This is a genomic window from Novipirellula rosea (assembly GCF_039541335.1).
In the GTDB taxonomy this organism is placed as follows: domain Bacteria; phylum Planctomycetota; class Planctomycetia; order Pirellulales; family Pirellulaceae; genus Novipirellula; species Novipirellula rosea.
On the sequence record NZ_BAABGA010000046.1, the window covers coordinates 115,343 to 173,013 of the forward strand.

General features: G+C 55.4%; 47 protein-coding genes (2 of these 47 running past the window's edge). 21 read left to right on the top strand and 26 right to left on the bottom strand.

What is annotated here, in order from left to right:
• From gltX to ABD971_RS18050, 3 genes are all read right to left on the bottom strand, one after another.
• A protein-coding gene (gene gltX, locus ABD971_RS18040; protein WP_345324336.1) for a glutamate--tRNA ligase crosses the window boundary here: on the bottom strand, positions 1 to 79 show its 5' end (the start). The gene continues 1,463 nt to the left of window position 1, outside the view; 79 of the gene's 1,542 nt are visible here — the first part of the coding sequence; its start codon is at positions 77 to 79; its stop codon lies off the left edge, out of view.
• Positions 80 to 382: 303 nt separating this feature from the next.
• Positions 383 to 2,110 (bottom strand): G protein-coupled receptor family protein, encoded by a 1,728-nt coding sequence (locus ABD971_RS18045; RefSeq protein WP_345324338.1) that lies wholly within the window; start codon positions 2,108 to 2,110, stop codon positions 383 to 385.
• Positions 2,111 to 2,249: 139 nt separating this feature from the next.
• Complete coding sequence (locus tag ABD971_RS18050) at positions 2,250 to 2,876, bottom strand: DUF456 domain-containing protein (protein WP_345324340.1); 627 nt, start codon at positions 2,874 to 2,876, stop codon at positions 2,250 to 2,252.
• Positions 2,877 to 3,212: 336 nt separating this feature from the next.
• Here ABD971_RS18050 and ABD971_RS18055 point away from each other — a divergent pair, with 336 nt between their 5' ends.
• A complete protein-coding gene (locus tag ABD971_RS18055; RefSeq protein ID WP_339940612.1) occupies positions 3,213 to 3,818 on the top strand; it encodes an HNH endonuclease in 606 nt (201 codons plus the stop codon).
• Between the two features lie 178 nt (positions 3,819 to 3,996).
• Here the strand turns inward: ABD971_RS18055 and ABD971_RS18060 are convergent, their stop codons facing one another.
• Positions 3,997 to 4,281, bottom strand: coding sequence for a ferredoxin family protein (locus ABD971_RS18060; protein ID WP_339940614.1), 285 nt, complete (start codon positions 4,279 to 4,281; stop codon positions 3,997 to 3,999).
• Positions 4,282 to 4,712: 431 nt separating this feature from the next.
• Between ABD971_RS18060 and ABD971_RS18065 the strand changes: the two genes are divergently transcribed.
• The gene (locus tag ABD971_RS18065; protein ID WP_345324344.1) at positions 4,713 to 5,927 is read left to right on the top strand and encodes a class I SAM-dependent rRNA methyltransferase; all 1,215 of its coding nucleotides are present in this window, start codon (positions 4,713 to 4,715) and stop codon (positions 5,925 to 5,927) included.
• A gap of 223 nt (positions 5,928 to 6,150) precedes the next feature.
• Positions 6,151 to 6,813, top strand: coding sequence for an FHA domain-containing protein (locus ABD971_RS18070; RefSeq protein WP_339940618.1), 663 nt, complete (start codon positions 6,151 to 6,153; stop codon positions 6,811 to 6,813).
• Positions 6,814 to 6,859: 46 nt separating this feature from the next.
• Here ABD971_RS18070 and xerD read toward each other — a convergent pair whose 3' ends face one another.
• A complete protein-coding gene (gene xerD / locus ABD971_RS18075; RefSeq protein ID WP_339940620.1) occupies positions 6,860 to 7,813 on the bottom strand; it encodes a site-specific tyrosine recombinase XerD in 954 nt (317 codons plus the stop codon).
• Positions 7,814 to 8,114: 301 nt separating this feature from the next.
• Here xerD and galE point away from each other — a divergent pair, with 301 nt between their 5' ends.
• Complete coding sequence (gene galE / locus ABD971_RS18080; RefSeq protein ID WP_339940622.1) at positions 8,115 to 9,098, top strand: UDP-glucose 4-epimerase GalE; 984 nt, start codon at positions 8,115 to 8,117, stop codon at positions 9,096 to 9,098.
• A gap of 156 nt (positions 9,099 to 9,254) precedes the next feature.
• On the opposite strand, the gene rpiB is transcribed toward galE, so the two are convergent.
• Positions 9,255 to 9,722 (bottom strand): ribose 5-phosphate isomerase B, encoded by a 468-nt coding sequence (gene rpiB, locus ABD971_RS18085; RefSeq protein WP_339940625.1) that lies wholly within the window; start codon positions 9,720 to 9,722, stop codon positions 9,255 to 9,257.
• A 277-nt stretch (positions 9,723 to 9,999) separates the two neighbouring features.
• Between rpiB and ABD971_RS18090 the strand changes: the two genes are divergently transcribed.
• A complete protein-coding gene (locus tag ABD971_RS18090; protein ID WP_339940627.1) occupies positions 10,000 to 11,799 on the top strand; it encodes a 30S ribosomal protein S1 in 1,800 nt (599 codons plus the stop codon).
• A 281-nt stretch (positions 11,800 to 12,080) separates the two neighbouring features.
• Here ABD971_RS18090 and ABD971_RS18095 read toward each other — a convergent pair whose 3' ends face one another.
• Entirely contained in the window at positions 12,081 to 12,704 is a 624-nt protein-coding gene (locus ABD971_RS18095; protein ID WP_339940629.1) for a superoxide dismutase, read from the bottom strand.
• 118 nt (positions 12,705 to 12,822) lie between these two features.
• On the bottom strand, positions 12,823 to 15,060 hold the full coding sequence (locus ABD971_RS18100; protein ID WP_345324349.1) for a sensor domain-containing diguanylate cyclase/phosphohydrolase: 2,238 nt from the start codon (positions 15,058 to 15,060) through the stop codon (positions 12,823 to 12,825).
• Positions 15,061 to 15,605: 545 nt separating this feature from the next.
• Between ABD971_RS18100 and ABD971_RS18105 the strand changes: the two genes are divergently transcribed.
• From ABD971_RS18105 to ABD971_RS18120, 4 genes are all read left to right on the top strand, one after another.
• Positions 15,606 to 17,114, top strand: a complete 1,509-nt coding sequence (locus ABD971_RS18105; protein WP_339940632.1) for a lipopolysaccharide biosynthesis protein — start codon at positions 15,606 to 15,608, stop codon at positions 17,112 to 17,114.
• 99 nt (positions 17,115 to 17,213) lie between these two features.
• Entirely contained in the window at positions 17,214 to 17,915 is a 702-nt protein-coding gene (locus ABD971_RS18110; RefSeq protein ID WP_345324351.1) for a hypothetical protein, read from the top strand.
• Complete coding sequence (locus ABD971_RS18115) at positions 17,912 to 18,757, top strand: sugar phosphate isomerase/epimerase family protein (RefSeq protein WP_339940636.1); 846 nt, start codon at positions 17,912 to 17,914, stop codon at positions 18,755 to 18,757. The genes ABD971_RS18110 and ABD971_RS18115 overlap by 4 nt, the downstream gene beginning before the upstream one ends.
• A gap of 4 nt (positions 18,758 to 18,761) precedes the next feature.
• Positions 18,762 to 19,112: a histidine kinase gene (locus ABD971_RS18120; RefSeq protein WP_345324353.1), complete on the top strand. Its 351-nt coding sequence runs from the start codon at positions 18,762 to 18,764 to the stop codon at positions 19,110 to 19,112.
• A gap of 245 nt (positions 19,113 to 19,357) precedes the next feature.
• Here ABD971_RS18120 and ruvA read toward each other — a convergent pair whose 3' ends face one another.
• The 4 genes from ruvA to ispF all read right to left on the bottom strand — a co-directional run bounded on the left by ruvA (position 19,358) and on the right by ispF (position 22,871).
• Positions 19,358 to 19,984: a Holliday junction branch migration protein RuvA gene (gene ruvA, locus ABD971_RS18125; protein WP_345324355.1), complete on the bottom strand. Its 627-nt coding sequence runs from the start codon at positions 19,982 to 19,984 to the stop codon at positions 19,358 to 19,360.
• Between the two features lie 153 nt (positions 19,985 to 20,137).
• Positions 20,138 to 20,662: a crossover junction endodeoxyribonuclease RuvC gene (ruvC, locus tag ABD971_RS18130; protein ID WP_345324357.1), complete on the bottom strand. Its 525-nt coding sequence runs from the start codon at positions 20,660 to 20,662 to the stop codon at positions 20,138 to 20,140.
• Positions 20,659 to 22,254 (bottom strand): cysteine--tRNA ligase, encoded by a 1,596-nt coding sequence (gene cysS, locus ABD971_RS18135; protein ID WP_339940644.1) that lies wholly within the window; start codon positions 22,252 to 22,254, stop codon positions 20,659 to 20,661. The genes ruvC and cysS overlap by 4 nt, the downstream gene beginning before the upstream one ends.
• Positions 22,255 to 22,367: 113 nt before the next feature.
• Entirely contained in the window at positions 22,368 to 22,871 is a 504-nt protein-coding gene (gene ispF, locus ABD971_RS18140; protein WP_339940646.1) for a 2-C-methyl-D-erythritol 2,4-cyclodiphosphate synthase, read from the bottom strand.
• A 242-nt stretch (positions 22,872 to 23,113) separates the two neighbouring features.
• Between ispF and ABD971_RS18145 the strand changes: the two genes are divergently transcribed.
• The gene (locus ABD971_RS18145) at positions 23,114 to 24,133 is read left to right on the top strand and encodes an ABC transporter ATP-binding protein (RefSeq protein WP_339940648.1); all 1,020 of its coding nucleotides are present in this window, start codon (positions 23,114 to 23,116) and stop codon (positions 24,131 to 24,133) included.
• 158 nt (positions 24,134 to 24,291) lie between these two features.
• Here the strand turns inward: ABD971_RS18145 and gcvP are convergent, their stop codons facing one another.
• The 4 genes from gcvP to ABD971_RS18165 all read right to left on the bottom strand — a co-directional run bounded on the left by gcvP (position 24,292) and on the right by ABD971_RS18165 (position 32,936).
• Positions 24,292 to 27,252: an aminomethyl-transferring glycine dehydrogenase gene (gcvP, locus tag ABD971_RS18150; RefSeq protein ID WP_339940650.1), complete on the bottom strand. Its 2,961-nt coding sequence runs from the start codon at positions 27,250 to 27,252 to the stop codon at positions 24,292 to 24,294.
• Between the two features lie 567 nt (positions 27,253 to 27,819).
• Positions 27,820 to 30,240 (bottom strand): TolC family protein, encoded by a 2,421-nt coding sequence (locus ABD971_RS18155; protein WP_345324361.1) that lies wholly within the window; start codon positions 30,238 to 30,240, stop codon positions 27,820 to 27,822.
• A 386-nt stretch (positions 30,241 to 30,626) separates the two neighbouring features.
• Positions 30,627 to 31,133, bottom strand: a complete 507-nt coding sequence (locus ABD971_RS18160; RefSeq protein WP_339940655.1) for a hypothetical protein — start codon at positions 31,131 to 31,133, stop codon at positions 30,627 to 30,629.
• Positions 31,134 to 31,301: 168 nt separating this feature from the next.
• Positions 31,302 to 32,936, bottom strand: a complete 1,635-nt coding sequence (locus tag ABD971_RS18165; protein WP_339940658.1) for a serine/threonine protein kinase — start codon at positions 32,934 to 32,936, stop codon at positions 31,302 to 31,304.
• Between the two features lie 126 nt (positions 32,937 to 33,062).
• Here ABD971_RS18165 and ABD971_RS18170 point away from each other — a divergent pair, with 126 nt between their 5' ends.
• The 4 genes from ABD971_RS18170 to ABD971_RS18185 all read left to right on the top strand — a co-directional run bounded on the left by ABD971_RS18170 (position 33,063) and on the right by ABD971_RS18185 (position 37,779).
• Positions 33,063 to 34,190, top strand: coding sequence for a glycosyltransferase family 2 protein (locus tag ABD971_RS18170; RefSeq protein WP_345324364.1), 1,128 nt, complete (start codon positions 33,063 to 33,065; stop codon positions 34,188 to 34,190).
• Between the two features lie 4 nt (positions 34,191 to 34,194).
• Complete coding sequence (locus ABD971_RS18175; RefSeq protein ID WP_345324366.1) at positions 34,195 to 35,802, top strand: ArnT family glycosyltransferase; 1,608 nt, start codon at positions 34,195 to 34,197, stop codon at positions 35,800 to 35,802.
• Between the two features lie 169 nt (positions 35,803 to 35,971).
• Positions 35,972 to 37,111 carry an LptF/LptG family permease gene (locus ABD971_RS18180; RefSeq protein WP_339940664.1) on the top strand — a complete coding sequence of 380 codons (1,140 nt, stop codon included), beginning with the start codon at positions 35,972 to 35,974 and terminating at the stop codon, positions 37,109 to 37,111.
• Positions 37,108 to 37,779, top strand: coding sequence for a TIGR04283 family arsenosugar biosynthesis glycosyltransferase (locus tag ABD971_RS18185; RefSeq protein ID WP_345324368.1), 672 nt, complete (start codon positions 37,108 to 37,110; stop codon positions 37,777 to 37,779). The genes ABD971_RS18180 and ABD971_RS18185 overlap by 4 nt, the downstream gene beginning before the upstream one ends.
• A 64-nt stretch (positions 37,780 to 37,843) precedes the next feature.
• Here the strand turns inward: ABD971_RS18185 and xerC are convergent, their stop codons facing one another.
• The 4 genes from xerC to ABD971_RS18205 all read right to left on the bottom strand — a co-directional run bounded on the left by xerC (position 37,844) and on the right by ABD971_RS18205 (position 40,787).
• Complete coding sequence (xerC, locus tag ABD971_RS18190; RefSeq protein ID WP_339940668.1) at positions 37,844 to 38,746, bottom strand: tyrosine recombinase XerC; 903 nt, start codon at positions 38,744 to 38,746, stop codon at positions 37,844 to 37,846.
• A 16-nt stretch (positions 38,747 to 38,762) separates the two neighbouring features.
• Positions 38,763 to 39,008 carry a hypothetical protein gene (locus tag ABD971_RS18195; RefSeq protein ID WP_339940670.1) on the bottom strand — a complete coding sequence of 82 codons (246 nt, stop codon included), beginning with the start codon at positions 39,006 to 39,008 and terminating at the stop codon, positions 38,763 to 38,765.
• Between the two features lie 71 nt (positions 39,009 to 39,079).
• On the bottom strand, positions 39,080 to 40,249 hold the full coding sequence (locus tag ABD971_RS18200) for a hypothetical protein (protein WP_345324371.1): 1,170 nt from the start codon (positions 40,247 to 40,249) through the stop codon (positions 39,080 to 39,082).
• A 172-nt stretch (positions 40,250 to 40,421) separates the two neighbouring features.
• The gene (locus tag ABD971_RS18205) at positions 40,422 to 40,787 is read right to left on the bottom strand and encodes a hypothetical protein (protein WP_339940675.1); all 366 of its coding nucleotides are present in this window, start codon (positions 40,785 to 40,787) and stop codon (positions 40,422 to 40,424) included.
• A gap of 191 nt (positions 40,788 to 40,978) precedes the next feature.
• Between ABD971_RS18205 and ABD971_RS18210 the strand changes: the two genes are divergently transcribed.
• A complete protein-coding gene (locus ABD971_RS18210) occupies positions 40,979 to 41,326 on the top strand; it encodes a hypothetical protein (protein ID WP_339940677.1) in 348 nt (115 codons plus the stop codon).
• Between the two features lie 179 nt (positions 41,327 to 41,505).
• Here the strand turns inward: ABD971_RS18210 and lpxK are convergent, their stop codons facing one another.
• Both lpxK and ABD971_RS18220 read right to left on the bottom strand, forming a co-directional pair.
• Positions 41,506 to 42,624 carry a tetraacyldisaccharide 4'-kinase gene (lpxK, locus tag ABD971_RS18215; protein WP_345324373.1) on the bottom strand — a complete coding sequence of 373 codons (1,119 nt, stop codon included), beginning with the start codon at positions 42,622 to 42,624 and terminating at the stop codon, positions 41,506 to 41,508.
• Positions 42,625 to 42,661: 37 nt separating this feature from the next.
• A complete protein-coding gene (locus tag ABD971_RS18220) occupies positions 42,662 to 45,118 on the bottom strand; it encodes a DEAD/DEAH box helicase (RefSeq protein ID WP_345324375.1) in 2,457 nt (818 codons plus the stop codon).
• Positions 45,119 to 45,174: 56 nt separating this feature from the next.
• Between ABD971_RS18220 and ABD971_RS18225 the strand changes: the two genes are divergently transcribed.
• Complete coding sequence (locus ABD971_RS18225; protein WP_345324377.1) at positions 45,175 to 46,539, top strand: glycerate kinase type-2 family protein; 1,365 nt, start codon at positions 45,175 to 45,177, stop codon at positions 46,537 to 46,539.
• Positions 46,540 to 46,813: 274 nt separating this feature from the next.
• On the opposite strand, the gene ABD971_RS18230 is transcribed toward ABD971_RS18225, so the two are convergent.
• The 3 genes from ABD971_RS18230 to ABD971_RS18240 form a co-directional block, all read right to left on the bottom strand.
• Complete coding sequence (locus ABD971_RS18230; RefSeq protein ID WP_339940685.1) at positions 46,814 to 48,934, bottom strand: ABC transporter permease subunit/CPBP intramembrane protease; 2,121 nt, start codon at positions 48,932 to 48,934, stop codon at positions 46,814 to 46,816.
• Positions 48,931 to 49,671 (bottom strand): ATP-binding cassette domain-containing protein, encoded by a 741-nt coding sequence (locus ABD971_RS18235; protein ID WP_339940687.1) that lies wholly within the window; start codon positions 49,669 to 49,671, stop codon positions 48,931 to 48,933. The genes ABD971_RS18230 and ABD971_RS18235 overlap by 4 nt, the downstream gene beginning before the upstream one ends.
• 65 nt (positions 49,672 to 49,736) lie before the next feature.
• Complete coding sequence (locus ABD971_RS18240; protein ID WP_345324518.1) at positions 49,737 to 51,161, bottom strand: class II fumarate hydratase; 1,425 nt, start codon at positions 51,159 to 51,161, stop codon at positions 49,737 to 49,739.
• A gap of 242 nt (positions 51,162 to 51,403) precedes the next feature.
• Between ABD971_RS18240 and ABD971_RS18245 the strand changes: the two genes are divergently transcribed.
• The 4 genes from ABD971_RS18245 (at position 51,404) to ABD971_RS18260 (ending at position 56,136) form a co-directional block, all read left to right on the top strand.
• Positions 51,404 to 53,332, top strand: coding sequence for a GntP family permease (locus ABD971_RS18245; protein WP_345324380.1), 1,929 nt, complete (start codon positions 51,404 to 51,406; stop codon positions 53,330 to 53,332).
• 62 nt (positions 53,333 to 53,394) lie between these two features.
• The gene (locus ABD971_RS18250; RefSeq protein WP_339940691.1) at positions 53,395 to 53,634 is read left to right on the top strand and encodes a hypothetical protein; all 240 of its coding nucleotides are present in this window, start codon (positions 53,395 to 53,397) and stop codon (positions 53,632 to 53,634) included.
• Positions 53,635 to 53,966: 332 nt separating this feature from the next.
• Positions 53,967 to 54,827 carry an alpha/beta hydrolase gene (locus ABD971_RS18255; RefSeq protein ID WP_339940693.1) on the top strand — a complete coding sequence of 287 codons (861 nt, stop codon included), beginning with the start codon at positions 53,967 to 53,969 and terminating at the stop codon, positions 54,825 to 54,827.
• A 13-nt stretch (positions 54,828 to 54,840) separates the two neighbouring features.
• A complete protein-coding gene (locus ABD971_RS18260; RefSeq protein WP_345324383.1) occupies positions 54,841 to 56,136 on the top strand; it encodes an alpha/beta hydrolase family protein in 1,296 nt (431 codons plus the stop codon).
• A gap of 13 nt (positions 56,137 to 56,149) precedes the next feature.
• Here the strand turns inward: ABD971_RS18260 and ABD971_RS18265 are convergent, their stop codons facing one another.
• Complete coding sequence (locus ABD971_RS18265) at positions 56,150 to 57,448, bottom strand: hypothetical protein (protein ID WP_345324385.1); 1,299 nt, start codon at positions 57,446 to 57,448, stop codon at positions 56,150 to 56,152.
• A 217-nt stretch (positions 57,449 to 57,665) separates the two neighbouring features.
• Here ABD971_RS18265 and ABD971_RS18270 point away from each other — a divergent pair, with 217 nt between their 5' ends.
• Positions 57,666 to 57,671 carry the start of a fumarylacetoacetate hydrolase family protein gene (locus ABD971_RS18270; RefSeq protein ID WP_345324387.1) on the top strand. 846 nt of this gene lie beyond the right edge of the window, so 6 of the gene's 852 nt are visible here — the first part of the coding sequence; its start codon is at positions 57,666 to 57,668; its stop codon lies off the right edge, out of view.

The window sequence follows — 57,671 nt, forward strand, 5'->3', positions numbered from 1 at the left end:
ACCAATTGAAAAGGGCGGTGCGAACACCACCAATGTGAAGATAACCGGTCGGGCTGGGGGCAAATCGTGTTCGAATCATGGATCGGATCGAGCAGGGGAGTGGGAAACGGAGAAAAATCGCAAAGGGCGAACAAGAACAAGATGTGGGAGAAGATACCCGAAGATGGGGTTCGGCTCATAGAAGCCCACTGCGGCGGTCGGAGCAAATCCGTTTCACGAACGAGACGAGGACGCTTTGGGCAGGCCCGAGTGGCAGGCAGGCCCGAGTGGCAGGCAGGTCTGAGTGGCAGGCAGGTCTGTGAGGCACGCGTGGTACGAAGGGACTCAAAGACACGGGTGACCGAAAGTCTTGGCGACTTTCGCTACGAGAATCGTGGACCTTCTAGGCGGCGCGGCCTTGGCGTTTGAGTTGTTTGCGAAGTTTCCGCCGCTCCGTTTTGCTGAGCGAATCCCAGTCGATCGAATCGGAATCCTGCCAGTCCTGGTCGCCCGAGCCATGGCCAGACGCATCGTCGTTGCCATCATCGTCATGTTCGTCTGCATGATCCGCGGCGGCCGCTGCTTCGTTTTTCTTAGCACCGCGACTCAACCACCCCCCGAGTCCGCGTTTCTTGGTGGGCGGATCACTCTCGCCGTCGGACTGATCGTCGGCCTGCTCAGCGGACGCGGCCACTGCGGGAGATTCCTCGGCGGAATCGTCCTCCTGCTGTGATTCAGGTTTCTTGCGGCGTCCCAATCCGAAGGAGAATCGGCCCCGCTTCTTCGGCGGATCATCCTCGACAGCTTCCTCACCCGATGACTCTCCGGCGGGCGACGCATCCTGCAAATCCTCTTCCTCGATGTCCGTGCGTTCAGCCTTTGCCGCTCGCAATCCTAGCCAACGTCGTTTCTTACGAGGCTCGGAATCGACGTTGGCATCAGTATCCTCGACCGCTTCCTCGTCTTGATCCGCTACGACGTCGGCCGCGGCGTCATCCGCGGCTGCAGAGTTATTTTTCTTGCCTCGGCGCAGTGACCACCATCGACGTTTGCCGCTGTCTGAGCTGCTTGAGTCATCGTCCTGATCCGATTCGGCATCATCACCGACATGTTCACGCTGTGGTTTACTGGCCGGTTTCGCTTTGGATTTGGGCTTCGGTTTCTTTTCTACAGCGACTTTGGATTCGGTATCTGCTTGCGGATCATCGTCCCCTTCGGTTTCGCGATCCCGCGTCAAATACCGCACCTTCCACTCTTGGAACCGCTCGGCCAGCGAGTCGTTTTCATCAAGATTACGGACTTGGCGATACAGCATCCGCAAATACCCGCCAAGCGAGATGAACAAGGTCGTATAGGCTAGCAGCGGAGCGGTGGTCACGAGCGACCATTTCCCGATCGAATCAACGGCAAAGATATTCCATTTTGCGGCGACCGGGATGGCCATCAACGTCCAGGCGACGATCATCGTCACCAGCGACCAACGCGACCGACGAACTTCGGCAGTCAGACGCAGCGCTAACACGGCGCCACCGATCGTAATCACGATCGAAAGCCAATCGCTGCCGGACAACGCGACCCGTTCGCCGATGGCCAAGTCGAGCAACGCGCCAGCCCAATCGACGATCGAAACGAGCGAGTTAATGCTGGCCAGGAACATTGCGATCAACACGAGACGCCACAAACGGTATTGGCCGGTGTAATCATCGACTCGATAGCGGCGAACTTGATAAATCATTAGCGACGCACCGGCGGATCCCGCCAACAACACGCACGTGATCCAGCGTCCAAAGCTGTCGGGGCGATCCAATCGCAGCGGCCGGGCGACTTCGGGGTGGTTGACGATCGAGGGCCAAGCGACCGATGCGAAATGAGCCGCAGACAACAGAATCGCAACGCCCCACAGCACCGCCGCCACACTTGTCAACGTTCGTCGCTTGACGGGAACAAGTGAGAACCAACGTCCGCGCAGCCGCCGATGAACGCGTGCAGCGTAGGTTGCCGTCGGCCGCCGTGCTTCGCGCCACTGCTCGGCCGTACGACGACTCGCTGCCGTGGATGAAGTCAGGTCGGCTTGCTGAGTCGAATAAAGAACTCGCCGCCGACGGTCGATCGTGCGCCGCGTCTGGGACATGCAACCTTGGCCATGATGTTTTCTTTGAAGAGTTTCCGCCGCGACGAGCGTAGGAAAATGGCCCCACCAAAGTCAATGCAATCCACGAACCGACCAATCTCAGGCAAATGCTAGCGAACCATGTGAAGTTACTTTTTCGCTAAAACAGCACGCCGATGAGTGCCGCCAGCACGACGGCCAAACCGGCAGCAAACTTACCCAGCGTGCCAAAGGTGCGTCCCCAGAACGCGGCGTGCCCGACGCTCCAGCTTTCTCGCCATGAACGCCCGTCGGTCCATTCGCCGTAGATCGCTCCCGCAGTGGCCCCCACCCCGCCAAACAGGATGGCTGCCAAAATTGGGCCGACGACAGGGATGGGGATCCCGACGAACGCACCAATCAGGGCTCCGGCCATCGAACCGACCACCGCCAACAGAGTCGAACGGCGGCTCGCTCCGGCTTTTTGAGCTCCCATCGCCCCTGCGGCGAACTCGATAATTTCACCAAGCAAGGCAAACAGAAACGCGGCCGCCAGGGTGGTAGCGCCAATCGCGATGCGGCCCTCACTCGGCCCTAACCACGCATACAATGCCATGGCGGCGACCGAGATCCAATTTCCTGGCAGCGTGATCAGATTCAATCCCCACGCGACGATACAAAAAACGACCAGCAAAATTGCGGCCAACACCGCTCCGGTGGGCCCGAGCCAGCCGAACCAGCGCTCGGTATCGAACGACAGCAAAAAAATCGAGGTGAGCGAACTGGCGACGAGCATCAAGGTGGACAAAACCGTTTTCTAAACAGGAAAAATCGTGGAAAAAGCAGGCGTTTTACCGTGAATCTTCGATGAAATTGCGATGAACCGCTGCGGCAATTTGATGGCGACCAATCGCCAGCACTCTACAATGATGGGAAAGAAACGCTGCCAAAGCACTGCGAACCCCCAGTCAGTTTTTCCGTGTCGCAGAAAGCGTAGCTTATCCTCGTGCATGCTTATAGTGAATGCAAAGCCAGTCTATTAAACTGATGAAGATGATTCAGTCGTTTTTTTGACAAACCCGACTGAATGGATTCGTCCCACGAAGTGCCTTTTTAGAGAGACAACGGAAGGATCGAATTGCTTATGTCGCAAAGTGTTCTCGACACGAATGTGTTAGTGCTGAATCGTTTTTACATGGCGATCCGCGTGGTCAACGTACGACGTACCTTCACGTTGTTGTACCGCGAATGTGCGGAAGTGATTTGTCATGACGATGATCAATACGTCAGCTACGACTTCGAAAGCTGGTGTGAACTCAGCCAGATTACCTCTCTGGAAAAACAACCTGACGAAGACTACATCCGAGCGGTGGGCTTTGAACTACGTGTCCCCCGGATTGTTCGTCTCACACGGTTTGATCGCATGCCGGTCCAGACGGTGCGGTTCAACCGCAGGAATCTGTTCGCTCGCGACGAGAACCAATGTCAATATTGCGGCCGGAAAGAACCGACCAACAAATTGAGCTTGGACCATGTGATCCCACGATCCCATGGCGGGCCGACAACGTGGGAAAACATCGTTTGCTGCTGCTTGAAATGCAACAGCCGCAAAGGGGGGCGGACACCGCAACAAGCTCGCATGCAATTGCTAAGCCGCCCAGTGAAACCGCGTTTCAACCCCATGTTGGCTCAATCGATGGAAGATCCACGTTACGAATGCTGGAAAACATTCCTGCCAGCAATGAGTTGAGATCGGCTGAGCCCCAAGCAATAAAAAAAACCCTCTGTGAGACGTCTCACGGAGGGTTTTTCAAGTAGCGTTGATCGGGACGAAAAATCGTCGATCAGGGCGCGTCGAATAGGGCGCGTCGAATAGGGCGCGTCGAATAGGGCGCGGGGCGTTTCCGTAGCAGCTACGGCGAAACGTCTTACTTATCGGCCAGCGGCTCTTTCTTTTCGGTAATGACGTCGCATTCATCCGATTCCGATCGCTCCGCGTTCAGCTCGATGTAGCTCTTCCATTCCTCAGGCACGTTGTCTTCGTGGAAGATCGCTTCAACGGGACATTCCGGAACGCACGCTTCACAGTCGATGCATTCTTCGGGGTGGATGTACAACATTTGATCGCCCTCGTAGAAACACTCTACTGGACAAACAACAACACAATCGGTGTATTTGCATCCTGAGCATGGCTCGCAAACAACATGTGTCATGGCAGATGACCTTTCTTTGAAGCAATTTCGCGTACGACCGTCACGCACCATCCGCGTGCCGATCCGTCTTCGGTGTTTATCGACCGGACACCCCAGTCGCTCCAGTTTAACCGACTCCATTGTGCCCAGTTTGGTTCTCGCTGACGAGCGGGCATTTTGATTTCCGACTGAATCGGTCATCCTGCATGCCCCCTGGAGAGCCATCCCCAGCCGGACTCCGCTGCCGCGGTGGAGGTTATTTTGCGATGATTTGCCAGCGGCATCCAGCTTCCAGCTTGCGTTTTTCGACGGGGATGGCAAGCTGAAAGGGCGCACAGCGATCCGCATGCCACCTTGCGGCACTGCGGGAGATGACAAAATGGGCTAACGCCACAAAATCACTTCGATTTGCACCCTATTTCCTTCAGAAATTCCTTCAGGACCAACCACGCGTGACCTATTCCGATACCCCTGTTCCACTTCGCTTAAAACCGTCACGCCAATTCCCATTCCTGGCCCGCCATCCTTGGGTTCACGCCCATGCGTTAGCGGAAACCGGCCACAACTTGAAAACGGGCCAGGTCGTCGATCTACTCGACTTCGACGGCAACTGGGTCGCCCGAGGCGTGGTCAATCCCGGCAGCCGGTTGCGAGTCCGATTGTACGCCTTTGACGCCAATATCGAAATCAACGAGCACCATTGGCAATCGCGAATGGATGCGGCGATTGCCCGTCGCCGGTTAACGGGACCACTGGATCCCCAGGCCGCGGAACGAATTGTCTTCAGCGAATCAGACCTACTGAGCGGTCTAATTGTCGACCGCTACGCCGATTGCTTGGGCGTGCAATTTACGGCCGGCGCATTATTGCGTTGGCAGCAGCCGATTCTGCAGCATTTGAAAACCGCGTTGTCGGCGCGAGCCATCATGGTCCGCGTGGATGAAAAAACAGCCAAACACGAAGGCATCGAGCCACAAAACGAATGGTTCGAAGGGGTCGAGCAACAGGAATCGGTGCTCTATCGCGAAAACGGACTGCAATTGGCCGTCGATCTTCATGCCGGACAAAAGACGGGAGGTTATCTCGACCAACGCCTCAACCACCTCGCGGCAGCCCAATACATGAAAGGCCGCAGCGTGCTGGATGTCTGCTGCTACAACGGGGGGTTCGGTTTGGTTGCGTTGAAGGAAGGTGCCAAGTCGGTGCTCGGAATCGACTCGAGCCAAGCGGCACTGGATCACGCTCAAGAAGCGGTCACCCGCAATGGCTTGGGCAGCGACCCGCACGGTAAGATCAGCTTTTCTCAGGGCGATTGCTTTGACGAACTGAAACGGCTCGGCGATGAGGGTCAACGCTTCGACGCCATCGTCTTGGATCCCCCTCGTTTTGCGGGCAGCCGGCATCAAGTTGACACGGCGCTGCGGGCGTATCGACGACTTAATTCACTGGCGGTGGACCTACTGCCCCCCGGCGGAGTCTTGGTCACATGCAGCTGCAGCGGTCGAGTCTCACGCTCCGAGTTTCTTAATATGTTGTTGGATGTCGGGCGACGAAAACGCCGTGATTTGATCGTTTTAGAAAATCGAGGCCCCGCGCCCGACCACCCCTGCGCGATTTCCTGTCCCGAAAGCGATTATTTAAAATGTATAATTGCAGAGGTTCAGTAGAAATCTCGCGTTGATATTAAGTCAGCGATATTAAGTCAGCTCACTTTTACTGGCCCACGGATTTTTACTGGCCACGGATCAGGAGTCGAGAAGAATTGTTAAACAATAGAAAGATCTCGCGAAACCGCAGGAACTGCGGTGACGCAACCGTAAACAACGTTTATACTTATCACCCTCGACCCATGATTCTTGTCTCCCTTGTTCCCTCCCGTCGGAGTGCCCCATGTCGGGCGTGACCCTCAAGATTCTGCACGGCGCTGATCGCGGAAAGGTGTACGAAAACTTGCACCCACCGCTGACGGTAGGTCGCGAAGAAGGCAACGACATCCAGCTCAACGACGAACGCGTCAGCCGCTGTCATTTCAAGGTCCAGCGCGACAACGAACGTCTCGTGCTGACCGATCTGGACAGCACCAATGGAACAAAGGTCAACGGCACCGAGTGCCAACTCAAGATCCTTCGCCACGGTGATTTGATTGCGTTGGGACGCAGTTTGATCTTGGTCGGTTCGGAAGAACAGATTGCTGCACGGTTGGCCGCCATGGGCGGTGACAACCCGACCGTCAGCCGCGACATGGCATCCTCGGAAAGCTCGATCGCGTTGGAGCTAAACCAAGAGCCCAAATCGCCTTATCCAGCCGAGTTGGTGCAAATCTTGGAAGTCCCGTCGATTCCCGACGGATTGTCGCCAGGCCAAAAAGCACAGCTTTGTGAAATCCTTGATTACCTTCAATCACGACTTCATAAATTGATCGAAGCGGCCAAGACTAACGAAAGCAACGACGAAGTCGTACTGTCGTTCTCCGCGTGGCAACGTCTGTTGGATGCCCAAGCGAAATTGGCAAACATGGGACGCAAGATTGCCGATCCCGATTGGCCGAATTGATTCAAGCGGCAACGCTTACGCAGCGGCAAAATCGCACCTTCAACATTCAAGCTCTCGGGTGAAACGCTTGGTGCACCTTCTTCAACCGCGAATGCTCTACGTGCGTATAGATCTGAGTGGTCTGGATACTGGCGTGCCCCAACATCTCTTGCACCAAACGCAAATCGGCGCCGCCAGCCAATAAGTGGGTGGCGAAGCTATGCCGCAAACTATGAGGGCTGATCGACGGGTCGATGCCGACACGCTTGGCGTAAAACTTGACGAGCCGCCACAGCTGGATGCGATCGAGCGCACGGCCACTGCGTGACAAAAAAAGCTCCTCCGGCGGATGCGGACTCTTCTCCGCTAACTTGCCTCGCAACTCTTCGCAATAGCGAGTGATTGCCGCGATCGCTTGAGAACCGATCGGCACGACGCGTTGCTTGCCCCCTTTTCCTTCGCACTTCAAGAATTTTTCGCTCAGCGACATGTCACGCACACGGATCGAACAGACTTCCGAGGCACGGCAACCGGTTGCGTACAACACTTCCAACATCGCGACGTCACGCTGCCAATAGACATCCGCTTTCCGCGGTGACGACAAAAACATGTCGACTTGCCGAGTCGACAAAACGCCGGGGATACGTTGCCACATTTTCTGGGTGACAATCAATTCGGCCGGATTGCTTTGGACAATCCCTTCGAGTTGCAAGTACTTGAAAAAAGTGCGAACGGCAACCACGTTGCGAGCGATCGAAGCAGGAGCAAGCTCGGCTTCGTGAAGCTCGCCGATGTAAGACGACAAATCGCTGATCGAGATTTGATTCAGCGATCCGGTGCCAAGCCAAGTTGCGAAGCGCCGCATGTCACGGCCGTAGGCGGCGATCGTGTTGGCCGCCAAGTGGCATTCGCTCCGCAGATAGTCCAGAAACTCGTTACAAACCGTTTCGGTCGCACGATTGGACTTTGGCGGCGGCCCCGCCTTCTGCAGCAGCTCGAGCTTGGTAGGTCGCTTTGCCAAGGCATTCCCTCAAAGGTGAATAGAGTGGGACAGGCTTTTAGGTTGTCATTATGACGAGGCTCACCGCTTGCAGCCTGCTGATTCTGCGGATGCAACGCTGAAAGCCGATCGTTTGTGACGCGGTGGATGGATGACAGGCTGGAAGCCTTTCCCACAGCTATGGCATTGGCAGAATCAACAAACTACCCTTATCCTGATTCGACACACGACACGGTCGCCCTTGGACGAGGATGGTGATCTCGCTCGGTTTTGCCTGTTTGTACGTCCGACCATTCCAACTGTTTTAGAAAGTACGATTGCCATGAATGTTCTAGTGGTAGGTGGCGCCGGATATATCGGTTCTCACGCGGTTCGGTTGCTGCTAGACGCCGGACACACAGTCACAGTTTATGACAATCTCTCGCGAGGCCACGCCGCCTCGGTGCCCGACGGGATGCTGGTTCAAGGCGAGTTGTCGGACCGAGCCAAAGTCGTGCAAACGCTTCGCGACAAAAAAATTGACGCCGTGATGCACTTTGCCGCCTTCGCATTGGTCAACGAATCGGTCAACGATCCGGCACTCTACTATCGCAACAATGTGATCGATGCGGTCGAACTGCTCGATGCCATGCGTGAAGCCGATGTGAAGAAAATCGTGTTCAGCAGCACCACCGCGACTTACGGCGAACCCGACACCGTCCCGATCCCGGAAACGACACCCCAGAATCCGATCAATCCGTATGGATTCACCAAAATGGTGTTTGAACATGCCTTAGCCGACTATGCCGCAGCCTACGGTTTTGGCTACGCGGCGCTTCGCTACTTTAATGCCGCCGGGGCACGTCCAGACGGATCGATCGGCGAGGATCACGACCCGGAAACGCACTTGATCCCGATCGTATTACAGGTCGCTCTGGGACAACGCGACGCGATCACCATCTTTGGTGACGACTATGCGACCGAAGATGGCACCTGTGTGCGTGACTACATTCACGTTGATGACCTGGGCGCCGCTCACTTGCTGGCGCTTGACAAAATCGAGCTTGGCAAAGGCTTGTGCGTGAACTTAGGTACAGGTCGCGGCACCAGCGTCCGCGAGATCATCGAGGCATGCCGTGAGGTCACCGGGCACCCGATTCCAGAAAAAATGGGTCCCCGTCGGGCGGGCGATCCGTCGGAATTGATCGCGGATGCCCGCATGGCCAAAGAGCGACTGGGCTGGCAACCCAAGTACATGGACGTCAAATCGATCGTCCAAACCGCTTGGAAATGGCATCAAGCCCATCCAAACGGCTACGCGAAATAAACAATCGCAGACGCGTCCTTCGTCGCCGCCAAGAATGAAATTTGGTGGTGGCGGAAGTCACGCGTGATTTTCGTTGTCTTTACTTTCGTTGTATTTGCCCGCCGATCCGAAACTCCGACGAGTTCCGCTACCCTAACAGCAAGCTGCGAGGCAGCACTAGATTCCCTCTTTCTCGATTTTCAAGACTTTGGCCAAGCGGCGGGCATGTCGATCTTCGGGCTCGTATTGGGCGGCCAGGAACGCTTGGACGATCTCAAATGCCAATTCCGAGCCGATGATACGGCCGCCGATGCAGAGCACATTCATATCGTCGTGCTCGACGCCTTGGTGGGCCGAGTAGGTATCGTGGCAGATCGAGGCTCGAATTCCGTCGATTTTGTTGGCAGCCACGCTGACTCCCACTCCGCTGCCACAGACCATAATTCCCTTGTCGGCGCGTCCAGCCAGGATTTCTTTTGCTACTGCGACCGCGAAATCGGGGTAATCACAGCGTGCTTCGCTGTCGGTACCGCAATCGATCATCGCGGTGACCTGGTCGCCAAAACGCTCGACGATCATCTTTTTCAGGGGAAAACCAGCGTGATCGCCACCAATGGCGACTCGCAGAGGGAGTGATTCAGTCATGTGATCTCAGAATGGACGATCTCGAAACAAGCTTTCTCGATGCTTAGAACAGGCCATTTGATACCGTGGACGAGTCGAAATGGCAACGGATCGGCATTTTTCATCGTGAAACTACGGGTAAAGCTGTTGTGACGTTTTTGTCGCTTTGTTAGGTTACGCGACTAGGCGCTTGACGATGTGTCAAGTTAAGAGACAAATAACCACTCTAACCCCCCCGGACTTTGAGCCGGTGCATGTCTCGCACCACGGGTTCAAAGCTCAATTGGTATCAATTTTCATGGTCAACCGTAACCTCATCCGCAATCTCGAAGACGACGACATTCTAGCCGAATTGGCTCTGCTAGTCCCTGCAGACCAAGCCGAAGAATTGCTTTTTGAAGCCCTGGCAGCGGAACAACAAGATTATGCACAGGGAAAACTTGTCGACGGCCGAATCGTTGAAATTAACGATGAATGGGCTCTGATCGACGTTGGATTCAAGAGCGAAGGCACCGTCAGTCTCGATGAGTGGGGCGGCGATGAAGATCCACCCAAGGTGGGCGATACCGTCAAAGTTCTCATCGAAGAGATGGAGGACGAACTCGGGGCGGCCGACGATCCTTACGGCATGATCTCGCTGAGCAAGCGCAAAGCGGAAAAGATCATCGAGTGGGAAGACATGATGGACAAGGTTGCCGAGGGCCAAGTGGTCACCGGTACCGTTGTTCGCAAGATCAAGGGTGGTTTGCTGGTCGAGTTGGGCGTGATCCACGTCTTTTTGCCAGGCAGCCAAGTCGACATTCGACGCCCTGGCGACATCGGCGATTTCATTGGCCGCGTGATCCAAGCCGAAGTGCTGAAGATCGACGACATGCGTCGCAATATCGTGATCAGCCGTCGTTCGTTGATCGAACGTCAACGCGAAGAAGATCGCGCGTACTTGATGAAAGAACTCGAAGTGGGCCAGATCCGCAAAGGGGTTGTCAAGAACATCGCCGACTTCGGTGCGTTCGTCGACCTCGGCGGCATCGACGGTTTGCTTCACATCACCGACATGGCTTGGGAGCGAATTGGTCACCCCACCGAAATGGTTTCGATCGATCAAGAAATCGAAGTCAAGGTGCTGCACATCGACCGCGAAAAGCAAAAGATTGCTCTCGGTTTGAAGCAGAAGGACCGCAACCCGTGGGAAAACATCGAAGAGAAGTACCCGGTCAACAGCGATCACAAGGGCGAAGTCGTCAACGTGATGAGCTACGGTGCGTTCGTCAAACTCGAACCGGGCATCGAAGGCTTGGTGCACATCAGCGAAATGAGCTGGACCAAGCGAGTCAATCACCCAAGCGAATTGGTCAACATCGGCGACGAAATCGATGTCAAGATCCTCGGTGTCGACCCCGCCGGCCAACAGCTGTCGCTCGGTATGAAGCAAACTCAGAAGAATCCTTGGGACGAAGTGCTCGAGCGTTACCCTGAGGGAACCGATGTCACTGGTAAGGTGCGAAACCTGACCAACTATGGTGCGTTCATCGAATTGGAAGAAGGCATCGACGGATTGCTTCACGTCAGCGACATGTCATGGACTCGCAAGATCGGCCACCCGAGCGAAATGCTCGAAAAGGGTCAAGAGATCGCTTGCCGCGTCTTGAGCGTCGACGAAGAGCGTCGCCGTATCGCACTGGGACTGAAGCAGCTTGATAACGACCCATGGGATGGCGACATTCCTGACAAGTACCAACCTGGCCAATTGGTCAAGGGTAAGGTCACCAAGATCACCAACTTCGGCGTCTTCATCAGCTTGGAAGACGGACTCGAAGGCCTGTTGCACATCAGCGAATTGGCTGAGCAAAAGGTCGAAGATCCTGAAGAAGTGGTCAAGGTTGGCGACGACATCGAAGTCAAGGTTCTGCGAGTCGATACCGACGAACGCAAGATCGGTCTGTCGCTCAAACGAGTCGAGTGGGGCGAAGAGCAAGAGCGTGCTGCGGCAGCTGCCGAAGCGGCCGAGAACCAAGTCCCTGCGTCGTCGGTCGAAGGCGAACTGAAGGGTGGTCTAGGCAGTGCCGGTCCGCTCTTCCCACCAAGCAGCGAAGAGTAAAATCTCAACCGCTTGCGATTCAGTAAAACTGACGGCGGACTTTCGAGTCCGCCGTTTTTTTATGCGCCCTCGCCATTTCCCAATGGATATGACACGAAAAAAGGCGTTGCCACTTGGTGGCAACGCCTTTTCGTTTCGTTCGGGAAAATCATCCCCCCAAGCATAAGCGAGGGACCGAGTCATGATCGAGATTCCCTCGCTTACGCTTCGGGTTGTGAAAAACGCACAACTTCAAAGCGAGCAACCGAGGGACTCGAAACCAATCGTTTCGTGACGTCTATTTACTTAGCAGCCGCGAAGCGATCCGCGACAGCGTCCCAATCGACCACGTTCCAGAACGCGGAAATGTAGTCGGGACGGCGGTTTTGGTAGTTCAGGTAGTAAGCATGCTCCCAAACGTCCAATCCGAGGATTGGCGTGCCGCCGATTCCGGCCACCGATTGACCCATCAAAGGGTTGTCTTGGTTCGCGGTACTGCCGATCTTTAGCTCGCCACCTTCGACGTATAGCCAAGCCCATCCGCTGCCGAAACGCGTTGCGGCGGCGTTACCGAACTGTTCTTTCATCGCATCGAATGAACCGCAGGCCTTGTCAATCGCGGCAGCCAAATCGCCAGAGGGATTGCCACCCTTGTTCGGTCCCATGACGGTCCAGAACAACGAGTGATTTGCATGTCCACCCCCATTGTTGCGAACCACGCCCCGCTTGGCCTCGGGAACGGCAGATAGATCGGAAATCAGATCTTCGATCGACTTGCTTTCCAAATCGGTACCCGCGATCGCATCGTTCACCTTCGTGATGTAGGCCTGGTGATGCTTGGTGTGATGGATTTCCATCGTCTTAGCGTCGATATGAGGCGTCAGTGCATCGTACGCGTAAGGCAGTGCAGGCAATGTGTAAGCCATGGCCAAATTTGCTCCGTTTTAGGGTCGAAATAATAGACTTCTCGCTACCCTAGAACGATAACGCCCGATTCAAGCCAGGGAAATAACCCCTTGATTCGATAAACCGAACCACAGCAAATTAGGACACATCCGAATCGGAAAAGATCTCGCCCATCAAATAGCTCTTCAAACTCGAAACGAGCTGGACGATACAAGGTTTCAGCGCCCGATTGCGCCGGTCACGATTCCGGATAGGACGAATCGTGACGTGCACTTTTGTTCCTCCCCAGTTTCGCACCGCTGGAATGGCCGAATCACTTCGTTTCTGTTCGCTAAGGGTCAATTGGGCATTGAGCACAATTTGATGATCCACGCGGCGGCGGCCTCCGGTGGTACAAACCGCGTTGACTTTGATCGACACCTGATTCTCGGTGACATGAATCACCTCGGCGTCGTGGTCGGCGATAAAGCCGCGAAGCTTTTCGATCGCCAATGCGGTCGGAACCGGCGTCAAAATATCGAATTCACTGTTCTTCTCAATCTCGCTGCCGTCGAACCAGGCGAACCAGCCTCGTTTGGTCGTTTCAGCGGTTTCGTTGGGACGGTTCCCCGAACCGAGCTGAATCACGCGGTTCCGCCCATTGTCTTTCGCCTTTAAAAGAGCACGGTCGGATCGAGCCAGGATCGTTTCAGCGGTATCGCCAGCTTGATATTCCGTCACCCCAAAACTAGCGGTGACCGCTTCATTGCCAAGACTTGGCAGCGGAGTCCGCTCGAGTGCCGCGCGAATCACCTCCGCACGCTTGGTGGTGGTTGCGTTGTCGCAATTATTGGCAAGCAACAAAAATTCTTCGCCGCCATAACGGGCGACCAAATCGCCATCACGACTATGGCTCTCTAAGATCTCGGCAAAACGAATCAAGGCTTCATCGCCCGCGGGGTGACCGTGCACGTCATTGACGCGTTTGAAGTGGTCAATGTCACAGATAATCAGACTGAATGTCGGTCCGCCAGCCTTGGCACGCGAAGTCAACAGCGTTAACTGCTCATCAAAATAGGCTCGGTTCGCAATCCCGGTTAATGGATCGCGAGTGACTTGTTGATGAAGCGAATCGAGCTTTTGACGCATGTTCGCTTCGTCCGAAACGTCGCGAATCACGATCACCGTCCCCAGACACCCTGGCTCGGTTCCGGTCACTGGCGTCACCTGAACGTGCACCGGTGTCGAGATGCCGCCGGGCTGTTCGATGACCATTTTTCGCTGGATGGAACTCGACGAGCGAAGACACTGCGTGACGATACAGGAATCTTGCTGACGCGACGAATCGCTCTCACGCAAACGAACGGTCTCGTTGCTCCATGCCTTGCCTTGGATCGCGTCACACGAGATCCCAGTCAGATGCTGCATGGTGTCATTCCAACGAGTGATCGTCCCCTCGCTGTCGGTGAACACCACACCGTCTTTGAGCTTGCCAACGAGCGAATTCAAAAACAACTCATCTTGCCCCGCCCCGGTTACCACGCCCACATGTTTGTGATTGGATCCAGAATTCCAAATGGATAATTCGGAATCGCTTTGCAGTTGCTTGAGCCAGCGATCAACGACCACGCCTTGCAATAGCTCGGGGCGATCTTCGAGCATGCTGCTAAAGTCCAGCACCAATTCGGGGTCAAATTGAGTGCCACTGCCTTTGGCGAGCTCCTGAATGGCTCGTTCGCGGCTCAGCGCACTGCGGTAAACGTGGTCGGTCGTCATCGCATCAAATGCGTCTGCAATCGCTAACATTCGAGCTCCCAATGGCAACGCATCGCCACGTGGACCATCACCATGACGACGACCATCAAACCATGAATTCGCATGCAGAACGATATCGAGCAATTCGTTGTCGTGGGTACAGCCGCGTAAAATCTCGACCCCCAAACGTGAACAACAATCCATCGTCAATTGCTCTTCGACCGTCAACTTGCCCGGTTTTCTCAACACGCGATCGGGAATCCCAATCTTACCCAGGTCATGCAGTAGCGATGCAACTTCGATACGGTCTCGCAATGATTCATCGAGCCCTAAGCGGTGTGCCCACGCAGAACAGGATAACGCGACACGAAGCGAATGCGCCGCCGTGGCGACATGCTTTGCCCGCAGCGAAAAGAACAGCGAACTGGCGATCCCAAGCCGGACCATCGCTAATTGGCTCTCGAATCTGACGTCCGCCGATGGCGCAGCGCGACGCTCTTCGCTCATCGGCGACGCTTCCTGCAGCTTGGCAAGCAACTGCTCGAGCTGCCTATTTTTGTCGGCCAAATTCATCGGCTCGATTGCCATCACCGGAGCAGCGATAGGGTCAACAGATGCTGGTACAGAAAGGGGCTGGTTCATTCGGTGAAACCGTGAGGTCGAGAGAACAATATCGCTGCGAGTTGAAACATAGGTTAGGAAATGACCATAAGCCAAACAAAATCGATGACTTCCACCTTTCCCAAACACCAATAAATGCGAGGAAAAACGACTCCCCCCTCAACGGAGAGGAACGGACCGTGCCGTCGGTACCATGACGAGAAGCTGCCATTCATGCCCCCCCATCACCGACCTCCCGAACACCGTTCCATCGTCCTCTAAAGCTAAGGCCTCTAAAGCTAAGGGATTCCCCCATCAAACCTTTCGGCTTTCGGAATCCCGAAAGGCCAATATCCCCTCAGCTGCCCTACCCGCGTGGCGTAGAAGTGACATCACTCCGACACCCTACAACTGGCATCACCGCTGTATCCGGCAAAACTTAACGACAATCTCGACTTGGATTCCAAGTTCCTCGGGCATGCATGCCGCCTGCATCCCACATTACAACGACCCCAGCTGATTCTCCTTTGGACACACTCGAAAGGCACCAGAGTGGGGTTTTCTGTTCATCCACGGCGTTTCCAACATTGAACGATCTGCAAGCTGTGACATCGACCAAGACCGAAACCCCCGCAAGCTTTGCTGCTGATTCACTTGCGATTGGGATGCTGGTCGTGCTGGGCATGACGATCATTCAACGATCGCTCGGATTTCTCCGAAGTATCTGGTTCTGTCGATTGATGGACGATGCCCTGGTCGGCCAGTGGGCGATGGCGTTTGATTTCATCACGATGGCCACGCCGGTGATGTTGTTTGGCATGCCAGGATCGCTGCCGCGGTATGTGGAAACATATCGGCAACAAGGCCACCTCGGATCACTCGTTCGTCGGTTGTTGATCGCAACACTCGCCTGTGCGGGTGCCTTCCTCGTCGGCTTGATGGTAGCACCGGATTGGTTTGGCTGGCTGATTTTTCTTGAGTCCGACAATAACACGTTGACCTACAGTGTCGCTGCCGGAGTGCTGGCGATCATCGCCTTTAACTTTGTCCACCAATTGGTTTCCTCGCTACGACAAGTACGAGTGGCATCGATGATGCAGTTTGTGCAAAGCGTCGCGTTCACATTGATCGGGGTGGGATGGCTGATCAACGGCGGCGGGTTGGCGGGATTGATCCTCAGCTTTGCCATCGCATCGTTGATCGCGATTCTGCCCGGCGGATGGACGCTGGCACAGGGTTGGCGAGGACTGCCACGCAGCGAATCTCGCTTTGACGCCACCTCGATGTGGCGACGGTTGCTGCCGTATGCGGTGGCGCTGTGGGTGATGAACCTGTTGAGCAACTTGTTCGAAATGTCCGATCGCTACATGATTTTGCACTTCACCAGCGGTGGCGAACAAATGGGACAAGCGGCGGTGGGGCAATACCACAGCGGCCGCATTTTTCCGGTGTTGTTAATGAGTTTGGCAAGCATGATTGCGGGTGTTTTGATGCCGTATCTCGCCGCCGATTGGGAATCGGGTCGTCGCGAAGCGGTGGTCGATCGGATCCGCAAAGTCCTCGCGGCGCTGTCGGTTGTCTTCACGCTCGGTGCTGCGGGAACGCTATGGATCGCCCCTTGGTTGTTTGCCAATTTGCTGCAGAATCGTTACGCGGACGGCTTGGCACTGATGCCGATGGCGTTTGTGTTTTACATCTGGGCATCGCTTGTGATGATCGGCCAAGACTACTTGTGGGTAGCCGAGCGAGGCAAATTAGTCGGGATTGCGATCGCCGTCGGCTTGACGCTGAATCTAATCCTCAACGCACTGCTGTTGCCACGTCTGGGACTGCAAGGCGCCGTGATTGCCACCCTGTGTGCTCACGGAACCGTGATGATTGGAATTTGGATCGCGATGGCGTGGTGTGGATTCAAGTTTGATTTGACCATGATCTCGATTAGCATTTTGCCAGCAAGCTTAATGCTGGGCCCGGCGGTAGCCGTCCTCAGCGTTTCGACGGTGATCTTCATTAGCCCGCAAATAAAAATATGGCTAGGCGAAGGCATGTCACTGATCGCCGCCAAATTCAGTGGTCCGGCAACGCAGTTATCCTAAGCCTGTTTGCACGCGGCCAAACGAGGAGCAAGCCCCGCGAATCCGCTGCGATTTTCAGCAGACCTGCCACCTCGCTTGAAATCTTGGTAGGCTAGCCGCATGAATTTTCTGAGCCACGCATTGCCCTACTTTGACCAGCCAATGAAGGCAGCCGGAACTGCGGTTCCGGATTGGTTGAGCGTGGTGGACCGTAAAATCCGGGCTCGTCGGCGGCATGCCGTGTTGTGGACAGAGGATGAAGATCCTGACGTCCGCGATGTCGCCCAGGGGATCATTCAACATGTCGACGACGACGAGTGGTTTCACGCCACCCAAGCCTTCGTCGAAACGAACATGACGCTGGCGATCCAGCTTCGTGATCTGTTGCCAGGCGACGCAGGATTTCGCCCCACGTTTGTCGGCCATATTCTGATCGAAATCTTGCTCGATGCCTTCTGGATTCGCGACGATCCCACGACCGTGGATCGCTACTATGGCTTGCTAACGGATCTGTCATCCGAGAAAATCCAGACCTGTGTTAACAAAATCACAGGCAAACCGACGGAGAACCTCGCAAAAGCGATCGATCGTTTTATCGAATTGCGGTTCTTGTACGACTACCTCGACAATGACAAACTCTTGTTCCGGCTCAATCAAGTGATGAGCCGCGTTGGACTTGCGGCTTTACCCCCACAAGTTGGCCAATGGCTCTCGCAAGCGTCCACGTTGGTGCAGTCGCGACGAACGCGATTACTGACACCACCGACGGGCGAGTCTCCTTTCCTCTCGCTTCAACACTCCAACTCGATAGGCAAACAATGAAATACGGCATGAATCTCCTTTTGTGGTCCGGCGAAGTCACCGACGAACTGATGCCTGTTTGCGAACAACTCAAATCGGCCGGCTACGATGGAGTCGAGTTGCCGATGTTCAACATCGACCTCGACTACGCAGCGATTGGCAAGAAGCTTGACGACATGGGGCTAGCCCGCACCGCCGTCACCATTCGCGGTGAAGAGGATAACCCGATTTCGCCCGACGCCGCCGTGCGTGCCAAGGGCATCGAGTTGACGAAGAAGACCTTGGACTGCTGTGCCGCCGCAGGTGTGGAAACATTGGTCGGCCCCTACCACTCGGCAATCGGCGTGTTCAGCGGTGCAGGTCCCACCGCAGATGAATGGAAGTGGGGCGTCGAAAGCATGCGTGCGGTCGCCGAACATGCAGGCGACGTCGGAGTCAAACTTGGCGTCGAAGCGCTGAACCGTTTCGAATGTTATCTGCTGAACTGCCACGCCGACTCGGCCCGTTTCGTTCGCGAAGTCGACCATCCCGCTTGCGGCATGATGTACGATACCTTCCACAGCAACATCGAAGAAAAGGGAATCAAAGACGCAGTCAAAGTCGGTGGCGATAAACTGTATCATGTCCACATCAGCGAAAACGATCGTGGCACTCCCGGCGAAGGACACGTTCGCTGGGAAGAAAACTTTGACGCCATTGCTGAAATGGGCTACGACGGCTGGATGGTCATCGAAGCATTTGGACTGGCCCTTCCCGAAATCGCAGCCGCCACCAAAATTTGGCGCCGCATGTTCAAGGATGAAATCACGTTGGCCACGGAAGGCTTAAAATTCATGAAGAACGAAGTCGAGAAGCGTAAGTAATCCAATGGCAAATACATCCGCTGATCTCGTACTGTTTCTGTCCGGCGATTTGATGTTCGCATCCCGCGTGCGTGGTGCGGCAGCGAACGCCGAGTTGCAATTCAAGTTCAGCGGGAATTTGCCCGCAGGGGACCTCGATTCGGTGGCCTACGTGATCATCGACTTGTCAACACGCAGCAAATTGATTCCCGATGTGGTCGCAGAGATTGCATCGCGTTGCCCAGCGGCAAAAGTGATCGCCTATGGGCCTCATGTCCAGGTCAACCAGCTCAACGCGGCACGGCAAGCCGGTGTTCCCACGGTGATGACGCGAGGCCAATTTGACGCGGCGCTGCCCAGTTTATTTGTGGGATAGGCTTCCAGTCGCGAAAGTCGCGAAGACTTTCGTCCACCCTGTCCGCGAAAAGACCTTTTCTGCAACGAAAGTCTTGACGGCTTGTTGATCTAGTGAGCCGCTCGCGCGTCAGCGGCCGGGTCCCGCGCGCCACCCGGTGCCTTACGGCCCACGGCTCACCGTTGCGATTTGCATCTGGATTAAATCAACAAGTCGTTGACGACTTCCGCTACGGTCAAACCCTTATTTTCAATTCAGACAACACGTTAGCTCGACCGCTGGTAGATTGCGGTCAGCAGCGACTCGGTGTCTTTGAACTTCTTCTTGCCCGCGATCGCTTCGTCGATCAAACGCCGTGCATCCGCTTCGGTGTGTCCCAGCGTGATCAAGGCATCAAACGTCTCGCCGATCACTTCGCTGCCAGCTTCGGGCGTTTCGCCAATCGCCCCTGGATCGACCATCAAGGCAAAACGAGGCATCTTGCGGCGTAGTTTAGCGATAATTCGCTCGCTGGTGGCTGGTCCCACGCCCGGAAGCGCCGATAGCGACTTGGCGTCTTGTTGTTCGATCAGCACCGCCAATTCCTTGACCGGACGCACCATCGCCCGCAACGCCTTCTTCACGCCGACACCGTCGACGCTGCAAAACAGATCAAAAAATTGGCGTTCAGGTTCCGACAAAAAACCGATCAATCGCGGAGTCAAACGTCCGCCCTGGGCCGCATTGCCCTCGATGTACTGCAGCGTGTGTAACCGCGCATTGTCACCGATCTTGCCTTGCAATTGACGACGGGTGAAATCAGCAACAAACACCTCGTACTCGAACGGGGCCGATTCAATCACTACCGACGCCTCACCGACGCGAACCAATTTTCCTGTAATCGTGACGATCAACAGACTGCATCCTACAAAAACGTGTTATTAAAAAGTGGGATAGAACCTGTAGTGGAGGTTGCTAAACCTCCCTAACTGCCGGGATCTTTAGCAAGACCGGCTACATGGATTCTGGGATCTTTAGCAAGATCCACTTCGCTTCCCGCTTGTTCCTTACTTCATCAACTTGTCTAGCGGCGTGTTGATACCCAAGTGATGGCCACACAACGCGATCGCCAAGGCGTCGGCGACATCCGCCGGCTCGGGCAGATTCGCCAACCGCAGTTGCAGCTTCACCGCCAATTGCATTTGACTTTTGGGGGCTCGGCCGTTTCCGGTTAGCACCTTCTTCACTCGCGTGGGCTCGAAATGTCCCACCGGAATCGCTGCTTCACCGGCGGCCAAACAGATCACGCCGCGGGCGTGTCCCATCAAGATTGCCGTTCGCGGTCGCTCGTAATGCGAAAACAATTGCTCCAGCGCCATCATCTCGGGGCTCAACGCCTCGATCACTTCCTTGACGCCGGTATAGATTTCTCGCAAACGCATCTCCAACGGGTCCTTGGCACGGCTGCGAATGATCCCGGCTTCGCACAACTTGATCGTCGCGCCATGAACCTCGATCACCCCGTACCCGGTTGTGTTTAAACCAGGGTCAATGCCTAGAATCCGCCGTCCTGATACGCCGCCTTTGATCACGAGCTACGTTCCCAGCTCGTGCCTTCTTTCTTATCCAGCAGCGCGACGCCAAGTTCGCTTAGTCGATCGCGAATTGCATCGCCGGTAGCGTAATCTTTCCGCTCGCGTGCTTCTTTTCGCAAATCGATCAACAAGTGAACCACGCTGTCCAACAGCGCCGCGTCGCCATCATCGCCACCCGATTTTGGAGGTGCTTTGACAAAGATGCCAAGCACTGCGGTCAATTCACGAATGATCGTCGCGGCGGCGACAAGCGAAGCGACCGCCGGCGAATCCTTATCGCTATTCGCGTCGAGTTTGTTTTCGTCCATGAAACGATTCATCAAACGCAACGTATCAAACAACACGCTGATCGCGGCGCCGGTGTTGAAATCGTCATCCATCGCGGCCAAGAACTTTTGCCGGACGCCGTGCATCTCGACAAGCAGCGCGTCTTTACCTGGATCAAATTCACCTTCGCTACGCGATGCAGCGGGCTGTAAATCGTATACCGATTTGCCGCTGATCTCGGCAAAACGATCAAAGAAACGATAGAACGCTTCGAGCGACGTCCCCGCTTCTTGCAGCCCTTCTTCGCCATACACGATGGTCGATCGATAGTGCGTGCGAAGCAAGAAGAACCGGATGCGTTCGCCGGTATGTCGGCGAATCAGATCGGACAATCCGCCCGCTCCCTTGCTGCGGCTGATCTTGCCCGCAGCGGCTTCCTCGTTGGATTCTTCGCGATCGCTTTTGCCACCGACTTTGCCTTTTTCACCCGCTCGCATTAGCCCATTGTGCATCCAATACTTGACCATCGGTGCATCGTGGCAGCAACCACTTTGGGCTCGTTCGTTCTCGTGGTGCGGGAACATCAAATCCAAGCCGCCGCCGTGAATGTCGAACGTATCGCCGAGGATTTCGTGACTCATTGCCGAGCATTCGATATGCCAACCGGGGCGTCCTTTGCCCCAGGGGCTGTCCCAGGCGATCGATTGGCCTTTGGCGTTCTTCCAAAGCGCAAAGTCGCCCGACGACTTTTTCTTCGCCGCCGCTTCGCCCCCTTCGCCTTGTTGGGCATCGACGCTGCGATTGGAAAGTTGGCCGTAGTTCGGGTCTTTCATCACGTCAAAGAAGACATCGCCATCGACTTCGTACGCGTGACCTTTGGCGATCAACGCTTCGATAAAGCGAATGATTTGCGGCATGTGGTCGGTCGCACGCGGCAGATAGTCAATTTGGTTGACTCCCAACTCACGCAGATTCGACAAGTAATCGGCGGTCATTTCGACTGCGATTTGGCTCATCGGGATCCCACGTTCGCGGCTTTTCGCGATCAGTTTGTCGTCGACATCGGTGATATTGACCACCCAAGTGACGTCATAACCGCTGTAGCGGAGATAGCGTTTGACGGTGTCAAAAATGACGGGGCCGACCATATGGCCGATATGCGACTCGGCGTAAACCGTTGGCCCGCACAGATAGATGCCGACCTTGGGTGGGCTAATTGGCTGAAAGATTTCCTTGGTTTTACTCAGCGTATTGTAAATTTTGATCGGCGGCTTCGTCTCCGAAGCTCCCGTGACGCTGGTGGATGCGGTAGCAGTGCTCATCGAAATAGTTCTGGGAAAATGACTTTCAGGGGTGCAAACGATTCCGACGCAGAATCGAACTTCGTGGGAATCGGGGAATTATAGAGAGAGAAGCCGATCAAGTAGAGGGCGATTTAAGATTCCCGTGTGCTGTACACCAGCACGACGACTCGGGCCGCAATCGCCGTCGCGCTGCCGATCAAGCCAATTCCTTCGCCTGTTTTTGCTTTGATCCCCACTCGGTCGACCGAGATATCCAATAACCCGGCGATCGTTTCTCGCATCTCGTCCAAATGAGGTGCCATTTTGGGGCGTTCCGCCAAGATCACGCAGTCGAGATTGACGATCTCCATGCCATGATGCCGGACCCGGCGGAGGGCCTCGTGCAAGAATTCGCTACTGTCACGGTCCCGGTTTTCCTCGGCATTGTCGGGAAAGAGACGGCCAATATCAGGCTCGGCGACCGAACCCAATAACGCGTCGGTGATCGCATGCAGCAAAACATCGGCATCACTATGGCCGATCGCATGCACTTCGGCCGGAATATCCATCGCGCCGATCCGCAGCGGACCTCCATTTCCGAGACGGTGGGAATCGTACCCCAGTCCTATACGAATCGCAGGAATCGGCGTGCTCATGTGGGAAAACTCCAGAGAGGGATGGTTGGGGGACAGCGAAAAACGACGCGAGAAAACACAACATCCCCAAATACTCAACAACTTGCTAGCGGATCGTCCCCACTAAAAATCATTGCTAACAGGAGTGTGGGGTGGGACCCAGGACGGCGCGGGGGGATCTACAGTCTTTGCTCTTGCACCCTACAATAACCGACCGTAGCCTCCGCGCGATGTACCGACCTTTGCTCGAGTCAGCCGTATTCATGTCCATTATCGAAGTCCGTCAATTAACCAAGTCCTACCGTGTCTACAAGAAACGCGAGGGTCTTTCCGACAGTATCCGAGGACTGTTCCATCGCGAATACAGCGAGGTGGAAGCGGTTCGCGGGATCGACTTGGATGTCCAGCAAGGTGAATTCGTGGCCTTCCTTGGCCCCAATGGTGCCGGCAAAACGACGACCCTGAAACTGCTCAGCGGGGTAATCAATCCGACCAGCGGCACGGCGTCGGTGATGGGATACGTCCCCTGGCAGCGCAAAAACGACTATCGCCGCCGGTTCGCCTTGGTGATGGGCCAGAAAAACCAACTCTGGTGGGACTTGCCCGCGCAAGAATCGTATCGGCTGCACCAGCAGATCTATGGCATTGATGCCGACCAATTCAAAACGACACTCTCCGAATTGACCGACCTGCTCGACGTCAGCCGATTGCTCAGCCAACCGGTGCGGGAATTGTCACTCGGCGAACGGATGAAGATGGAACTGATCGCGGCACTACTGCACAGTCCCGAGGTCTTGTTTTTGGACGAACCGACGATCGGACTCGATGTGATCGCCCAGCACAATATCCAAAAGTTTTTGCGGTACTACCAAGAGAAACGCAAGATCACGATTCTGCTAACCAGCCATTACATGAAGGACATCGCGGCATTGTGCAAACGCGTGGTGATTGTTGCCGATGGACGCATCGAGTACGACGGATCACTGTCGGGAATCATCGACAAATTCTCGGGTTCCAAAATCATCACGCTGCAATTCGCCGAAGGGCATCGTCCGTCGATGTCGACATTTGGCGAAGTCTTGGACGAAAATTGGCCCAAGGTCCGAGTCCGAGTCAATCGGGCCGATGTACCGCGAGTGCTCGCAGAAACACTGCGAGACAATCCGATCGAAGACGTCGCGGTGGAGGATCCACCGCTGGAAGATGTGATCGCCGATCTGTTTCGCGAAACGTCCGAACGCAATCTGCAAAACGCCGCAAACGTCGCTGCAACCGGTCGCTAACGCGACACCGTCGCCCAGCTTTCCAAGCGGGCAGCGCTGAACCGATCGATCAACCGAACGTGAATAAGGCGGCGCGTGGGCCCCCCTCCTCTTCGCTTGGACGCTAACGGTTCGGAGAACCGAGCGACATTGACGGCCCGCTTTCCAAGCGGGTAGCGTTACGAATAATCGTCCATCGGCGGGCAGCTACAAACGAGGTTGCGGTCGCCATAGGCACTGTCGATTCGGCCGACGGTGGGCCAGAACTTAGCGTCTCGCAACCACGCCATTGGCCACGCCGCTTGCTCTCGCGTGTAAGGGTGCTGCCAATCGTCGCTGCCGATCGCTCCCATCGTGTGGGGTGCGTGCTTCAGCGGGTTATCGTCCGCGTCCATCTTGCCGTCTTCGATGCTTTGAATCTCGGCGCGAATGGAGATCATCGCGTCACAGAATCGATCGAGCTCATCTTTGCTCTCGCTTTCGGTCGGTTCGATCATCAACGTGCCGGGCACCGGGAAGGACATTGTCGGGCTATGGAAACCGTAATCCATCAAACGTTTGGCAATGTCGTCGATCTTTACCCCTGCGGACTTTTCGAACTTGCGACAATCGACGATGAATTCGTGGGCAACGAAGCCATCGGAATCGGTGTACAAGATGTCGTAGTGATCACTCAAACGCTTGGCCATGTAGTTCGCGTTTAAAATCGCAACTTGTGTCGCTTTCTTCAGTCCCGACGCGCCCATCAACGCGATGTACACGTAGCTGATCGTCAAAATACTGGGGCTGCCATAGGGTGCCGCCGAGACCGGACCAATCGCGAATTCACCCGCAGTATCAGGACGCTCCACTGGATGCTCGGGCAAAAACGGAGCGAGCTGCGAAGCCACGCCGATCGGGCCCATTCCGGGACCACCACCGCCGTGGGGAATACAGAACGTTTTGTGCAAATTCAAGTGACAAACGTCCGCGCCAATCTTGCCAGGACTGGTCAGCCCAACCTGGGCGTTCATGTTCGCACCATCCATGTAAACTTGTCCGCCGTGTTCATGAATCAAGTCACAAACGCGTCGTACGGTGCTTTCATAAACGCCGTGAGTCGATGGATAGGTGATCATCAGACAGGCAAGCTTGTCACTGTGCTGGACCGCTTTCGCATTCAGATCATCCATGTCGATATCGCCGCGGTCGTTGCACTTGACCGGCACCACTTTCATCCCCGCCATCACTGCCGATGCGGGATTGGTTCCGTGCGCAGACGTCGGAATCAAACAAACATTGCGTTCGTTTTTCTGCCCCGCCTTGGCCGCTTGATGTTCATGGTAGGCGCGAATCACAAGCAGTCCGGCGTACTCGCCTTGAGCCCCCGCGTTGGGCTGCAAACTGACGGCCGCAAACCCCGTCACGCTGCACAACCAAGCTTCCAATTCTCGGAACATATGAGTGTAGCCACGCCACTGTGTATCGGGCGAGAACGGATGAATCTCGGCAAACTCGGGCCAGGTCACTGGGATCATTTCGCTCGTGCCGTTCAATTTCATCGTGCACGACCCGAGCGGGATCATGCTGTGCGCGAGCGACAAATCGCGGCTCATCAACTTGAAAATGTACCGCAACAGCTTGGTTTCGCTGCGATAGGTGTGGAACACAGGGTGAGTCAAGAAATCGCTGGTGCGGGCAAATCCCGTAAGATCACAGAGACCTTCGGCTTCCGCCTCGGCGAGTAATTCATCGATATCAAAACCGGTGTAATGACCAAAATTGAACGCAGCCAAAAGATCCGCAACCAATCCACGATCGCTGGTTTCATCCAGGGTCACGCCAAGCGAACCGTCATCATATTCACGCAAATTGATTTGCCGCTCGCGTGCCGCATCGGCGACTTGGCGGGCAGCATGCGTGCGTCCTTTGCCCAAGCGAATTCGGATCGTGTCAAAGACGGGACCATCATGAGTCGCCTTGTGACCGAGTCGCTCGAGTCCCTTGGCCAGTGCGGCGGTGAACCCTTGCACGCGGCGAGCGATGCGGGTCAGTCCTTCGGGGCCATGATAGACCGCGTAAAAGGAATTGATGATCGCCAGCAGTGCTTGGGCGGTGCAAATGTTGCTGGTCGCTTTGTCACGGCGAATATGTTGCTCGCGAGTTTGAATCGCCATGCGGAGGGCGCGGTTGCCATGGCTGTCTTTGGAAACCCCGATGATCCGGCCGGGCAGTTTGCGGGCGTACTCGTCGCGGGTTGAAATGTACGCAGCGTGCGGTCCGCCTAATCCCATCGGAACTCCGAATCGCTGCGCGCTGCCGATACAAATGTCGGCTCCCCATTCGCCCGGAGGAGTGATTAGTGTGAGTGCCAACAAATCCGCTGCCGCAACCGTCAAACACTTGTGGCTCTTCGCCTGTGCCGCCAATTCGCTGTAACCGTTGATGCGGCCATCGGTCGTGGGGTACTGAACTAACACGCCGCACAGACCGCCGTCGCCGTGATCAAAATCGATCTCGCTGATCGGCCCTACCTTCAAATCGACGCCTAAACCGGCCGCGCGCGTTTTCAGCAGTGCGATTGTTTGTGGGTGGCAATCGTCGGAGGCCCAGAAGCCGGTTTTCTTATGATTGGCAATTGCGATGCACATGCCCATCGCTTCAGCGGCCGCGGTCGCTTCGTCCAACAGACTCGCCCCGGCCAACGGTAACCCCGTCAAATCGGCGATTACGGTTTGGAAATTCAGCAACGCTTCGAGCCGCCCTTGCGAGATTTCGGCTTGGTAGGGCGTGTACTGGGTGTACCAGCCTGGGTTTTCGAGAACGTTCCGCAAAATCACCGGCGGAGTGACAGTCCCGGTGTACCCCATCCCGATACACGAGCGGTAAATTTTGTTCTTGCTAGCGATCGCTTTCAGCCCTTGCAGACACTCACGTTCGCCGCGTGGATCGGGAATGTCCAGCGGTGCATCCAAACGAATATCGGCCGGAACGGTGGCGTCGGCAAGTGCGTCCAACGAATCGAAACCGAGCAAATTCAACATCTCAGCGAGTTCGGTTTCCGACGATCCAATGTGACGCCGCGCAAAGCCGTCGACAAAGTCGATGGCGTTCGTGGCGGAGGACGAGCAATGTGACGGCTGATTTGTGCTTGTGGACATGTTCCGAAGGGGCCCGTAAGAGGGTGGATCTAGTTTGCCTCTGCTGGTTGCAAGATCGCTCAACCCTGGTTTGACATCACGTCGAGCGCTAGCAACACAACGATCAACATAATTTCGGCGAGCGATTCATGGTATCCCACTGCGATTTGTGGGCAGAATCCAAGCCCGAAACAACGCCGCTTCGACGAAGTTTTACGCCAGGAAGAGGCCAAGAATTTCCCCGTAGCGAAACTCGCCAAGAGTTTCGGTCCCTGCTGGCGGATCGCCGCTGATCGCACCGCGATCGGAACGATGGATCGTCGGAGCAATCCACGACTTTTATTGATCTCACGATCGCAAACACCGAAAGTCTTGGCGACTTTCGCTACGTTCAAAGAAGATGACAGGCTGAAAGCCTATCCCACATCGATCACAGGCTGGAAGCCTATGCTACGGTAACGACGAAAAGTTCGAGGCGCCTTGCGGCGCTCTCGAACTTTCGTTTTACGAGGGCTGTCGTTCCCGACGCGTAATGCGGGCAGCCCTCGTATGCCTCCGCCCGAAGGAAAATTGGTGGCCGTCTCGTGTCTAACGAGACGGTAAAGGTCGACGTGCGACCGGGGTTGGTGCATAGCTGACGTCGACGTCGTCCGAAATGCGGGCCGAGACGGCGGGCGTTTCGTAATTCATCGGTGCGACGGCACTGCCGATCGGAATGTCCAAAGGTTGTAGCGATCCCGAATCAGGCAAGCTGTCGATCGTTGGCATCGGCGGTACCGATCCACTAGCTCGCGGGGTGGTTGGATTCGCGGGTGCAAACTGCTCTGGCGATACCCCCGGTGAAAACATTTGCTGTGGTGTTCCCATCTCGCTCAGCGGAACATCGTCCACTTCGATCGTGTTGCGGTAGGGCGACAGGTTCATGCTCAGCGGATCGTTCGGATCGCCGAAGATCATCTCACCGTTGTGGTCTGCGGATCCGCCCATCATGTTGACGACTGCATCGGCATCACGCACAGGTCCGGTGCGGACAACCTCGGGCCGGGTCACGCCGTACTTGACTTGTTTCCCAGCACTTCGCTCACGTGCTCGTTCCAGTGCATCCCAGTATGCTTTCTTGTTCCAAGGCCCTTCCGCCAGCGTGATGTTGCTGTTGGCCAGCAAGGTGCCTTTCATATAGTCGACGTAGTTAATCGATTTGTTGTATTCACCCAGGGCTCGGTAGTAATCGATTTGTGCTTGAGCACGACGTTGTTGACTCTGCAGCACGACGTTCACGGGGCTTCGTCCACCCTTGAACTCGGCCAAACGAGCTTCCACTTCTTGCTCGGCAGCTTGCCATCGTTGTGCATTGGTTTGCACCAATTGGTAGTGTGTTGCCACTTTCGCCGTCGCGTCACTTAGTTGGCTGACCAACAAACGCTCTTGTTCTTGCAGGAACGCTTTTTCGCGAACCAAACGCAATTGGGCGCCACGGATTCGAGCCAGTTCACGACGTGCTCCGAGTGCAGGTGGCGTGATGTCCAAACGAATGGCACCTTCTTGGTAATCGCCACCCGTCAATTCCGCCAAAGCACTGCTGCCTGGGTTCGGCCCGGCGACGTCACGTCGCTGTGGCGGCCCAAGCGTGTCGCCTTGGCCAACCCAACGGTAAAGCAGCGACAGGTTGACTTCGGGAAGGATTTGATTCTTTGCAGCCATCAACTCCAACTCGTTTTGTTTGATCCGAGTTTTGTTACGGCGGACTTCAGGGCTAAGATACAACATTTGGGCAACCGATTCGTTCCAATCGAATTCGACACGGGCGAGCGAGGGCTCGTCGATCGGGCGAATCAAGCGACCGTCGGTAGCGGTGATCCCTAGCAATTCACGCATGCGGCGTTCGTTGCCGTAGACACCAAAACGGTCCGCACCAGGAACGTTCGAACCAGCGATAGCCGATTCCAAAATGCCACGAAATTGGTAGTACTGCTCGACCGCTTGAGCCAATTCTTGGCGAGTGCCGGTGCCGTTTTCCAAATTCAAACGAGCGAATTGAGCGGTGGCGATCGCACTGTTACGACCGATGATCGAGGTCGCGACATTTCGGTAGGACACGTACAGGTCCCAGTAAGTGTTCTCGACGTCACGGACCAAGTTACGAACCTGAGATTCAAAGTCGGCAATCGAAAGGTCTTCGTTCAAACTCGCCAACACCACAGGGATGCGGTTGATCAACGTGCCACGATTTCGCATCAGCGGATGTTGCACCTGAGCCTCGATCAACGCGGTCCAGTCGCTTGGAACGGCTCGTGATACGGCACTGATTTCCGCGTTGCTTCGCGAGTAGATGACTTGTTGACGAAGCGTTGCGACGCCACCGGTGGCAAGTCGCTTGCTGATCGCGGCTTGCTGAGTGGTGTCAGTGGCTCGTGAAATTTGTGGGTTGATGCTATTCGCGATACCGACGTTGCGTGTGCGGTCGGTCGTTCCGTAGTTAACAAAACCACTGGCTTGGGCATCAAATTCGGCCAATGCGTCTTCCACGCCGCCGACTTGGTTGGCTCGCAGAACGCCTCGCGGCAGAACGCGGTTGCCGTTGCCATCAACGGTCAATGGAACCGATTGGGTGGTCGATTGCTGAACGGCAATGTCGTAGATGCTGCCGAACTGGTCCGCATTCCCACTGGTGAACTGAGCCGCAATGTTCTGGCGGAATTCAGCGTTACCGTTGGTGGTGATGAAGAACTTCGAGTTCTGCAGTGCGATCGACACGCACTCTTCCAACGACAGATCCCAGAATTGGTAATCGTGATTACCAACGGTCAACGGAGGAAGGGCACCGGTGGTTTCAGCCAAATGCTCGACCTCGACGTCGGGATACTCGATCGCCGTCGCTTGGTTGAGATAGAACTGAAGGTCCGGAGACTCATTCAGAAAAAACGGTTGTGTCGGTGCGCATCCGCTCGCAAAAAGGATGGTCATCCCAAGCTGAAGATACGCAGTAAATCGTAACAGCGAGCGGTTCATGCTCAAGGCTTCCTGGGCGGTGCCGCCGTGAAACACGCTTTAACGGTATCGCCGTGAGGCGACGAGCGCATTTCGATCGGGCCGAGTGTGGAAGCCCCCCTCCGTGAAGCCCCGAAGCTGCCACATAGCAACTCGAGACCTCCTCGTCCGAAAGTAGTTATCGGAGTCCGGTTAGGTAAACTTTGACGCTTCTGAGAATTTTCTTGAAGTCGAAGCAGATTTCGGGTGAAGTGCTGATTTAGTTAGCCGTTTTGGCGTTAACCACGGTTTCGTCACCACCCAACCGGCACTAGCGTGCCAACGGCTAACAACGCTAAAGGCTCGATGCCCGAACCTCCCAACGCAAGCTTCGAGGATATGGCAGAAGCACTGCTACCGACACCGCATCACTCTTCGATCAAATCCAGCGGATCGGCCAGTTTCAGCCCCGCATCGGGGGCTTCGCCAGGAGCCGGATGGACCGAATCGACCTCTAAATAATCGGTCACTTGGTCGGGCAGGATCGACGGATCGGCGGTCTCCTCGACCGCTTGGACCAATCCGTCATCCTGTGACGCCGCCGAGGGGCGAGGTCCGATCTGCAGTGCTTCCCACGGCTTCGGGAAAAAGTAAGTCGTCACCGTACGACATCCCTTTTGCTCATATTGGCCGCGATGCTCGGCCTTGTGCCATGCCATCGCTTCGCGGCTCGACGGGGCGATGCAATACGCAATCTTGCCACCGATGTAGGTCGGACGATTGTATTTGCGACGATACGACTCGGGCAGTCGGTTTCCCAGCGGCCCGATCACATCAATGCGTTGATGAACCGGTTGGTTTTCGCGATCAGGATGATGTGCATCCGCCGAAACGGCGACGCAGGCGATCGTGAAGGCAAGAAAGAATCGTGACATAACGTTGCCGTTTGCAGCGGGAATCAAAGGTCAGAAGATGCTTGACGACATACCGGTGTTGTCATACCGATTTTGTCGCCAACGACGGCTGTCGCTACCTTGTGCAGTCGGCATCGATCATGACGACGGTTCACCCAGGCAACGATTATTCGGAAGATGCGGGCTTCGTTAATTTTCCGGCTGCGGACGCAATCGATAATGCCACCCTAATACGGACAGATTCAGCAGCCAAATCGATCCAAAGATCAGTGACGCGTAGGGCAGCCAGAGGATCGAAACCAGCGCCCCCACCAGAAACAGGATTCCTAAAATCGCGGCGCCACCCCACACATGGCCTCCCATCGCAATAAATCCGAACCCGCTTAACGCCGACGCGATCGGGAATAACACCCGATGATCCAGCGAGCCAAACATCAACAACAAGTTCATCGTCAGCAGCGTGGCCAAGTAACCGATCCAGATCGACCAGACGGGGCGTTCGGCCACGGTCCGCGGCAGAAACTGGCCCCGTCGTGCCCAATAGATCCATACAAAGATCAATGACAGCATTGTGATTCGCGGCATCCAGTAGGCGATTCCCAGTGGCTGCGAATAAAAATGATCCAGGCAAAACATGGCAACATGGGTGAGGAAAATGATCACACCGATGCCAATCAGTGTGTTGCCCCATGCAGCGAAATAGTTCTGATGCTGATCACGTCGGATTTCGCGAGCGACTCGGTCCAAGATCCCACTGCTGCACGCGGCAACCTCCTCGCCCGCCAAATAGCGATCCAAATCATCGGCAAACGCCTCGGCCGACGAATAGCGACAGTGAGCTTCGTAGTGCATTGCTTTCAAACAGATCGCCTCCAAATCAGAAGGGATTGTATGACGAATCAACCGAGGCGAGATCGGCTCGTCGTGCAGCACCGAACGAAGAATGTCGGCCGCCGATTCGCCTTGGTGAGGCGGATGCCCGGTTAATAACGCGTATAAAATGGCGCCAAGAGAATAGATGTCAGCGGCTTCGTTGACATCACGTCCTCCGGCCGCTTGTTCAGGGCTCATATAATGAGGCGTTCCCAAAACTTGACCCGTCCGAGTGACGAGGGCTCCATCACGATGCCATTTGGCTAAACCAAAATCTGCAACCAACGGGCGACCATCGCTCGAAATCAGAATATTCTCGGGCTTCAAATCCCGATGCACGATGCCGGCGCGGTGGGCGTAGGCGACCGCCCGAGCGACATCACGAACCACCTCTGCCGCACCAGAATCATCCAAACTTCGGTCGTCGACCTTTTGCTGAAGCGTCGGTCCTTCGACCAAGGTCATCGAAAAGTATTCATAACCGCCCCACGATCCAATATCGTGAATCGCAATGATGCCGGGGTGATGCAAACCCGCAGCCGCTTCGGCTTCGATGCGAAACCGCCGCCGTTCTTCTTCACCCGCCAAAACCCCGCTGCTAATCAGCTTCAAAGCGACCGGTCGCCCGAGGTTATCTTGGTTGGCCCGGTACACCACTCCCATGCCACCACGAGCAATTTCGCACTCGATTTTGTAGGGCCCGATACGGGTTCCCAGCAACGTAGGCGGCACGACGCCCGGGCTCGGATCCCCCGCCAGCCAATGGTGATTTCGAAAAAAACTTTTCAATTCGCCCGCAAACTGGGGGTAGGCGATCAGATATTGATTGGGGTCGGGCGAGAGCCCTTTTTCCTGTCGCTCGACATAGTCAGCCATTACGCTATCAAGCAGCACATCTTCCCCGGCAATCGTCGGAGCGATCGGAGAATTCGATTTATCTCTAGACGGCACATTCATGTCTTGAGTATACCCCGAAAGAACGACAAACCCAGCGAACGGAATTCGCGGGGCATCGTCTTGGATCCAAAATGAATTTGCCGCTGCCATGCAGCAAGAACGACGACAAAAAACCTCATGATGAATGCATCGCCCCAGGATGGCACCGAATCGGATGCAATCCATCTATCCATCGTGATTCCACTGTATAACGAAGAGGAATCGGTGGGTCCGTTGATCGCGGCGTTGAAACAAACGTTCGCCGAGGAACCGTCTCGGTTCGAGATCATTTTGGTCGATGATGGCAGTGTGGATCAAACCTATCCGAATGCCACTGCGGCCGCCGACGCGTCGGGGCTGCCCATTCATATCGTCTCGCTGTATCGCAATTTTGGGCAAACCGCGGCGATGCAAGCGGGAATCGATGCCGCCCAAGGACGATTGATCGCAACCTTGGATGGGGATCTGCAGAACGATCCCGCCGACATTCCCAAAATGGTCGCCCATTTGGAAGCCAACCAATTGGATCTCTTGGTGGGCCGCCGCAAAAAACGCCAAGACGGTTTGTTCCTCCGACTCGTACCTTCGTGGATCGCCAACCGCTTGATCGCCAAGGTGACCGGAGTGCGGATTCGTGATTACGGATGCAGTCTAAAGATCTATCGGGCTGAGGTAATCAAACAAGTCAAATTGATGGGCGAGATGCATCGGTTCATCCCCGCGTGGGTAGCCGCAGTAACCCATCCATCGCGAATTTCCGAGATCGAAGTCCGTCACCAAGCTCGCCAATATGGCAATTCGAAATATGGCATCTCTCGCACCATTCGCGTAGTGCTGGATCTGTTGTCGGTATTGTTCTTTATGAAATACCGAGCCCGTCCGGGGCACTTTTTTGGCAGCGTCGGCATATTTATCGGTGCGATCGGAATGGCGATGCTAGGCAGCCTTGGGGTTGCCAAGTTTGCTTTTGGCCAAGATATCGGAACACGACCAATGTTGTTGATCGGCGCGATTGCCACGCTCTCATCGCTGCAACTGATTTGCTTTGGCGTGATGGCCGAAATGTTGTCGCGGATCTACCACCAATCCTCCAGCCAACCTGGTTATTTCACGCGTCATCATCACTCGACACTTGCTGCCAATGACACCCTCGGTGACGTCGCGTCATCCCACGGCGAAGCGACCGATTCGGTTGCTGCACCCTGTGACTACTTGTTGCCGCTACCCCAAACGCCATCCGTGATCGCACCTGAAAGACGAGCTGGCTAAGCCAATGCTTGATTGGATCCTCGAAAAACGCTATCGGTTCGCAACCGTCTTGTTTGCCTATTTTGGTTTGCACGTGGTCATCCGCGTTTGCATCTCAGGTTCGCTTGACTTTGACGAATCCGAGCAAGCGTTTTTGTCTCAGTGGTTCTCACTTGGCTACAACAGCCAACCGCCACTGTACACATGGATGCAAACCGCATTGTTCCATCTCTTTGGTTACGGCGTGATGCCGCTCGCCTTGCTCAAAAACGTGCTGTTGGCGTTAACGTATTTATGTGTTTTCGGCACCGTGCGAAAGGCAACGGGTAACGCTGCGATGGCGTTAGTTGCTTCGCTTGCCATGATGACCATTCCGCAAATTGCTTGGGAAAGCCATCGCGATCTCTCACACACCGTGGCCGTCACTTTTGCCGTTAGCTTGCTGGTGTACTGCGTGGTTTCGCTGCGTCACCAACCGCATTGGAAGTGGTACGTTGCGATCGGTTTGACGTGCGGTTTTGGTTTGATGAGCAAATACAACTTTGGAATCGTGATCTTAGCGGTGATGGCTGCAGCCGTTTCGGTGCCAAGCTATCGACGTTGGTTGCTCGACCGGCGTTTGATCCTTTCGGTTGTCGTGGCCACCGTGCTGATTGCGCCTCATACCTATTGGGCTGTCGATCATCTTCAGCTAGCGTCATCAAAAACGATTTCAACATTGACCCGCGAACAAACCGACTCGTGGGGCAGCAATGTTTCCCACGGCGTTTACGCACTCGTGACATCCACGCTGGCGTGTTGTTTATTGACGCTGGCTATCTTTTTGGTTGCCTTCCGTGACTCGTTAAAAAATGTCTATCTGCAGTGGAAATCCAATTCGATTGCAGCGGATCCCACCACGTTATTGATCGAACGATTTCTTTTGATTGTCGCAATCGCGTTGATGATGCTTGTCCTATCGGGACATGCGTTGGAGTTCAAAAATCGCTGGATCCAGCCGTTTGCATGTTTATTCCCCGCCTATTTGATGCTTCGCGTGGGCCGGTTTGCCAACTCGGATCGCGTTGCCATGAACCGCGTCTGTATCAGTGCGGTGACACTGATGGCAGTCGTGTTGATTGCGATCGTTGCCAGACCGATGTTATCGCAAAAACGGAATAAATTCATTTGGTTGAACATTCCCTATCCACAGTTTGCTGAAACCATCGAGAACGAGATCGGAGAGGCTCCCGCGATCATCATCACACCTCACATGCACAGCGCTGGAAATCTGAAACTTCAATTTCCTAATTCATTGGTCATTGCGATGGACCAACGTCATTTGGTGGATAGCGAATCATTGTTAAAAATCATCGCTCGCGGCAATCAGCAGGTCGTCGTCGCAACGGATGTCTGCACGCCAAGTGCGCACGAGAAGCTGAGCGAGTTTGCGATTGAAATCGTCGGCCAACCAACCGATCAATTACTTTGGCGGAGTCGCGAGTACCGTTATCTGTATGGCGACGAATCGGCAAACACGACACTCGGCTTCGCACGCCTGGAACATTCGATTGACCCGATTGCTGCGATTTATGATCCCTTATCCGCAAGCGATCGGATTGGAGCCTTGCCACAGGAAACCGCGACACATTGATCCCTATTCCCGCACTGGTCTTGTCTTACAGACCATGAATTTGGATAGTGACCGTGTCGTTGAATCCACTTGATCCTCGCGTTGCCTGTGCGAGCGGACACTCGTTAGCGTCCGACTGCGTTGCTATTTCCCTGTTGCCGCCCCCTTTTTAGAAACCGCCGGATAGATCGTGACCAAGATTGATCGATACATCCTGATTCTATTTGTCCGTACGGTGTTGGTATGTTTTTGCTCGATCGCGGGCATTTTCATCGTTTTCCACGCCTTCACCAGCCTGGATGACTTGGTACGCCAAGGTCGCACCGAGGGCGGGTTAGTGGCGGTGATGCTGCGGTATTACGGTCCCTACATGCTGTTGCTGTTTGATTGGACCGGAGCGATCATCGTATTAATGTCGCTGCTGTTTACGGTGGGCTGGCTGCGCCGGACGGGCGAATTGACCGCGACACTTTCGGCAGGCATTTCGCATGGCCGGATTCTGCGTCCGATGCTGATCGCATCCTTCTTTATCATCAGCATTCAATTGGTCAATCGCGAATTCTTGTTGCCACACTACCGTGACGCTCTGGCAATGAAAGCCAAAGAGATGGAACAGGAATCAGAGCAACCGATTCTTCCGTGTTATGATTTAACCAACCAAATTCTGATCGAGGGGGCTTCGCTGCTGCCCCGCAGCAAACGGATCAATTACCCCAGTTTTCGTCTCGACGGAGACTTTGAGGGATTTGGTGACTTGATCACGGCCCAATCCGCGCAGTGGAGCGAAGCGACCGACGATCATGCCAAAGGCTATTTGGTCAGCGGGATTAAACGTCCCGAAAACATCGCCTCACTCGCCTCGGTCGGAACAGCAAATCGGCTTGTGATCTTGACACCTCATGATCATCCATGGCTGAAGCCGAACGAGTGTTTTATTGCAACCACGATCAATTCCGAGTTCTTACAAACCGACCAATCAACATCCCGTTTGGTCTCGATTTCCGAGATTGCATCTCGCGTGAAAAACCCTGCGGTGCATAGCAGTCTAAGTGTTCAAGTATTGCTGCACGAACGGATGGTTCGTCCGCCCCTGGATTACGCGTTGGTGTTGCTGGGGTTACCGATCGTCGTGAATCGGCGTGGCCGCAACTTGTTCTTGATGATTGCCGTGGCAATCGGCACCGTGCTGTTCTTTTTTGGTATCAAAACGCTCTCAGGTGCGATGGGCGGCAGTGGTTACTTGTTGTCACCCGCGATGTCGGCTTGGGTTCCCTTGTTGGTGCTCGGACCGATTGCCTATGTCCGTTTTCGAGAAGTGCAGACCGAATGAACCCTTCGGACATTTCGGTCGTCATTCCGACACTGAACGAAGCCGCTACGATTGAAAACGCAATCCGCTCGGCAACTCGCGCCGGAGCCACCGAAGTCATTGTTTGTGACGGCGGAAGCCAGGACGAAACGCTCTCGATTGCCTCCGACACAGGGGCGACAAAGATCGTACGTTCGATCCCCGGACGTGGCATTCAGCTGAACGCGGGTGCCGTGTTCGCCAGCCGCGAAGTCGTGCTGTTCCTGCACGCCGACAACCTGCTCGGCGAATCGTGTCTGCAACAAATCTGCGATGTTCCCGACGTTGTTTGGGGCGCGTTTGAGCAGCACATCGATCATCCGCGGTTTGCCTATCGGTTGATCGAAAAAGGCAACGCCGCGCGAGTGCGTTTTCGCGGGATGGCGTTTGGTGATCAGGCGATTTTTGTTCGCCGGCAAATCTACAAAGAAGTGGGCGGTTTCGAAGAGATCGAATTGATGGAAGACGTCGCTTTTTCGCGGATCATGCGAAAGATCGCCAAGCCCGTCTTGCTCACCGGCCCGGTCACGATCAGTCCGCGGCGCTGGGAACAACGCGGCATCGTCGGACAAACGCTACAGAATTGGAATCTGCGATGCCGCTATCACCTCGGAGCGTCGCCGAGACGGCTGGCCAAGCAGTATCGGTAATTGTGGGATAGGCTTGCAGCCTGTCAAAAGCATGAATCGACAGGCTGCAAGCCTATCCCGCATCTTAGCTTGCTCGCGGATGCGCTTTTTCGTAGACCGACAATAGATTCGCGGCACTGACGTGCGTGTAGATTTGGGTGGTGGCCAAACTTTTGTGCCCCAACAATTCTTGCACGCTGCGGATATCGGCGCCGCGATCAAGTAGATGCGTCGCGAAACTGTGCCGCAGTGTGTGAGGACTCGTGCGTGAATCGAGCCCGACGACCGCGATGTGTTTGTCGAGCATCCGTCCGACGCTGCGTGTCGTCAGAATATTGCCAAATCGATTGACGAAAACCGGAGCATCGCGGCCGAGTTGTTCGGTCTTGGGATCGCGGATCCGACGCTGTTCGTATTGCTTGATCGCCTTGATCGCAAACGACCCGAGCGGACTGATGCGTTCTTTGCGTCCTTTACCACGGACCCGCAGGATCTGTTCATCAAAATCCATATCACGATCACGTAGCGCAACCAATTCGCTAACACGTAATCCGGCCGAGTACATCGTTTCCAACATCGCTCGATCGCGAAGTCCCGCGGTGTCGCCACCGGGCGGTGCGAGCAGCAATCGGCCGACCTCGTCGTTACTTAACACGTGAGGCAGTTTGCGTTGCCGCCGTGGATTGCGAAGCGGTTTCGCAGGGTTGCTTGTCGCAATCCCTTGCCGCATCGCAAATCGATAGAAACTGCGGAGCGACGCAAGTTTGCGGGCGATCGTGGTCCGCGCGTAGCCGGCTTCTTGCAGTGCCGCTTGAAACGTACGCAGCTCTTGCGGTGAAAGTGATTCCGGTTTTGGAACCTGGCCGCGAGTGGCTCGAAACCACTCGACCATCGCAAAAAGATCTTCTCGATACGCCTTGATCGTCAGATCCGACGCATTGCGTTCGGTCGCCAAGTACCGCAAAAATTGAGTGATCGCGCTTTGCATGAAGTGCAGTGGGGTCTTAGTAGAAGTCGTCGATTGACAAGCTGTCAAATTCTTCGCTAGCAAGCATGTCATCTTCGGTCGGAACCGCATCACGAATTTTGCGGCTCAGCATTGCTGCGTCGTACCACGAAAACTCAAGATCCGGATCGGCCGCAAAGCGTGCTAATTGACGCAGTGTCTCATCGCGATTTTGATCATCGAACATGAAGATGAACTTCTCTTCGCCTTTGACCAGCGCTAAAACATTGATTTCCTGATCCATTGATGCAAGTGTCCATTTGCTAGTCACAACGCCGAAGCCAAACAGCCGGGGTTACCCGACTTACCTGGCTTTCAGTATCGGCTTAGCGGCCATCGCAAGATGAGGTCCCTTGCGTCACTTCCACCTCGTGATTCGAGCATTTCCGAGATGTGGACGTGACAACAGAAACGAATGAAATCATCGCTACGTTTTAAATAACCCTGCCAACCTCCCGAACGTGCATCATCGCCCGTTTCAACGTAATCAGCGAGCCGATTTGTGAAATAAGAGTCATCTCCGCGATAGATTCGTGTGTGCGTTAATACCGGATCGTGATTCACAATCGTCGCGGGACGCACCGGCGACGGCGGGTCGGGGATCAAGTCAGTAGGCTCGGGCCAATTTGCTGGCAACGGTGATTCGGGCAACGTGTCTCGAAACAATCCCAAGCCCACCTCTTCAGCCGTCGGTGCGCCGGGATAACCCGGTCCGTACTGGCCTTGGCCCATCGCTTGGCCCGTTGCTTGGTTCTCGACGAACGAATTGCCATCCAAAGAGGAAGGGGGTCCCAATTCCAGCGCGTCGATCTGAGAGTCATCAGCAGCAGTCGGCGGACGAAGTTGATTCGCGTCCAACGGCATTTCGGCCGAAACACGGTGTAGATTGCGTTGGGAAACCGCAGCTGGCTCGTCCCCAGAAAGCGGTGATTGCGTCTCCAGCTGGCTGCGAGCGAGTTCGAATTCGGCTTCACGAACAATCCGCCGCGGAATCTCTTTTTCTTTGTCGGTGCCCCATGGCAAACCGTAACCCGCTGGGATCGGATGGAATCCTTCGTTGGCCGCATACCAATGAACGGTCATCGCCATTCGCGGCGGATAGTAGGCATCAAAATCGGTAACCGAGCCGACGACAATCGCCTCGACGTCCATCATTTTCGCCAACCGCTGAAAATCCGCTCCCGTGGTCGGCTCGCCATGAGTCGCCGAGTATTGCAGCCACTGCGCCTTGGTGACGCCGATCGGCATGACCTCGAACCCTGGAATCGCTTGCAGGGCAGCATAGTAGCTTTCGGACACCAATTCGGTATCAAGCGTTGGCTCACTGCTCTGGTTAAAGAACGGCAACACCGCGACCCGTTTCATTTGCGGAAACGGGTTGTGCAGCGATTCACGCTGGCGAGTGTCCGGAACCAACGAACAACCGAGCGAACTTATCGCAACGGTGGTCAGCAGTAGGAACGAGCATAGGGGAGCGAGTTTCACGACATGTCTCGGCGCATCGATGGCGCACCCTGTCACTCCGCTCCCACAGGTTTGATCGGACGATGTCCCCCGCCGAGATGAGGGAATTGTCAAAAAAACGCGATAACATCGACGATTGCGACGAATCGCCGCAACCACACGTGTTCACCTCGCGGCGGGACACGCAGCAGGCTTACTTTTGGATGTAAACCGGAATGTAATAGGTATGACGTGGGGCGTAGCGGCTCGATGTCATCGGAATCGCATTCCAAGAGGGTCGCAACGGTTCGCGGCCCATCCACAGATTGTACTCTTGGCGAGCAATCCGCTGCTGAGACCGGTACAAAGCGCGCGCTTGGCGAAGTTCCGCCGGCGTCTTTGGCGACAAATTCTGACTCGACGGGTGAGTCGTCTGGGATGGCAAATCCATCGAATCAAACAGCGACACTTGTTCACTAAACGTCATCTCCTCAGGCTCTTGGGCAGAGGACGACGGAGCACTAACGCTGAGGAAAACGACCATAACCAGCGAGAGCGGAAGGATGTGACAAATACGCATAAATCACTTCACAATTTACGAGGGTTCAACGGGTGGGATGAACCCATCCAGGGCTCCTTTGAGAAATCGGATTTCATGGCGGAACGAATTCAGCCTCACCGTTAAAACTATCCCGAGTCACTGATTTTTGAGGGGGAATTGGAGGATTATTGGGGTCATCCCCTTCAAATTTGAAGAAAACTGAGTCCACTATGTATCAACGAAGGTCGTTGACGGCCTTCGGGTTTAGGGAAACCAATCCTTTGCGTATCCGTTTTCCCGCAAAACACTTCCACCCCTTTCTTAGTTCGAGGATTTTTTCCGTGCCCACTCTCCGAATGATGATCCCCACCTCTTTGGTTGCTGCTTGCTTGATGGTTGTTGCTGTCGGTTGCAAGCCTCCTGCCCCACCAACGGTCAACATCGACACAGACAGCGCTGAAGTAGAAGGCGGGTCGAACACCACTGCTGCGGTTGAAACTCCAAGCAACACCACCGCTGCTGCAGAAACCCCAGCTGCCGCGGAAACGCCTGCGGTTGAAGAAGTCGAAGCTGAGTAAGAAATGAAGGAATCATCGCGTCAGAAGCTCTCGCGCTTCCAACGCGACCTGAATAATAAAACGTCTCTCCACAGCGGAGAGACGTTTTTTTTTTGCGCAGTCCGTCCGCGAAGAATTTTGACACTTCTCGGTGACGAGTTCCGCTGCGAGAAACAGCTTCACAGCGTTGGCCAAAACCGCTAACGATCTTCTTCCACTGTGACCTGTTCGGCGACTTTCGCAAGCAGAGCTTGTAACGTCGCCTCCGCCGAATCCGATGATCCAGGATCGTCCCCCGCACTCAAACGCAGCTCGACAATCAACGCGGCTACCGGAACGCCGCCAAGCGAATCGGTGCAAAGTTTGACCAAATCCTTGTGCGTACAAATGACTCGCGAGACCGAATCGCCAAGCGATCGAATCCACGACCGCAACGACTCGACCGTTTCGGGAGCGTAGGGATCGTGATCAGGCAGATCGCGTGACGCGACGATCGTGGCGCCGCACTGCACCAACGTTTCTTTGAAAGCGTCGGGATTGCCAATCGCCGACACCACGGCGATGCGATCGCCGTCTAGCTGATCCAGCGGAATCGTTTGACTTGGATACTCTAACAGCGATGTGGGAACGTGTTGACTTCGCACGATCGGCAGCTTGGCGTTCACTTTTTTGACCTGCTGTTCGATCGATCGCAGCCGATCCTCATCGACGGCATCACAGCGGCTTAGGATGACAAGGTCGGCACGCGAAAGCCCCGAGATGGGTTCTCGCAGTAAACCTCGCGGCAATAGATGTCCAAACCCAAACGGCTCCGTCGCATCGATTACCACCAAATCCAGATTGCGGTGCAAGCGGCGGTGTTGGAATCCGTCGTCCATCAAGATCAGCTGGACTTCTAATTCGTCGACCGCGATTGTTGCGGCGGCTACCCGATCGGGATCTTGCACGTGTGGCACATCCGGAAGCCGCGCATACAGTTCGAGAGCCTCGTCATTGGCATCGGCATCGCCTCGACCATATCCTCGGCTGACGATTCCCACACGGATGCCGTTGCCACGGAACCATTTTGCCAAGAAACAAACGACTGGCGTCTTTCCGGTCCCGCCAGTGGTCAAGTTGCCAACGCTGATCACCGGCACATCACATCGCGTGACGCCTTGGCCGGCGTCGTAATCTCGGTTGCGTTTCCAGATGCCGAGGGCATACGCTCGGCTGGCGACCCAAAGTCCGCCTCGCATCGCAGCCGCCACCGGATCTTTCCGCTGGCCATTCATAATCGATCGATAGTCCATAAATTTCCGAGCCGATTGAAGTGGCATCGGCCGCTAGTGCGTGAGAGGCAAATCGTGGATGACGCTAGGCGTTGCGTCGCCCGAGTCCGACCAGATCGTCAACCGGTTCCTTGCTGTCCGACAGAATTTCGTCGGTACTCTGCGGGTCGATCTTGCGACACGATTCGGTCAACAAGTCAGCAAGATCATCGAGCGGATCTTCCCAGGTCTCGACGGTCGATTCAAGCGGAGGAACGTTCGCCATTTCATCCAACAACAGAATCATTCGCAAACAATGGCGAAACAGGATTCCCTCTTCCTTTTGCAGCTTCCTCGCAGTGACGTACTTGTTGAAATCGCCACCGAATTCGAGCAACTCGCCGACGATCCAGACAGGACGCACGTTGACGTTGTGCACACGTGGAAATTCTTCGCGGAACAACCGCAATAGTTTTTCGCCGATCGTCAGCGGCCATACCCGCGGTTCGTCAAACATCACACGACCAAAGCCACGATCACGCACCTCTTCCTCTTCGTCATCTCCCTTGGCACCAAGTTCCTCGGCCGTCGCTAGCCCCATGGTCAACAATTGAGAATCCAACCGCGTCGTCGCCAGGGTGCCGGCGGGCATGTCGTCGTACGATGGCATTCGCACATAGCGAGCCACCGATCCAGGCACCTCCAAGACGCTCTCCAGCACCGCGATTCGTTCTTGCGGATCGGCGATCGCCAATTGGTCGGCCAAGTAAACGCCAAACAACGGATTGATGCTTTTCAAATGTACCAAGCGTTCCAATCGGTCGGTCGGCTTCGCGAGCGTCGGTCGATAGTCGTCGACATCGTAGCCACGACTTTCGATCAACGCCGGATCTTGGTTGTCCTCTTCTTCATTCGCTTTTTTTGTCTCCTCATCGCTCCGCATTTGATCCAGCAAATTGCCAAACAAACCTTCGGTCGCCTTGACCGCCGGCTCATCGTCTTTCGATTTCTTGATCAATTTCGGGGATGCTGCATGGGGCTTGGGATCCAGTTCGATGTAACCGGCCGTCCACAACGTGATCAGCATCCGATTCAAATCGCGCTGAGCCTCTTCGATTCCTTTCGGCGGCAACAAGCGACGTCCGACCAAATCTCGAATCGGTTGGACTTCGGCATTTTCCCCCAACAGATAAGCGAGCAATCGCCACGGCAATCGTCCGCGGCTGGACAGATTCGCGGCGGCCGCTTGTTGCAGCTGTTCAAATTGCAACGCCGTCCAATACGATTCGCCACTCCGCCGCTTGGGCATTTTTTTCTTGAGCTGTTTTTTGGCCTTCATCAATCCCGGATCTTTGGTGTCCTCGGGGATCGAATCGTACTTTTCACGCCAACGATTGATTTTGACATCGTCTTCGTGAGCCAACGAAAAGACATAGCCGCGGTCGTCGAACTGAGGCCGCCCGGCTCGCCCAAAGATCTGTTGGGCCGACGAAGGATCGACGAGCTTCTTTTTATCCTTGGGGCCTTTTAGCAAACTAGGCAACACCACACTTCGCGCGGGCAGATTGATTCCGGCCGCGAGCGTTTCGGTACAGACACAAAAACTTAACAATTTCCGCTGGAACAATTCTTCGACGATCCGGCGATATCGCGGCAGAACGCCCGCATGATGCACGCCGACGCCACGCATCAGGATCGCCTTCAGCTTTGGTCCCGCTCCTTCGCTCATGTCGGCGGCGTTCAAATAGTCCGCCAATTCGGCTTGGCGAGCCTTGTCGATCAGACTTTTGCCTTTCAGCAGTTCCGCCGTGGTCCAGCACTGAGAACGACTGAAACAGAATAACAATGACGGCGTCCGCCGCGTGACCTCGTCTCCGGCTGCGATTTTTTCGGCAAAGTCGGCCAGAATTTCGTCCTCGACCCACTCGAATTGCAGCGGTACCTTGCGTTCGGTTCCCGCCACCAATTGCAACCGGCGTTGGTGCGAACGATAGAGCCACGAAGTGAAATCCAACGCATTGCCGACCGTCGCACTCAACAGCATCGTTCGCACATGAGCCGGCAACAACCCGAGTGTCAACTCCCAAACAATGCCGCGTTCGGGATCGTTGAAGTAATGAAATTCATCCATCACCACCGACGAAACATTATCAAAGTCAAACGACTCGGGATTCAGCAGCCGGTTGAGCAGAATTTCGGCGACGACGACCAACACCGGGGCATCGGGATTGGCGGTGCGATTGCCGGTCACCAATCCGACTTGGTCTGCCGAAAATCCCCAGCGGACGGCCGACTCGCGAAGTTCGACCAATTTTTGGTCCGTTAGTGCGATCAGCGGCGTCGTGTAGTACATTCGTTTGCCGGTCCGGAGCGCCTCGTACACCGCGGCCTCGGCGATCAGCGTTTTCCCCGTCCCGGTGGGGGCACACACCAGCACTCCTTGCTCGTTTGTAAAGTACGCCAGCAAGGCTTCTTCTTGGACGGGATACGGTTGGAACGGAATCAGATCGAAGTATTCCGAAGCCAAAACGTCACGGTCGGGATTCTCAGTTGGTTGCGTCATAGTCTACAAGTTGTAACAGTCATCCAAGAACAATGGACCTAGGGAGACAAGAATCGATGCCAAGTCCGCGACAAGACGCCCTTTCAATCTGGAACGCCGGCGTTGATTCGGTTCGTGCCCACGAACGAGTCCTTTCACAAATCCAAGTGGAATTCGATCAGCTCTGCGTTGCGGATCATCTTTTTTCACTTGCCGATTTCGACCGCATCGTGGTCGTCGGTGCCGGCAAAGCGGCCACTGCGATGGCAACGGGGCTGGTCGCCGCGGTGGGCGATCGCTTGCCCATCGAGGGCTGGATCAATGTACCCGAAGGCACCGTTCCCGCAGAGGGATCCGAAGTGCTTCGCCATATCCATATCCATCCCGCTCGGCCGGCAGGCGTGAACGAACCGACCGCGGACGGCGTTTACGGCACCGAACAAATCCTGCGGCTGGTCGGCGCGGCGACCCCGCGTGATCTTTGCATCGCGTTGATCTCCGGTGGCGGCAGTGCGTTATTGCCCGCCCCGATCCCAGGCATCACGCTGGAAGACAAACTTGCGGTGATCCAGCATTTGAGTGCGTCCGGTGCAGACATCACCGAGCTAAACACCGTTCGTAAACATCTCAGCGAAGTCAAAGGCGGCGGATTGCTGCGGGCGTGCCGTGCCGGACAGCTGATCACATTGATCTTGTCCGATGTGCTCGGTGACCCTGTCGACTTGATCGCATCGGGCCCCACGGTCGAGGACACCTCAACCAAAGCGGACGCGCTCGCTGTGCTGGCCAAATTCGATCCCCAGCGAAACTTGCCCGCATCGGTCTACGACGCCTTAAATTCCGCTCCCGCCACGGCTGCGAAACCCACAACGACCGCCACGACATGCATCATCGGCAACAACGCACTAGCGGTCGATGAAGCGGGAATGGTTGCCGAGCGGCTTGGCTACAACCACATCATGCATTCGGCCACCGCCTGCGAGCCATCGGCTGAACAAGTGGGACGCGAATTTGCCGAGATGCTCGTCGCGATGCTTCGCAGCAACGACGAACATCGATCGAACTGTTTGATCACCGGCGGCGAACCCGTCGTCACGCTCGCGCCCGCAGAGATCCGAGGACTCGGCGGCCGCAACCAGCAACTCGTGCTTGCCGCCTATCAGCACCTACTCGGCTGTGGTCTGAGCGAAGACGAGTGGAATCAAATCACATTGTTGTCCGGCGGCACCGACGGCGAAGATGGACCGACCGACGCAGCCGGTGCGATTCTGGACGTCAGCGTGCATCAGTTGGCCAGCAAAAAACAACTCGACATCGCCGACTATTTGCGACGTAACGACGCCTATCATTTCTTCGAGCAAACCGGGGGTCTGATTCAGTGCGGTCCCACCGGCACGAACGTATGCGACATCCGAGTAGGCGTGATCAAAGAAAGTCGCTGATCGCTCCGCGATCAAAGCGTTTCGCAGCGTGTAGGCCGGATCAAGTCGCCCCAAGCGACGCAGATCCGGCGTGATGCGAAAGTGACGGTGAATTCATTGCCGATTCATCATCCCATTGTCGCACGGCTTTCCAAGCCGTTAGCGAGCCTCACGTTTGATCGTCCAGGCGAGACGGCTAACGGCGATCTACGCGTACCGCCGCTGACCACGACGGCTTCAGCTTGGAAAGCTGGCCGACAATGATCCGGCCTACGGTGATTTCGCCTACGGAAAATCACGATTGGATCGCGGTTTGCTCGACGACTTTGGTTGACTTCGACTCTCGCGTGCTTGCCCACACGATCCCCGCCCCTGCCAGTGCGATCGCACTGGCAACGACCAACCACACTAGCGGCAAATGCGCTTGATCGTCTAATTCACTTCCGAAAAACTGGAAGTGTTCATGATAACGCGCGACGATCTCCAGCAGCCCGTTGTGCACCAGATGCATCAGCATGCCGGGCAGCACACTGCCAGTGCGATAGGCGATCCATCCCAAGATCAATCCCAGCAGCGTGGTCGGGATAAACCGCTCAATCAACAGGGCGTTGCCGGTAAACACATGGAACAAACCAAACAAGACCGCCGTCAGCATGATCGTGCGTGCGGGTGACATCACTCGCAAGAACGCGGAGAATAAAAATCCACGAAAACACAATTCTTCGATCACCGCCGGAGCCACGGCAAACGTCAGCAGCAACAACCACGGTGGCACTTGTTTCCATGCCGCCAATTGCCCCAACGCCTCTTCGATTCGCTCTTCACTCAGACCACCGATCCCGATTGCTTCGGCGAACACAAACGCCTCATGGGCGAGCGTCCAAGCTCCCATTCCGATCAACACGACCCCAATAAAACTGAGCATCGGCGGCATCTGCAATCGAAACGTGCTGCGATATCGATGGCGTCCCAAAAACGCGGCGACAAACGGCACTAGGCCAAACGTCAACAACAGCGTCAAGATGTTCAACCAAAACTTGGCCGACAAAGAAATCTGGTCGCCAAAGATCAGCAAGAACCGCATCAACCCGTTGGAGCCAACAAAATAGATCGGCACCAACAGCGACAACATCAACGCCGCCGACTCGACGCTCGGCACCGGCGTCATTTTCTTAGGCCGATGAAAGAACGATCCAATCGATTGTTCGCTTGTCCGCGTCACTGCGTCGTTACCAAACAAACGCGAAGCCACCGCCAAGGCGGCCGAGGCATAACCGATCGTGCTGACAATTGCCGCCAACGCGCCCACGGGATGAAACACTCCGGCAAGCAGATCGCGAGCCAACAAGACGATGCTGATCAGCGGTGCAATCGCCAAAGGCCCGCTCAGCTCGACGCCCGGCATCAGCGACAACATCCCCGGCGCTAGCGCTAGCAGCATCACGGGAATCAAGTAGGCCTGAGCTTCTTTGAACGACTTGGCAAAGCTCGTCAAACACAACAGCAATGCGGAAAAGAACCCGCTAAAGAGCACCAACAACCCCAGGATTTGCAGTACGGCGATCCATGGAAACGCGTCATCCCCGGTTAAAAACCGCATCATTCCCGACACCCACAGCGTCGTGAACATCGCCAACAAATTGATCATCGCCGTCAATAACGCCACGATCACGACCGCGATGTATTTGGCAAACAACACGTAGAATCGCGGCACCGGAGACGCCATCAACGATTCCATCGTGCCGCGTTCTCGTTCCCCGGCGGTCAAGTCGATTGCCGGATAGACCGCTCCGGTAATCGTCATCAATACCAACACCAATGGCACGATCGTTGCCAACAGAGGCATCTCGTCCTCTTGGCCAATTTCGTCCACGACAATATCGGCCGGAGGACGGTAATCGGGCGCCAACATCTTCGCCACTTGTTGAGCAAAGTTGGACCGCAACCACTGCAATCGTTCGACTAAGACACGACGCGCATTCTGGCTACCGCCATCACCACGAAACGCGGTGATGATCACTTGCGGTGGTTCCTCGAATTTAATTTCAACGGCTAGATCGATTTGATTCGCATACAACGCATCAACCGGATCGATGCCTTCGCTCAAGCGAATATCAAACTCGGCGATCCCTCCGCCGCTCGATTTTGCGACCGAATCGGGCGGAGCACTTTTGGGATCGTCCAAATACGACCGCAACAGTTCGCCTTCGCGTTCGGTTGCCACCCCGACGAGAAACACATTGCTGGGCCGAGCACCAGACGTCAACAAAAAACGATTCAGCGCCATGCTCAGCAGCGGATACAACAGCAGCGGCATGATCAACAATGTCATCACGGTCCGTCGATCACGGATCGTTTCCCGCAGTTCTTTTTGACAGAGCCGAAGAATCCGCCCCTTCATCACGTGTCCGCTCATGCTGCCGCCTCGCCGTTCATCAAGTCGACAAACATATCCACCAGGTGTTCGCGACCGGTGGCTTGTCGCAGCTCACTCATGTCGCCTTCGTATTCCAATCGGCCTTGATGCAACAAGCCAAATCGATCGCACAATCGCTCCGCTTCATCGAGTCGGTGCGTACACACGATCACCGCCTTTCCGGCTTGCCGTAAATGTCCGATGTATTCAAAAATGGTTTGCACACCGACGACGTCCAAACCACGCGTCGGTTCGTCCAACAACATCACCGGGGGGTCGTGAATCAAACCACGCACGAGCGTCACACGTTGGCGTTGCCCGGTGCTGAGTGTGCCGGCACGACGATCGAGCAAATGCTCGATTCCCATCAGCTTTGAAAGCTCTTCGGCCCGGGTCGCTGCGAGATCGGGATCGACGGCATACAGATCGCCGAAATACAACAACATCTCGCGTACACTCAGCCAGGGATAAACGCCGTCATTGGACGAAACAAATCCCAATCGCGACTTCACTGCGATCGGATCGATCGTGGTGTGAATCCCATCGACTGCCGTGTAGCCGCTGTCGGGTTCAAGCAACCCGAGAATAATTCGCAGCGTCGTTGTCTTGCCCGCTCCGTTGGGTCCCAACAACCCGTAGACCTCTTCCTGTGGCACCGTCAGCGACAAGTCGTCCACCGCGCGGACTTCGCCGTCATCGAGCGAAAAAGTTTTAACGAGCGAACGGACTTGAAGCATTCGAATGTCGACCGTCAGAAAAGTTCGAAAAAGCGTTTGGTGTCACCAGCATACCAGACGGACGATCACGCCTGGGGCTCGGTCATTTTCCAAGGATCGAGAGCTTCGGTCAGCGTGTCCTCAGGCAAAATTCCCTTTTCACGACACAGTTCACGAATCGTTTGTCCCGACGCAAATGCTTCCTTGGCCAGTTTCGCTGCTTGCTCGTAACCAATCAACGGATTCAAACTGGTGCACATCGACAAGCTCTTCTCGACCGACGCCTCGCATGCCTGCGCGTTCGCTTCCATTCCATCGAGACAGAATTCGACAAACGCATCGCAGCCTCTCGATAACAAGTGAATCGATTCAAGAATCGTGTGCCCCATCACTGGCATCATAATGTTCAGTTGAAAGTTGCCCCCCGACGCACCACTGACCGTGATGCAGGTGTCGTTGCCCATCACGCGAGCGGTCAACTGCATCATCGACTCGCACATGACCGGGTTCACTTTTCCAGGCATGATCGAGCTGCCGGGTTGGCGACTTGGCAATTGGACTTCAAAAAATCCACAGCGTGGGCCGCTGCCCAACCAACGAATGCTGTTGGAAACGTTGAACAACGTTTGCGCGATGCATTTTAGTTCGCCGTGCGAATGCACCAAAGCGTCTCGCGTTGCGTTGGCTTCGAAATGATTCACCGCTTCGACAAACGCAATGCCGGTCTTGTTCGCTAATTCCTTGGCAACACGGGCACCGAATTCAGGGTGCGTATTGATGCCGCTGCCCACCGCCGTGCCACCGACAGCCAATTCCAAAACCGCATCACGCGCGGCTTCGGCTCGCGAAATCGACAACTCTAATTGACGAGCGAACCCACCAAATTCTTGTCCCAAACGCAGTGGCGTTGCGTCCATCAAGTGCGTGCGGCCGATCTTGATGATCTTGTCCCACTGTTTTGCCTTCTCCGCAAGCGACGCATGCATTTTGCGAAGCGTTGGCAACAATTTTGTTTCAATCTGAATCGCCGTCGCTACGTGAATCGCCGTGGGGAATGTATCGTTCGTACTTTGCCCCATGTTCACATGGTCATTGGGATGAATCAATTTTTCAGTGCCCAATCGATCGCCACCGGCAATCTCGATCGCACGGTTGCTGATCACCTCGTTGATGTTCATGTTGCTGCTGGTTCCCGATCCCGTTTGAAAAACGTCAATGGGGAACTGGTCCGCCAACTTGCCATCGGCAACCTCTTGGGCCGCCTGCAGCATCGCATTGACCTGCGCGTCGGTGAGCGGATTTTTCCCACTGCCGGTCAATTTCTCGAGATCGCGGTTGGCAACGCCGCAGGCGAATTTGACCAATCCCATGGCCGAGATCATCGACGGCATCAATTCCCAACCGCTGATCGGGAAATTTTCGACAGCGCGCTGAGTCTGGGCTCCGTAATAGGCCTCGGCGGGCACTTGAACGTCGCCCATGGAATCATGTTCGGTGCGGTACTGGGTCATCGGTTTCACTTCGTCGATTACGGGATTCAAAAACGTTCGCTAAGGCGGCCATCATAAAGCGCCGATGGACGTTTTGACGAGGCGGCTAGAGATCGCGGATTGCCCTCGGCAAAAGCCCCGCAATTCTTTGCGACCCTTTGACATCCCTTGTGCCCCCACCACGGGCGTTGAGAAAGTGTTTAGAATTGGCAGCTGAATTGCCCCCTCCCCACCTCATCCCCCATTTTTATCACGGCTCCCGCATGACGCGACCCAGATTGGTTTTTCTCGTTTTATTGCTACTCACCCTCGCCTTGTGCGTCATCCCCAGCGGGGTCATTGCTCAAGCCGTCTCGCCCGCCGCAGATGCTTCGCTTGCCGAAACGATCCCCGGCACCCCCGCCGAGCTTGCGACCAGCGGCAGCACGCTGAACCAGACCCCGGTACTGATTTTGGCGGTGGGAATTTTTTGCGTGCTGGGGATGATCATTGCCTTGAAGCTAAACGCGTTTCTGGCGCTGATCATCTCGGCTTTAATCGTCAGCTTGCTGGTGGGGCTCACGCAGGGCGGATCAGCGGGAGCTCGAATGGACGCCGTCGTCTCGGCCTTTGGCAGCTCCGCCGGCAGCATCGGTATCGTGATTGCGATGGCAGCCATCATCGGCAAATGCATGCTCGATAGCGGAGCCGCCGACCGCATCGTTCGCAGTGCCGTTAACATCACCGGAGAAAAGAAGGCATCGATCGGTTTGATGGTCAGCGGCTTTGTGCTCGCGGTACCTGTCTTTTTTGACACCGTCTTTTACTTGCTAGTCCCGCTCGCGCGAAGTTTGCATCGCCGCACCAACAAGCACTATCTTCGTTACTTGATGGCGATTGCCACGGGCGGAGCGATCACGCACACATTGGTTCCCCCCACCCCAGGACCGCTGCTTGTCTCCTCGATTCTCGGAGTCGAAATCGGCATGATGATGTTGGTGGGAACCCTCGTCGCCTTGCCAGCGGCGATCGTGGGTTTGATTTTCTCAATCGTGATCGACAAAAAGAGTCCCGTCGAAATGCGGCCACTCGGGGCCAACGAAAACAAACACAAACCGTTGCTTGATGATCAATTGCCCTCGTTCTGGATCGCGTTATTGCCCGTGATCTTGCCCGTGGTGTTGATTGGAGCCGGTACGCTTGCGACCACCGTGGCGGACCGCGAAGACCGCGCGATGCTGAGTGTTGCCGACATCAAGGATTTTGATGCGTTGGCCAGCGAACTTGCCGCTGCGACGCCCAATTCACCTGCCGGTCGCGTGATGGCAAGCAGTGCCCTGAACGACAACGAATTGGCGCTGCTGAAGAAACCTGCATCCAGTGACGCCGCCAAGAACGAAGTCGTCGCGGTGCTGAACGAAGTGCTGCTAGACCAAGAACTGTATGCCGAGCAAGCGTTCCTGGGCGTCGCGTTGTCGGATGTATCGAAGTCAAAGATCGGCGCCAACCAACTGCGGATGAAACCGGTCGATCGCCGACGCATGAACCGCGCCTTGCTCGAAGACGCCTTTCCCGATTTGATTGCAACGCATGATTGGAATTCTCCGAAACGTGAACTCGCCGATTCATTGTCACTATGGAGCAACCCGAACTTTGCATTGCTGTTGGCGGCGATCTGCGCGATGCTGACGCTAAAGGTCGTGCGTCACTTGAGCTGGCGTGACCTTGCCGTGGACGTCGAAGAATCTCTCATGAGCGGTGGGGTGATTATCCTGATCACCGCCGCTGGCGGAGCATTCGGGTCGATGCTGACCGACACCAACATTAGCGACACGATCCAGCAAGCATTTCAAGACCAAGGCGGCTCGGGGTTGGCATTACTTGTGCTGGGATGGAGTATTTCCGCGGTGCTGAAGGTCGCCCAAGGCAGTAGTACGGTGGCGATGATTATCGGTGCGGGAATGATGTCCGCTATCATCGGAGACGTTAAGCCGGAATACAACATGGTCTACGTCGCGACCGCCGTGGGCGCCGGATCGCTGATGGGCAGCTGGATGAACGACAGCGGCTTTTGGGTGTTCACCAAAATGGGTGGATTGACCGAAGGCGAATCGCTACGAAGCTGGACGCCACTGTTGGCGGTATTGTCGCTGGTGGGTTTATTGGCAACATTGGTATTAAGCCAAGTACTTCCACTGCGAGCCAGTATGTGAGCGTATCGTCACCCACACCCAAGAATCCTTCTTCCGAGAAGCAACCGGATTCAAGTGAACGCGTGGCAAGCCCAAGATTACTGGGCTGCGCCGCTACACTCGGCTCGGTGGTGGTGACCTGCCTGCTGTTGTTTTTCAATGCCTCGTTTGTGATGGCGCTGCTGACCGCGGCGGAATCCAACTTTCCAATTTGGGCCAAAAACGCCGAGGCCTCTCAGTTTATCTTGTTTACGACGCCGCTCGTGCTCGTTGTACTGCAATGGATGTTTATCGATTACGCCCGCAGCCGGTTCCGCCGTTAGGTTCCGCCGGCGAAATTGGGTAAGGGCCGTCGGGACCAGCGATTACAATAGCCTGAACCTCCCGATGGATCGCAATGGTGGAAGCGTGCCTTCACACCAAACGGGTGGTGTTTATCGCGGTGCGGTGCATGTTCAATGCCATCGACTTTGGGTAGCGTCACGGCGCGAGCCGTCCGGTCGCAGCGAGTAAAACGTTCGATATTGACCGGGCGGCTCGCGCCGCTCCGCTACGAACACCAACCGCCGAGTGCCAAAGTAGATGGCATTGGGCGTGGGGCCTCGCCCGGTCCTATTCGAATTGTACTTTTCAGCTGCTCTGTTAACCAAACCAGATGTCCGAAACACGCTTGCCAAAACCTTACCGCAGCCGACTTAAACGCGTGATCGGTGCAGCGATACGGATTGTCGCCGTCGGGTACGTAACCATCTTAGTTTTCATGGTCGCCATGGAAACTCGCTTGGTCTATCCCGGTGCGTTCATGAACATTCCACCGCAATCCGCTGCGGGGGTCGTCTCCGTCAACTACGAATCGGCTGATGGCACGCCGTTGACGGGACAACTTTACGAACATCCCAACGCTGAGCACACGCTTTTGTATTTTCACGGCAATGGCATCACGGCAGCTCGTGAAAGCACCACGGCGGCTTGGCTTGGCGACCAGTTAAACGCCAATGTCTTCGTCGCCGAATACCGTGGTTTTGACGGCATGGATGGGTCCCCAGATGAAGCCGGCGTGATCGCAGACGCATTGGCTGCTCGTGATTTTGCGTGCCAGCGGTTTTCGATTCGGCCTGACCAATTGATCCTGTACGGCCAATCGCTCGGCGGCGGTTGCGCGGTCGCGGTAGCCGCCCAGGGAGGCGCCAAACTGCTCGTCCTGGATCGCACATTTGATCGAATGGTCGACGTCGCAGCGGGAATGTATCAATTCATCCCCGTCAATTTGTTGATGCGCAATCGCTACGATTCGATCGCCCGAATTCAAAACTACTCGGGGCCTCTTGTTCAGATCCATGGCACCGGTGACCGCTTGATTCCAATCAAGCATGGCAAACGCTTGTATGCCGAGTCCCCCTGTTCGCCAAAACATTTCGTCGAGATTGACGAAATGGGGCACAACGATCCCACCCCACCAAGTGCATGGGAAGAGTGCCGTGAGACAATCGATACGTTTTTGTCAAACTCCCCCTAACAAACGCCGCCCTATGAAAACCACTCACCTCGCGTTTGCCTTTTTCCTGCTGCTATCGACGCCACTCGTCGCGAAAGAACCCGCCGCGGCAACATCCGACGCGGCTAGCCCTCTGTACTCGATGATCGATGCGGCCAAGCAAGTGCCGAAGATGCGTTGGGAAGATACATCGGGACCGGTGCACCAATTGATCTATGAAGGCGAGTCGTACCAGGGGCATCCGACCGAAGTGTTTGCCTTTTACGCGTCCCCCAGCACGCTGGGCGAGAACTCTGGCTCGGCCATCCCTGACAGCAAAACGAAGTACCCGGCAGTCGTGCTGATCCACGGAGGTGGCGGAACCGCGTTTGCCGAGTGGGCATGGCTGTGGGCCAAGCGTGGCTATGCCGCAATCGCCATGGATTTGGCCGGCTCACGTCCGATCGATCCGGTTTACGATCCCAACACCGGAGTCCCGATTCGCAATCAAACCGCACGACGCGAAACAAGAACGCGTTTGCCGCTCGGCGGACCGGACCAAGGACACGACACCAAGTTTGACTCGATTGGCGCCGATGTTTCCGATGATTGGCCCTACCATGCCGCATCCAGCGTGCTTCGCGCACATTCACTGATCCGGTCGTTTGACGAAGTCGATGCCGAACAAACCGCAGTCACGGGAATCAGCTGGGGCGGTTACACGACTTGTCTGGTTGCATCACTTGATGATCGCTTCAGCGCCGCTGTTCCCGTTTATGGTTGCGGCTTCTTATATGAAGGCGAATCGGTTCAGAAACCCTCGATCGACCAGCTTGGCGAACGCCGCAACGCTTGGATCCAAGCGTACGATCCCTCGAGCGTGCTGACACAGTGCCGCGTTCCGATTTTGTTTGTCAATGGAACCAATGACATTCACTATCCGCTAGACAGTTATCAAAAGAGCTTTGATGCAGTGCCGGGTGAAAAGCAGATACGCATCGAAGTCAACATGCCGCATGGGCATCCTGCCGGTTGGGCTCCGCAGGAGATCGGAATCTTTATCGATTCACATTGTCGCGGCGGCGTGCCGCTGGCGACGCTTGAAATCCCGGTCGTGCAAGAAAACGAGGTGCACGTCCAATATAAAAGCCAAACTCCGCTCGAATCAGCGACACTGCACTACACGACTGACACGGGACTGCGATCCAAACGCAAATGGAAAAGTATTTCCGGCAAAATCACCGATGCGGTTGTCATCACCGCCGCTCCACCCCAAGACGCAAACACGTGGTTCGTCTCGGTCACCGACCAACGGGACGCGATGGTCACCACGCCGGTTCAGTTTCAATGACATTGCAATTCGGTTACGCCACGATTTCGCTGATGTCGATCAAATGCAATTGCCGTCCCTCGTGGTGCGGCGAATCGATCACCACCGACTTGCCATCGTTACTGTTTCGTGGATGCGTGTCACAACGCCACTCGCCGGTGTATTCGGGCGGCGAATAAAAATGACCGAGCGAAACGACACGGTTTGACGGCACGTGATACAGATACGGATTCTGCGTGCGTGCCCCTTTCTGTGGATAGGTGTCATTTAGAATCCACTCGTTATCCGTATTGGGCACATAGGTGTTGTGCCCATTTTGCTTCATCACCCCTTCGCCCACCGTTTGAACTTCGTCACTTTGATCGCGAAACAGATAGAAACCTGACGATTTGCCCATCGGTTTCGTCCACGCACAAACATGCGACGGATCTCGCCAGATAAAGTGCGACGTTTCTCCCGATGGATCGAGGATATAGGGATCGCTACCGTCCATTCCAACGGTAAACATTCGTGTCGTGAAGCGTCCCGCCGGTTCGGCATCGGGCCCATCACCGGTGCTCTCACGCCATCGATGCAAAACAATAAATCGCGAGCTATCGGGGCTGACAAGCAGATGATTAAAGTAGTTCCACTTGTCGGCTAGCGATTTGCCTTGATAGTCGATCCGAGCGGCTGCGGCGAGCGAAAAGATCAACTCGGACTCGCCCGTTTCCATGTTCATCTTCCAGACGCCCGAATCCTCAGGTGCTCGCAATTGCGAGCAAGGATCGGTCAATCCGACGTATCCGTAGCCCGGACGCATCCGCTGGATCCGCGAAAAGTCGGCCGTGATCGCCCATTTCCCGTCTCCGCTGAGTGCATAGATCGGTCGCGGCAGTGTGCGAAGCTTTTTGGTCTTCACATCCATCACCCGGCAAACATGTTGGTCGCCTTGGCGATCATTCCAAACCACTTCCGACTCGGATTGCGGACGCCACTGCAACATACAACCTTGTTGCCATCCCCACGCACTGCTTTTGCCGAGCGGGATCCATCTGTCATTGTCCGCCGTGTCGACCATACCGACGCGAATCGTGTCGTCCGCACGCGGAGTACGATGCTCAAACGCCACTTCGCCTGACAAGACAAAACGATTGGTCGGATCAAATTCAAGTTTATCGTAGTAGCCAAACCAGTGATTCAGGGGCCCCCGAGTGATTTGCCGCACCGGCGGAAGCGACTCGGCCGCTTGGGCACTCGCTTGATCGGCATGGCTAATTCGGCCGACCGCCGCCAACGCGGTTGCCGAAGCAATGGTTTTTAGCGTGCTTCGTCTTGAAGATACAAAATTCATCGGGAGGGAATACCTAGTCGTATTTTGGGGCGGGGGAGGGCAGGGGAGGCGAACTTTCACGGACGCCGCGTGTTGCCCATTATAACGGAATCGACGTCACGGTAGCTTGGGGGTGGCATGAAAACAGAGTCGGTAATGCTACACTGTGGCCGATTGTGAAAAAGTCATCCACTTGACGCCCCACCCTAATTGATTGATTCCCAAAGGATATAGAGTTATGCCA

What these genes read in the sequence shown, in the direction of transcription:
- ABD971_RS18160 (WP_339940655.1), bottom strand. Translation starts at nt 31,133, where the DNA reads ATGTCACGATTCTTTCTTGCCTTCACGATCGCCTGCGTCGCCGTTTCG.
- ABD971_RS18240 (WP_345324518.1), bottom strand. Translation starts at nt 51,161, where the DNA reads ATGACCCAGTACCGCACCGAACATGATTCCATGGGCGACGTTCAAGTG.
- lpxK (WP_345324373.1), bottom strand. Translation starts at nt 42,624, where the DNA reads ATGCCACTTCAATCGGCTCGGAAATTTATGGACTATCGATCGATTATG.
- ABD971_RS18155 (WP_345324361.1), bottom strand. Translation starts at nt 30,240, where the DNA reads ATGAACCGCTCGCTGTTACGATTTACTGCGTATCTTCAGCTTGGGATG.
- galE (WP_339940622.1), top strand. Translation starts at nt 8,115, where the DNA reads ATGAATGTTCTAGTGGTAGGTGGCGCCGGATATATCGGTTCTCACGCG.
- ABD971_RS18095 (WP_339940629.1), bottom strand. Translation starts at nt 12,704, where the DNA reads ATGGCTTACACATTGCCTGCACTGCCTTACGCGTACGATGCACTGACG.
- ABD971_RS18060 (WP_339940614.1), bottom strand. Translation starts at nt 4,281, where the DNA reads ATGACACATGTTGTTTGCGAGCCATGCTCAGGATGCAAATACACCGAT.
- ABD971_RS18260 (WP_345324383.1), top strand. Translation starts at nt 54,841, where the DNA reads ATGAAAACCACTCACCTCGCGTTTGCCTTTTTCCTGCTGCTATCGACG.
- gcvP (WP_339940650.1), bottom strand. Translation starts at nt 27,252, where the DNA reads ATGTCCACAAGCACAAATCAGCCGTCACATTGCTCGTCCTCCGCCACG.
- ABD971_RS18110 (WP_345324351.1), top strand. Translation starts at nt 17,214, where the DNA reads ATGAATTTTCTGAGCCACGCATTGCCCTACTTTGACCAGCCAATGAAG.
- ABD971_RS18090 (WP_339940627.1), top strand. Translation starts at nt 10,000, where the DNA reads ATGGTCAACCGTAACCTCATCCGCAATCTCGAAGACGACGACATTCTA.
- ABD971_RS18205 (WP_339940675.1), bottom strand. Translation starts at nt 40,787, where the DNA reads ATGCGTATTTGTCACATCCTTCCGCTCTCGCTGGTTATGGTCGTTTTC.
- ABD971_RS18145 (WP_339940648.1), top strand. Translation starts at nt 23,114, where the DNA reads ATGTCCATTATCGAAGTCCGTCAATTAACCAAGTCCTACCGTGTCTAC.
- cysS (WP_339940644.1), bottom strand. Translation starts at nt 22,254, where the DNA reads ATGAGCACTGCTACCGCATCCACCAGCGTCACGGGAGCTTCGGAGACG.
- ABD971_RS18230 (WP_339940685.1), bottom strand. Translation starts at nt 48,934, where the DNA reads ATGAGCGGACACGTGATGAAGGGGCGGATTCTTCGGCTCTGTCAAAAA.
- ABD971_RS18170 (WP_345324364.1), top strand. Translation starts at nt 33,063, where the DNA reads ATGAATGCATCGCCCCAGGATGGCACCGAATCGGATGCAATCCATCTA.
- ABD971_RS18235 (WP_339940687.1), bottom strand. Translation starts at nt 49,671, where the DNA reads ATGCTTCAAGTCCGTTCGCTCGTTAAAACTTTTTCGCTCGATGACGGC.
- ABD971_RS18115 (WP_339940636.1), top strand. Translation starts at nt 17,912, where the DNA reads ATGAAATACGGCATGAATCTCCTTTTGTGGTCCGGCGAAGTCACCGAC.
- ABD971_RS18185 (WP_345324368.1), top strand. Translation starts at nt 37,108, where the DNA reads ATGAACCCTTCGGACATTTCGGTCGTCATTCCGACACTGAACGAAGCC.
- ABD971_RS18055 (WP_339940612.1), top strand. Translation starts at nt 3,213, where the DNA reads ATGTCGCAAAGTGTTCTCGACACGAATGTGTTAGTGCTGAATCGTTTT.
- ABD971_RS18220 (WP_345324375.1), bottom strand. Translation starts at nt 45,118, where the DNA reads ATGACGCAACCAACTGAGAATCCCGACCGTGACGTTTTGGCTTCGGAA.
- ispF (WP_339940646.1), bottom strand. Translation starts at nt 22,871, where the DNA reads ATGAGCACGCCGATTCCTGCGATTCGTATAGGACTGGGGTACGATTCC.
- xerC (WP_339940668.1), bottom strand. Translation starts at nt 38,746, where the DNA reads ATGCAAAGCGCGATCACTCAATTTTTGCGGTACTTGGCGACCGAACGC.
- ABD971_RS18070 (WP_339940618.1), top strand. Translation starts at nt 6,151, where the DNA reads ATGTCGGGCGTGACCCTCAAGATTCTGCACGGCGCTGATCGCGGAAAG.
- ABD971_RS18120 (WP_345324353.1), top strand. Translation starts at nt 18,762, where the DNA reads ATGGCAAATACATCCGCTGATCTCGTACTGTTTCTGTCCGGCGATTTG.
- ABD971_RS18245 (WP_345324380.1), top strand. Translation starts at nt 51,404, where the DNA reads ATGACGCGACCCAGATTGGTTTTTCTCGTTTTATTGCTACTCACCCTC.
- rpiB (WP_339940625.1), bottom strand. Translation starts at nt 9,722, where the DNA reads ATGACTGAATCACTCCCTCTGCGAGTCGCCATTGGTGGCGATCACGCT.
- ABD971_RS18195 (WP_339940670.1), bottom strand. Translation starts at nt 39,008, where the DNA reads ATGGATCAGGAAATCAATGTTTTAGCGCTGGTCAAAGGCGAAGAGAAG.
- ABD971_RS18255 (WP_339940693.1), top strand. Translation starts at nt 53,967, where the DNA reads ATGTCCGAAACACGCTTGCCAAAACCTTACCGCAGCCGACTTAAACGC.
- ABD971_RS18225 (WP_345324377.1), top strand. Translation starts at nt 45,175, where the DNA reads ATGCCAAGTCCGCGACAAGACGCCCTTTCAATCTGGAACGCCGGCGTT.
- ABD971_RS18265 (WP_345324385.1), bottom strand. Translation starts at nt 57,448, where the DNA reads ATGAATTTTGTATCTTCAAGACGAAGCACGCTAAAAACCATTGCTTCG.
- ABD971_RS18175 (WP_345324366.1), top strand. Translation starts at nt 34,195, where the DNA reads ATGCTTGATTGGATCCTCGAAAAACGCTATCGGTTCGCAACCGTCTTG.
- ABD971_RS18210 (WP_339940677.1), top strand. Translation starts at nt 40,979, where the DNA reads ATGTATCAACGAAGGTCGTTGACGGCCTTCGGGTTTAGGGAAACCAAT.
- ABD971_RS18100 (WP_345324349.1), bottom strand. Translation starts at nt 15,060, where the DNA reads ATGAACCAGCCCCTTTCTGTACCAGCATCTGTTGACCCTATCGCTGCT.
- ABD971_RS18045 (WP_345324338.1), bottom strand. Translation starts at nt 2,110, where the DNA reads ATGTCCCAGACGCGGCGCACGATCGACCGTCGGCGGCGAGTTCTTTAT.